This is a genomic window from Pseudomonas lundensis (assembly GCF_001042985.1).
Taxonomy (GTDB): domain Bacteria; phylum Pseudomonadota; class Gammaproteobacteria; order Pseudomonadales; family Pseudomonadaceae; genus Aquipseudomonas; species Aquipseudomonas lundensis.
In genome coordinates this window covers 1-57,671 of sequence record NZ_JYKY01000025.1, presented here as the reverse complement: position 1 = coordinate 57,671, position 57,671 = coordinate 1, and the positions used below count along the sequence as shown (strand labels likewise).

49 protein-coding genes (1 of these 49 running past the window's edge) are annotated in these 57,671 nt (G+C 57.6%); 38 read left to right on the top strand and 11 right to left on the bottom strand.

What is annotated here, in order from left to right; translation table 11 throughout:
- From TU74_RS18095 to TU74_RS18075, 5 genes are all read left to right on the top strand, one after another.
- Window positions 1-245: the 3' portion of an acyl-CoA dehydrogenase family protein gene (locus tag TU74_RS18095; RefSeq protein WP_048377244.1), read on the top strand. 943 nt of this gene lie to the left of the window's left edge; only the last 245 of its 1,188 coding nucleotides appear in the window; its start codon lies beyond the left edge, outside the window; the stop codon is at window positions 243-245.
- A gap of 113 nt (window positions 246-358) precedes the next feature.
- Complete coding sequence (locus tag TU74_RS18090) at window positions 359-2,104, top strand: FAD-binding protein (protein ID WP_048377243.1); 1,746 nt, start codon at window positions 359-361, stop codon at window positions 2,102-2,104.
- Window positions 2,101-3,804, top strand: coding sequence for an FAD-binding protein (locus tag TU74_RS18085; RefSeq protein ID WP_048377242.1), 1,704 nt, complete (start codon window positions 2,101-2,103; stop codon window positions 3,802-3,804). Before TU74_RS18090 ends, TU74_RS18085 begins: the two co-directional genes overlap by 4 nt.
- Window positions 3,805-3,813: 9 nt before the next feature.
- Complete coding sequence (locus TU74_RS18080) at window positions 3,814-4,845, top strand: ferredoxin--NADP reductase (protein ID WP_048377241.1); 1,032 nt, start codon at window positions 3,814-3,816, stop codon at window positions 4,843-4,845.
- Window positions 4,846-4,864: 19 nt separating this feature from the next.
- Window positions 4,865-6,472: a FadD3 family acyl-CoA ligase gene (locus TU74_RS18075; RefSeq protein WP_048377240.1), complete on the top strand. Its 1,608-nt coding sequence runs from the start codon at window positions 4,865-4,867 to the stop codon at window positions 6,470-6,472.
- A gap of 53 nt (window positions 6,473-6,525) precedes the next feature.
- Here the strand turns inward: TU74_RS18075 and TU74_RS18070 are convergent, their stop codons facing one another.
- Window positions 6,526-7,311 (bottom strand): enoyl-CoA hydratase, encoded by a 786-nt coding sequence (locus TU74_RS18070; protein ID WP_169835776.1) that lies wholly within the window; start codon window positions 7,309-7,311, stop codon window positions 6,526-6,528.
- Window positions 7,312-7,454: 143 nt separating this feature from the next.
- Here TU74_RS18070 and TU74_RS18065 point away from each other — a divergent pair, with 143 nt between their 5' ends.
- The 9 genes from TU74_RS18065 (at window position 7,455) to TU74_RS18025 (ending at window position 17,349) form a co-directional block, all read left to right on the top strand.
- A complete protein-coding gene (locus TU74_RS18065; protein ID WP_048377239.1) occupies window positions 7,455-8,240 on the top strand; it encodes an SDR family oxidoreductase in 786 nt (261 codons plus the stop codon).
- A gap of 54 nt (window positions 8,241-8,294) precedes the next feature.
- Entirely contained in the window at window positions 8,295-9,272 is a 978-nt protein-coding gene (locus TU74_RS18060) for a bifunctional MaoC family dehydratase N-terminal/OB-fold nucleic acid binding domain-containing protein (RefSeq protein WP_048377238.1), read from the top strand.
- Between the two features lie 10 nt (window positions 9,273-9,282).
- Window positions 9,283-10,416: an acyl-CoA dehydrogenase family protein gene (locus tag TU74_RS18055; RefSeq protein ID WP_048377237.1), complete on the top strand. Its 1,134-nt coding sequence runs from the start codon at window positions 9,283-9,285 to the stop codon at window positions 10,414-10,416.
- Entirely contained in the window at window positions 10,388-10,807 is a 420-nt protein-coding gene (locus tag TU74_RS18050) for a MaoC family dehydratase (RefSeq protein ID WP_047276748.1), read from the top strand. Before TU74_RS18055 ends, TU74_RS18050 begins: the two co-directional genes overlap by 29 nt.
- An 18-nt stretch (window positions 10,808-10,825) precedes the next feature.
- A complete protein-coding gene (locus tag TU74_RS18045) occupies window positions 10,826-12,004 on the top strand; it encodes a lipid-transfer protein (protein ID WP_048377236.1) in 1,179 nt (392 codons plus the stop codon).
- A 10-nt stretch (window positions 12,005-12,014) separates the two neighbouring features.
- Window positions 12,015-13,184 (top strand): acyl-CoA dehydrogenase family protein, encoded by a 1,170-nt coding sequence (locus tag TU74_RS18040; protein ID WP_047282380.1) that lies wholly within the window; start codon window positions 12,015-12,017, stop codon window positions 13,182-13,184.
- A 98-nt stretch (window positions 13,185-13,282) separates the two neighbouring features.
- The gene (locus TU74_RS18035; RefSeq protein WP_048377235.1) at window positions 13,283-14,473 is read left to right on the top strand and encodes an acyl-CoA dehydrogenase family protein; all 1,191 of its coding nucleotides are present in this window, start codon (window positions 13,283-13,285) and stop codon (window positions 14,471-14,473) included.
- A 10-nt stretch (window positions 14,474-14,483) separates the two neighbouring features.
- Window positions 14,484-15,623, top strand: coding sequence for an acyl-CoA dehydrogenase family protein (locus tag TU74_RS18030; protein ID WP_048377234.1), 1,140 nt, complete (start codon window positions 14,484-14,486; stop codon window positions 15,621-15,623).
- Between the two features lie 37 nt (window positions 15,624-15,660).
- Window positions 15,661-17,349, top strand: a complete 1,689-nt coding sequence (locus TU74_RS18025; protein ID WP_048377233.1) for a class I adenylate-forming enzyme family protein — start codon at window positions 15,661-15,663, stop codon at window positions 17,347-17,349.
- Here the strand turns inward: TU74_RS18025 and TU74_RS24385 are convergent.
- Together TU74_RS24385 and TU74_RS18020 are read right to left on the bottom strand one after the other, a co-directional pair.
- Window positions 17,339-17,563, bottom strand: a complete 225-nt coding sequence (locus TU74_RS24385; protein ID WP_262502316.1) for a BcsE family c-di-GMP-binding protein — start codon at window positions 17,561-17,563, stop codon at window positions 17,339-17,341. The genes TU74_RS18025 and TU74_RS24385 overlap by 11 nt on opposite strands.
- Window positions 17,564-18,071: 508 nt before the next feature.
- Window positions 18,072-19,643: an amidase family protein gene (locus tag TU74_RS18020; protein WP_241485588.1), complete on the bottom strand. Its 1,572-nt coding sequence runs from the start codon at window positions 19,641-19,643 to the stop codon at window positions 18,072-18,074.
- Between the two features lie 449 nt (window positions 19,644-20,092).
- Here TU74_RS18020 and TU74_RS18015 point away from each other — a divergent pair, with 449 nt between their 5' ends.
- Together TU74_RS18015 and TU74_RS18010 are read left to right on the top strand one after the other, a co-directional pair.
- The gene (locus TU74_RS18015) at window positions 20,093-20,353 is read left to right on the top strand and encodes an HP1242/YdcH family protein (RefSeq protein ID WP_048377232.1); all 261 of its coding nucleotides are present in this window, start codon (window positions 20,093-20,095) and stop codon (window positions 20,351-20,353) included.
- Between the two features lie 17 nt (window positions 20,354-20,370).
- Window positions 20,371-20,667 (top strand): putative quinol monooxygenase, encoded by a 297-nt coding sequence (locus TU74_RS18010; protein WP_047276779.1) that lies wholly within the window; start codon window positions 20,371-20,373, stop codon window positions 20,665-20,667.
- 41 nt (window positions 20,668-20,708) lie between these two features.
- On the opposite strand, the gene TU74_RS18005 is transcribed toward TU74_RS18010, so the two are convergent.
- A complete protein-coding gene (locus tag TU74_RS18005) occupies window positions 20,709-22,481 on the bottom strand; it encodes an acyl-CoA dehydrogenase C-terminal domain-containing protein (RefSeq protein WP_048377231.1) in 1,773 nt (590 codons plus the stop codon).
- A gap of 47 nt (window positions 22,482-22,528) precedes the next feature.
- Window positions 22,529-24,151, bottom strand: coding sequence for an acyl-CoA synthetase (locus tag TU74_RS18000; RefSeq protein ID WP_048377260.1), 1,623 nt, complete (start codon window positions 24,149-24,151; stop codon window positions 22,529-22,531).
- A 168-nt stretch (window positions 24,152-24,319) separates the two neighbouring features.
- Here TU74_RS18000 and TU74_RS17995 point away from each other — a divergent pair, with 168 nt between their 5' ends.
- Window positions 24,320-26,140, top strand: coding sequence for a PAS domain S-box protein (locus TU74_RS17995; RefSeq protein ID WP_048377230.1), 1,821 nt, complete (start codon window positions 24,320-24,322; stop codon window positions 26,138-26,140).
- A 3-nt stretch (window positions 26,141-26,143) separates the two neighbouring features.
- Window positions 26,144-26,779, top strand: a complete 636-nt coding sequence (locus TU74_RS17990; protein ID WP_048377229.1) for a response regulator transcription factor — start codon at window positions 26,144-26,146, stop codon at window positions 26,777-26,779.
- On the opposite strand, the gene TU74_RS17985 is transcribed toward TU74_RS17990, so the two are convergent.
- Window positions 26,766-28,166 carry an aminotransferase-like domain-containing protein gene (locus tag TU74_RS17985; protein WP_048377228.1) on the bottom strand — a complete coding sequence of 467 codons (1,401 nt, stop codon included), beginning with the start codon at window positions 28,164-28,166 and terminating at the stop codon, window positions 26,766-26,768. The two genes, TU74_RS17990 and TU74_RS17985, sit on opposite strands and share 14 nt — an antisense overlap.
- 146 nt (window positions 28,167-28,312) lie before the next feature.
- On the opposite strand from TU74_RS17985, the gene TU74_RS17980 reads away from it, so the two are divergent.
- The 3 genes from TU74_RS17980 (at window position 28,313) to TU74_RS17970 (ending at window position 30,267) form a co-directional block, all read left to right on the top strand.
- Window positions 28,313-28,945 carry a LysE family translocator gene (locus TU74_RS17980; protein WP_048377227.1) on the top strand — a complete coding sequence of 211 codons (633 nt, stop codon included), beginning with the start codon at window positions 28,313-28,315 and terminating at the stop codon, window positions 28,943-28,945.
- 189 nt (window positions 28,946-29,134) lie between these two features.
- Window positions 29,135-29,980 (top strand): site-specific integrase, encoded by an 846-nt coding sequence (locus TU74_RS17975; RefSeq protein WP_047276792.1) that lies wholly within the window; start codon window positions 29,135-29,137, stop codon window positions 29,978-29,980.
- A gap of 77 nt (window positions 29,981-30,057) precedes the next feature.
- The gene (locus TU74_RS17970) at window positions 30,058-30,267 is read left to right on the top strand and encodes a PLDc N-terminal domain-containing protein (RefSeq protein ID WP_047274598.1); all 210 of its coding nucleotides are present in this window, start codon (window positions 30,058-30,060) and stop codon (window positions 30,265-30,267) included.
- Between the two features lie 320 nt (window positions 30,268-30,587).
- Here TU74_RS17970 and TU74_RS23195 read toward each other — a convergent pair whose 3' ends face one another.
- The 3 genes from TU74_RS23195 to TU74_RS17955 form a co-directional block, all read right to left on the bottom strand.
- Window positions 30,588-31,166 carry a hypothetical protein gene (locus tag TU74_RS23195; protein ID WP_082149896.1) on the bottom strand — a complete coding sequence of 193 codons (579 nt, stop codon included), beginning with the start codon at window positions 31,164-31,166 and terminating at the stop codon, window positions 30,588-30,590.
- Between the two features lie 680 nt (window positions 31,167-31,846).
- Window positions 31,847-32,077, bottom strand: coding sequence for a DUF2498 family protein (locus tag TU74_RS17960; RefSeq protein ID WP_048377226.1), 231 nt, complete (start codon window positions 32,075-32,077; stop codon window positions 31,847-31,849).
- Between the two features lie 94 nt (window positions 32,078-32,171).
- Window positions 32,172-32,501, bottom strand: coding sequence for a helix-turn-helix domain-containing protein (locus TU74_RS17955; protein ID WP_241485587.1), 330 nt, complete (start codon window positions 32,499-32,501; stop codon window positions 32,172-32,174).
- Between the two features lie 159 nt (window positions 32,502-32,660).
- Here TU74_RS17955 and TU74_RS17950 point away from each other — a divergent pair, with 159 nt between their 5' ends.
- The 13 genes from TU74_RS17950 to TU74_RS17895 all read left to right on the top strand — a co-directional run bounded on the left by TU74_RS17950 (window position 32,661) and on the right by TU74_RS17895 (window position 43,912).
- The gene (locus TU74_RS17950) at window positions 32,661-33,794 is read left to right on the top strand and encodes a phage/plasmid replication domain-containing protein (protein ID WP_048377224.1); all 1,134 of its coding nucleotides are present in this window, start codon (window positions 32,661-32,663) and stop codon (window positions 33,792-33,794) included.
- The gene (locus tag TU74_RS17945; RefSeq protein WP_048377223.1) at window positions 33,791-34,024 is read left to right on the top strand and encodes a hypothetical protein; all 234 of its coding nucleotides are present in this window, start codon (window positions 33,791-33,793) and stop codon (window positions 34,022-34,024) included. The genes TU74_RS17950 and TU74_RS17945 overlap by 4 nt, the downstream gene beginning before the upstream one ends.
- Window positions 34,024-34,281: a hypothetical protein gene (locus tag TU74_RS24230; RefSeq protein WP_157315192.1), complete on the top strand. Its 258-nt coding sequence runs from the start codon at window positions 34,024-34,026 to the stop codon at window positions 34,279-34,281. Before TU74_RS17945 ends, TU74_RS24230 begins: the two co-directional genes overlap by 1 nt.
- 12 nt (window positions 34,282-34,293) lie before the next feature.
- Window positions 34,294-34,578 carry a propanediol utilization protein gene (locus TU74_RS23655; RefSeq protein ID WP_082149894.1) on the top strand — a complete coding sequence of 95 codons (285 nt, stop codon included), beginning with the start codon at window positions 34,294-34,296 and terminating at the stop codon, window positions 34,576-34,578.
- A 120-nt stretch (window positions 34,579-34,698) separates the two neighbouring features.
- On the top strand, window positions 34,699-34,908 hold the full coding sequence (locus tag TU74_RS17940; protein ID WP_048377222.1) for a major capsid protein: 210 nt from the start codon (window positions 34,699-34,701) through the stop codon (window positions 34,906-34,908).
- An 81-nt stretch (window positions 34,909-34,989) separates the two neighbouring features.
- Window positions 34,990-36,123 (top strand): hypothetical protein, encoded by a 1,134-nt coding sequence (locus tag TU74_RS24225; RefSeq protein ID WP_157315190.1) that lies wholly within the window; start codon window positions 34,990-34,992, stop codon window positions 36,121-36,123.
- Complete coding sequence (locus TU74_RS17925) at window positions 36,116-36,403, top strand: DUF2523 domain-containing protein (protein WP_048377219.1); 288 nt, start codon at window positions 36,116-36,118, stop codon at window positions 36,401-36,403. The genes TU74_RS24225 and TU74_RS17925 overlap by 8 nt, the downstream gene beginning before the upstream one ends.
- The gene (locus tag TU74_RS23190) at window positions 36,400-37,296 is read left to right on the top strand and encodes a zonular occludens toxin domain-containing protein (protein ID WP_082149892.1); all 897 of its coding nucleotides are present in this window, start codon (window positions 36,400-36,402) and stop codon (window positions 37,294-37,296) included. Before TU74_RS17925 ends, TU74_RS23190 begins: the two co-directional genes overlap by 4 nt.
- A gap of 59 nt (window positions 37,297-37,355) precedes the next feature.
- Window positions 37,356-38,594: a type II secretion system protein GspD gene (locus TU74_RS23185; protein WP_053070032.1), complete on the top strand. Its 1,239-nt coding sequence runs from the start codon at window positions 37,356-37,358 to the stop codon at window positions 38,592-38,594.
- 17 nt (window positions 38,595-38,611) lie between these two features.
- Window positions 38,612-38,830, top strand: a complete 219-nt coding sequence (locus TU74_RS17910; protein ID WP_157315188.1) for a hypothetical protein — start codon at window positions 38,612-38,614, stop codon at window positions 38,828-38,830.
- A 195-nt stretch (window positions 38,831-39,025) separates the two neighbouring features.
- Entirely contained in the window at window positions 39,026-40,279 is a 1,254-nt protein-coding gene (locus TU74_RS17905) for a tyrosine-type recombinase/integrase (RefSeq protein WP_048377217.1), read from the top strand.
- Between the two features lie 11 nt (window positions 40,280-40,290).
- Complete coding sequence (locus TU74_RS17900) at window positions 40,291-41,811, top strand: site-specific integrase (RefSeq protein ID WP_048377216.1); 1,521 nt, start codon at window positions 40,291-40,293, stop codon at window positions 41,809-41,811.
- A complete protein-coding gene (locus tag TU74_RS17895; RefSeq protein WP_048377215.1) occupies window positions 41,798-43,912 on the top strand; it encodes a hypothetical protein in 2,115 nt (704 codons plus the stop codon). Before TU74_RS17900 ends, TU74_RS17895 begins: the two co-directional genes overlap by 14 nt.
- A gap of 856 nt (window positions 43,913-44,768) precedes the next feature.
- Here TU74_RS17895 and TU74_RS17885 read toward each other — a convergent pair.
- Window positions 44,769-47,645 (bottom strand): AAA family ATPase, encoded by a 2,877-nt coding sequence (locus tag TU74_RS17885; RefSeq protein ID WP_048377213.1) that lies wholly within the window; start codon window positions 47,643-47,645, stop codon window positions 44,769-44,771.
- A 277-nt stretch (window positions 47,646-47,922) separates the two neighbouring features.
- Between TU74_RS17885 and TU74_RS17880 the strand changes: the two genes are divergently transcribed.
- The 4 genes from TU74_RS17880 to TU74_RS17860 all read left to right on the top strand — a co-directional run bounded on the left by TU74_RS17880 (window position 47,923) and on the right by TU74_RS17860 (window position 57,389).
- Complete coding sequence (locus tag TU74_RS17880) at window positions 47,923-51,888, top strand: DUF4365 domain-containing protein (protein ID WP_048377212.1); 3,966 nt, start codon at window positions 47,923-47,925, stop codon at window positions 51,886-51,888.
- A gap of 382 nt (window positions 51,889-52,270) precedes the next feature.
- A complete protein-coding gene (locus TU74_RS17875) occupies window positions 52,271-55,237 on the top strand; it encodes a DEAD/DEAH box helicase (RefSeq protein ID WP_048377211.1) in 2,967 nt (988 codons plus the stop codon).
- Between the two features lie 761 nt (window positions 55,238-55,998).
- A complete protein-coding gene (locus tag TU74_RS17865; protein ID WP_048377209.1) occupies window positions 55,999-56,556 on the top strand; it encodes a hypothetical protein in 558 nt (185 codons plus the stop codon).
- A gap of 2 nt (window positions 56,557-56,558) precedes the next feature.
- Complete coding sequence (locus TU74_RS17860) at window positions 56,559-57,389, top strand: hypothetical protein (RefSeq protein WP_048377208.1); 831 nt, start codon at window positions 56,559-56,561, stop codon at window positions 57,387-57,389.
- Here the strand turns inward: TU74_RS17860 and TU74_RS24585 are convergent.
- The coding region (locus tag TU74_RS24585; protein ID WP_048377207.1) for a hypothetical protein at window positions 57,377-57,671 on the bottom strand (295 nt) is incomplete at its 5' end. The two genes, TU74_RS17860 and TU74_RS24585, sit on opposite strands and share 13 nt — an antisense overlap.

Genomic DNA, 57,671 nt, shown 5'->3' with positions numbered 1-57,671 from the left:
CGGATGTCGAAACGCGCCTGTTGTATCGCTATCAGTCGTCCCACGTGACCAACGTGTGCGCCGACCGCGCCAGCGACCTGCTGCGGTGCATGGCGGCTTCGGGGCTGTACAGCGGCAACCCGGTGGCGCGGTATTTTCGCGACCTGCATCAAGCGCGTGGGCACATCGCCAACAATGAGGCGGCTTACCGGCGCAGTTACGGGCTGGTGCAACTGGGCCTGCCCAACGCCGACCCGTTTGTCTAATCGGCCCCCCACGCGTTGACCGCACCGCGCCCGTCGCTGCCCGTGAATGCTCACGGCAGTGGCGGGCGTGACGTCAGCATGAATTTCAGACCTCAGCGGATGGCACAACAACAATGACGGCTCAAGTTCAGTCTCAGTCCAGCTATGACGTGATCGTGGTCGGCTCCGGTGCCGGCGCCATGACCTCGGCCCTGTTCGCCGCCGATCAGGGCCTTTCGGTGCTGATTGTCGAAAAAAGTAACCAGTATGGAGGGACGTCGGCCATCTCCGGCGGCGGCATCTGGATCCCCAACAACCATTACTTCAAAGCCAAAGGCGGGCACGACAGCCCCGAGCTGTCGATGCAATACCTCAAGGCGGCGACCGGTGAACACGGCGATGAGGCGCGTCTGCAGGCCTATCTGGACAATGCCGCGCCGATGATCAAAGCACTGACGCACACCAGTCGTGTGCGGTATGCGGTGGCGGAAAAATACCCCGATTATTACCCGCACCTGCCCGGCGCCTTGCCGGGTGGGCGAACGCTGGACCCGGAGTTGTTCGACACCAGCCTGCTGGGTGACGAGCTGGCGAACCTGCGTAAGCCGTCTCCCTCCACTTTGCTGATGGGGCGCATCGCCTGGACCGCACGGGACGCGCACACCGCCATGGCCCGCAGTTTTGGCTGGCAATGGCTGATTTTCAAATTGATGGCGCGCTACAAACTGGATTTCAAATGGCGCCGTAAAAGCAAATTTGATCGCCGCGCGGCGCTGGGCAGCTCGCTGGTGGCGTCACTGCGCCGCTCGCTGATGGACCGCAACGTGCCGCTGTGGCTGAACACCGATTTTGAAGAGCTGCTGGTCGACGATCAGCGCGTGACCGGGATTAAAGTCCGCAGCGCGGGCAACGTGCTGACGCTCAAGGCGCGGCGCGGGGTGATTTTTGGTTCGGGCGGCTTTGAGCAGAATCAGGCCTTGCGCGAGCAATTCTTGCCGCAACCGACCCGTGCCATCTGGAGCGCCACGCCACCGGGCAACAACACCGGGGCTGCGTTGCAAGCGGGGCTGAAGGCCGGGGCTGCCACGGCCTTGATGGACTGGGCCTGGTGGGCGCCGACCATTGCCGTGCCCGGTGAAGAAAAACCCCGTGGGGTGTTTGCCGAACGGGCGTTTCCGGGCGCCATCGTGGTTAACAGCCTCGGCCACCGGTTTGTCAACGAAGCGGCCCCGTACCTTGAATTTGTCGATGCCATGTACAAAGACAACCTCAAGACCGGCGGGCGTTCGGTGCCCGCGTGGGTCATTTTTGACGGGCACTTCCGTTTCCATTACGCGATGGGCCCGTTGATGCCCGCCCAAGTGGCGCCTGACAGCCGCTTGCGCAAAGAGTGGCTCAACACCGTGTACTGGAAAGCCGACAGCCTGGAGGCCTTGGCCGCGCAAATCGGCGTCGATGCCCAGGGCTTGGGCGATACCGTGCAAAAGATCAATCACTACGCCCAGACCGGTGAAGACCTGGACTTCGCCCGGGGCGGCAATGTTTTTGACCGCTATTACGGCGACAGCAATATCACCCCCAACCCGTGCCTGGCCCCGATTCGTAAAGGCCCGTTTTACGCCATGCGCCTGGACGCGGGCGACATCGGCACCAAAGGCGGCCTGCTGACCAATCAACACGCCCAAGTGGTGCGTGCCGATGGCCAGCCGATTGCCGGGCTGTACGCCATTGGCAACTGTTCGGCGTCGGTGATGGGCACCAGCTATCCGGGGGCCGGTGGCACCCTCGGTCCGGCCATGACCTTCGGCTACATCGCCGCCCATCACATCGCCCGCCACGCGCCGGTGGCGTTGGCGGCCAAAGCCGAGGCGGCGGTATGAGCCGCCCGGCCGCGCAACACACCAGCAACACCGACATCCTCGCGCCCCTGCGCGCGGGCGATGTGGCCGAGGATGCCTGGCACGACAGCTGTGACGTGCTGGTGATTGGCTGGGGCGCAGCGGGCGCGTGTGCCGCGCTCGAAGCTCGTGCCCACGGCGCCCAGGTGATCGTTGCCGACCGTTTTACCGGCGGCGGGGCCAGCGCCAAGAGCGGCGGCGTGGTCTACGCAGGCGGCGGCACCCGGCAACAGCGGGCGGCCGGTTTTGATGACAGCCCGCAAGCGATGTTCGATTACCTGAAACACGAAACCGGGGGCGTCATCCGCGACGACACCCTGCGCCAATTCTGCGCAGACAGCGTCAGCAACCTGAACTGGCTCGAAAGCCACGGCGCAACGTACGCCCACAGCGTGCCACCGGGCGGCAAGACCTCGTACCCGTCCGATGGCTACTTCCTGTATTACTCCGGCAACGAGCTGGTGCCGTCCCACAGCGGCCCGCAAGCGCCAGCGCCTCGCGGCCATCGCACGGTGGGCAAGGGCCAGTGCGGAGCAGTGTTGTATGGCCACCTGCAAGACGCTTGCCTGCGCGCCGGGGTCCAGCCGTTGCTGCAAGCGGCCGCCCGGCGTCTGGTGATCGACGACGCGGGCAGCGTGATCGGTGCCGAACTGTGGCGCCTGCCGACCGGCTCGCGCGAGGCCCGGCAACATGCCCGCCTGGCGGCACGGGCTGAGCGCCTGCAGAACTTCGCCCCCGGGTATTGCGACCGTTTGCGCCAGACCGTCAGTCAACTGGAACGCGAGCATGCCCGGCCGGTGCTGATACGGGCGCGCAAGGGCGTGATTCTGAGCACGGGCGGGTTCATCTTCAATCGCGACCTGATCCGCGAACATGCTCCTAAATTTCGCCGCAACTTCAAGGTCGGCGCCACCGGCTGCGATGGCAGCGGCCTGCGTCTGGGCCAATCGGTGGGCGCGCAGAGTGACCGCCTGAGTCGGGTGTCGGCCTGGCGCTTTATCAACCCGCCGTTTTGCTGGCCCAAAGGCATTGTGGTCAACACCGAAGGCCGCCGGTTTTGCAACGAAGAAGTCTACGGCGCCACCCTCGGCCAGCCGCTGTGCGAAGAGCAGGGCGGTAAAGCCTGGCTGGTGCTGGATGCACGCTTGCGCAAGCAGGCGATTCGTCAGGCGCTGTTTGACGGTTACTGGTGGTTTCAGGCGTTGCCAGCGCTGGCGTTGATGCTGCTCAAAGTGCGCAAGGCTCGCGATGCGTCGCAACTGGCCGCCGCCTGCGGCATGCACGGCGCCACGCTGGAATCTGCCTTGCAAGCCTACAACGCAGGGGCGCGCGGTACGGCGCCCGATGCGTTTGGCAAATCGCCGGGCAGCCGTCAGGTGCTGGATCAAGGCCCGTTCTATGCCTGTGACATCAGCGTCAGCAACCCGGTGTTTCCGTTGGGCGCGCTGACCTTGGGCGGCCTCAAAGTGGACGAGCACACCGGCGCAGTACTGGACGGCCACGGCCAACCCATTGCCGGGCTGTACAGCGCCGGGCGAACCGCCATCGGCATCGCCTCGCACTTGTACATCAGCGGCCTGTCGCTGGCCGATTGCGTGTTTTCCGGTCGCCGCGCCGGCAAGGCCGTGGCGATCGGCAAGCAGGCGCGGTCTTTCGCGCACGACGTTGCCAGCCTGGGATGAGTATTTGACATGACCACACCCGCTTACCATGCCCTGCGCGTTGCGCGCATCATCACCGAAACCCCGGACGCCCGCTCTGTGGTGTTTGACGTGCCGCCCGCGCTGCGCGAGCAGTTCACCTACAAACCCGGCCAGTTTCTGACCCTGCGCGTGCCGTTCGAAGGCCGTTGGTTGCCGCGCTGTTATTCGTTGTCCAGCACGCCGCTGCACGATGAGCCGCTGCGCGTGACCATCAAGCAGGTGCGTGACGGCCGCGCCTCCAACTGGTTGTGCCAGCACCTGCGCGAGGGCGATCACCTGGACGTGCTCGCGCCAGCAGGGGCCTTCGTGCCACGCCACTTTGACGATGACTTTGTGCTGTTTGGCGGCGGCAGCGGGGTGACGCCCGTGCTGTCGATCCTGCGCACGGCGCTGATTACCGGCAGCGGGCGGATTTTGCTGATCTACGCCAATCGCGATGAAGCCTCGGTGATCTTCGCCGCCGAGTTGAAGGCCCTGGCCAGCGCCCACCCGCAGCGGCTGCAGGTCATTCATTGGCTGGATTCGGTGCAAGGCATTCCGGCGGTGGCGCAACTGGCCGAAATCGCCCGTCCCTGGGCCCATGCCCAGGCGTTTATCTGTGGCCCCGGCCCTTTCATGGACGCCGCCGTCAGTGCCCTGCAAGGGCTGGGCATGCCACACGGGCGCATTCACGTGGAGCGCTTTGTCTCGCTGCCCGAAGAAGGCAGCGTGCCCGCGTTGCCCGCCGTGAACCCCGAGGGCGTCAGCAGCCAATTGTCGGTACGCCTCGACGGCGAAGAGTTCGAGCTGCCGTGTGCCGAGGGCGAAACCCTGCTCAGCGCCATGCAGCGCGCCGGGTTGAGCCCGCCCAGTTCGTGCCTGGTGGGGTCGTGTGCCACCTGCATGTGTACGGTCGAGCGCGGCGCGGTCGAGATGCTGCGCAACGAGGCCCTCGATCAGCAGGAACTTAGCGAAGGCTGGGTGCTGGCCTGCCAGTCCATCCCGCGCAGTGAACAGTTACGCGTGTGTTTCCCCGAATAATTCGCCAGACGAGTGACCGATGAATTCCAGCCATGACCCCCTGCGGGACGCCACGCCAAACCTGCCGCGCTCCATCCCACACTTGTTGCAGCAAGCGGCGCAACAGCATGCCGGGCGCACGGCCATTGAAGAAGATGGGCAGTGCACGGACTATCGGGACTTGCCCCGACTGGCCCTGGCCGTAACCCGCAGCCTGATGGCGCTGGGCATCGAGAAGGGCGACCGGGTGGCAATCTGGGCACCCAATGGCCGGGACTGGATCCTCGCCGCACTCGGTATCCATTGCGCGGGAGCGGTCATGGTGCCGATCAACACCCGCATGAAAGGCAACGAGGCGGCCGACATCCTGCAGCGCAGCGGCAGTCGCGTGCTGTTTGTGCAGCCGAGCTTTCTGGGCATTGATTACCCGGCCATGCTTGCCCCGCATCGTCCGGCCAGCCTTGAGCAGCTGATCCTGCTGGGTCAACCACCGGTTGCCAGTGAGCGCGACCTGGGCTGGCCCGTGTTCCTGAGCCAGGGCGCGACGGTCAGTGAAAGCCTCGCGCAGGCGCGAGCGGCCAGTGTGCAGAGCACCGACCTGAGCGACTTGCTGTTCACCTCCGGGACCACGGGTAAACCCAAAGGCGTGATGAGCGCCCACGGGCAAAACCTGCGCGCCTTCAGCGAGTACGTGAAGGTGATTGGCTTGCAGGCGGGCGACCGTTATCTGGTGATCAATCCGTTTTTCCATGCTTTTGGCTACAAGGCGGGCTGGCTGACCTGCCTGCTGGCCGGGGCGACCATCTTGCCGCACGCGGTGTTTGACGCCGAAGCGGTGTTTCAGCGCATTGGCGCCGAGCGCATCAACGTGCTGCCGGGGCCGCCCACGCTGTATTTGTCGATGCTCGCCCACCCCAAACTGGCTGAGACCGATTTATCCAGCCTGCGAATTGCGGTGACGGGCGCGGCCACGATTCCGCCGATCCTGATTGAGCGCATGCGCCATGAACTGGGGTTTGCTGTCGTCACCACGGCCTATGGGCTGACCGAGTGCGGCGGCCTGGCGACCCTCTGTGACCCGCACGACGCGGCCGAAACCATCGCCGGGACCAGCGGGCGGGCGATTCCCGGCACCGAGGTGAGCATTCGCGACCCGCAAAACCACGCGTTGCCAGCGGGTAGCACGGGCGAGATCTGCCTGCGCGGTTTTCATGTGATGCAAGGCTACTTCGAAGACCCCGAGGCCACCGCGCAGACCATTGACCGCGAAGGCTGGCTGCACACCGGCGACATTGGCGTGCTGGATGACGCGGGAAACCTGCGCATCACCGACCGCCTCAAAGACATGTTCATCGTGGGCGGCTTCAACTGCTACCCGGCCGAAATCGAGGCCGGGCTGCTGGAGCACCCGGCAGTTGCACAGGTTGCGGTGATCGGTATTCCCGATGAGCGCATGGGGGAGGTGGGCTGCGCCTGCGTGGTGCTGCGCCACGGCCAGTCGCTGGATGAAACGCAGCTGATTCAATGGGCGCGCACGCACATGGCCAACTACAAAGTGCCACGGCAGGTGCGGTTCTTTGAGGCGCTGCCGGTCAATGCGTCGAACAAAGTGGCGAAGAATGAGCTGCGCAGTGCTGTGAGTGCTTGAGTGATTGCACCGCCAGCCTGCGCCACCCCCTGGAGGTGGGCGCAGGCTCGGCGTTACTTGCCTTCGAACTGCGCGGCGCGTTTTTCGATGAACGCCTGCATGCCCTCCTTCTGATCCCGCGACGCAAACAGTAACGCATTGGCTTTGCGCTCCAGTGCCAACCCGGTCTCCAGCGGCCCGTCCATCCCGGCCAGGATCACTTCTTTGATTTGCTCGGCGGCCAGCGGGGGCATCGCGGCAATCTGCCGGGCAATCTCCAGTGCATGGGCCTGTACCTGATCATCGTCCACCAGATCGCTGACCAGCCCGGCCGTCCAGGCTTCTTCGGCGCTGATGGGCTGTCCGGTCAAGGCCATGCGCATGGCTTTGACCTTGCCCACGGCCCGCACCAGCCGCTGGGTGCCGCCGATGCCCGGCATGATGCCGATGCGGATTTCCGGCTGGCAAAATTTTGCCCCGCGTCCGGCGACGATGATGTCTGCCAGCATCGCCAGCTCACAGCCGCCGCCATAGGCGTAGCCGCACACCGCAGCGATCACCGGCTTGGGGCAGTGCTGGATGGGCGCCCATAGCCGTTCGGTGTGACGCTGATAAATCTCGATCGGGCCGACCCCGGCCATGCTGTTGATGTCACCGCCGGCAGCAAACACCTTCTCGCCGCCCGTGAGCAGGATGCAGCGCACCTGAGGATTGTCGGCCAGTGCCACGAAATAGCGCGACAGCAAGGCCTGTAATTCAAGGCTCAGGGCATTGGTGGCCTGGGGCCGGTTGAGCCGTAACAGGGCGACGCCCGGGCTCGGGAATTGGAGCAAAACCGGGTCGGTGGAGGGGGCTGACATGGCGGTCCTCATAAGCGGTGGCTGGCAGTGCAGCGTGCGCTGAAGTGTTGCGTCGGCGGGGCGCGGCTTCATCGTCCGTTCAGACGACGAGCCCCCGCGAATAAGCCCCTAGAGTGGCTCCATCAGAAGAAAAGGAGCACCTCATGGGCCACTGCTCAGGACTCGATTACACCGACAAGGTGGTGCTGATCACCGGCGGCACCAAAGGCATCGGCGCCGGTATTGCGTGCAGCTTTTTGCAGGCTGGCGCGCGGGTGATTGTGTGTGGCCGCAGCGCGCCTCAAGCACTGCCGCAAGCGGGCGGGGCGCAGGCGATCTTCATGGCCTGCGATGTGCGTGACCCGGACTCGCTCAAGGCCCTGTTCGAGGGCATCCGTGCCGACTTCGGGCATCTGGATGTGCTGGTCAACAACGCCGGTGGCAGCCCTGCGGCCGAGGCGGCCAGCGTTTCGCCGCGTTTTCATGAGGGCATCATTCGCCTGAACCTGATTGCGCCCCTGAATGTGGCGCAACAGGCCAACGTTTTGATGCAGCAGCAGGCCAACGGCGGCTGCATCGTGTTTATCGGCAGCATCAGCGCCTTGCGGGCGTCACCGGGTACGGCGGCCTATGGCGCGGCCAAGGCCGGGGTGCTGGCGCTGGTGCAATCGCTGGCGGTGGAGTGGGCGCCCAAGGTGCGCGTGGTGGCCGTCAGTCCGGGGCTGGTGCGCACCGAGCAATCGCATTTGCATTACGGCGATGAACAGGGCGTGGCCGCTGTTAGCGCCGGGATCCCGGCCGGGCGCATGGCGGTGCCCGAAGACATTGGTAACGCCTGCCTGTTTATCGCCTCGCCCATGGCCGGGTATGCCAGCGGCTGCAACCTGTTGTTGCACGGCGGTGGCGAACGCCCGGCCTTTCTGGGTGCCGCGCAGAACGCCGGGCATTGATCAACCCTTTGCGGCAACCCGCCGGTTGCCGCGCTCATCGCGCAGGAGACGAACTTGGCTGATTCTCAATTGCTAACCGACGTGCGCGCCCTGGTGGGGCGCGAATATGGTCGCGTGTACGCCTGGGACGACGTCAACGCCCCAATGATTCGCCAGTGGTGCGAAATCATGGGCATCGACAACCCGCTGTACACCGACCCTGCCTTTGCGGCCAACAGTGATCAGGACGGGCTGGTAGCGCCGCCCTCGATGTTGCAGGTGTGGTGCATGGAAGGCTTTCACGCCAACCATTACCCGCCGGGCTCAACCACCGAAAACCCTTACGAAGTGCTCAAACTGATCGAGTCCTACGGGTACCCGTCCGTGGTGGCGGTGAACTCGGAACTGACCTTCAACCGCAACCTGCGTCCCGGCGAAAAGCTCTACTACACCACGCGCCTGGATTCAGTGGGCGACGAGAAAACCACAGGGTTGGGCACCGGGTTTTTCGTCACGCTGGTGATGCAGTATTTCGTTGAGCATAAAAGCGGTGATGAAGCCGTCGGGGAGCTGTTGTTCCGCGTCTTCAAGTTCCGCCCGGCGCACCCGCAAACCGCGCCCCAAGCTCCGGCTGACGCGAACGCTGCACCGGTGGCCAAACGCCCCAAGCCGGGCATGAGCGACGACACGCGGTTTTTCTGGGAAGGCTGCGACGCGGGCACGTTGCTGATTCAGCGGTGCACCCAGTGCCAGACCTTGCGCCATCCGCCAGCGCCGGTGTGCATCGAATGCCATTCCTTTGATTGGGACAGCGTGCAGGCCAGCGGCCGCGGGCAGCTGTACTCGTTCGTGATCATGCATTACCCCGAAGTCGCGCCGTTCGATCATCCCAATCCCATTGGCCTGATCGAGCTGCAAGAGGGCGTGCGCATGGTGGCCGGGCTGACCGGGGTCGCGCGCGAGGACTTGCGCATCGGCCAGCCCGTGCAGCTGGAGTTCCAGACCTTTGACGGCGAGCTGACCTTGCCGCTGTTCCGGCCTGTGGCCGAGTAAGGGGGCGCGTATGGATTTCGAATTCACAGACGATCAGCACGCGATCGCGGACATGGCCGGCAGTGTGTTTGCCGACTATTGCACCGACGACCGCTTGCGCCAGTTCGATACCGGTCACCAGGCCTACATGGAGCCGTTGTGGGAACTGTGTATAGAGACTGGCCTGCAAGCCTTGGCCATCCCCGAAGCGCAGGGCGGCAGCGGGTTGGGCATGACCGACCTGATGCAGGTGCTGCAGGCGCAAGGCCAGGCGTTGGGGCAAGTGCCCTTGTGGCGCCACCAACTGGCGGCGGCCACGCTGGCGCGCTTCGGTGATGACTCATTACAGGCCTGGGCCGCGGAGGCGGCGGCCGGACGGGCGTTGCTGACGCTGGACCTGGGCGGGTTGCACAGCGCCCTCGGGGTGCAGTTGCACGCGACCCCCCATGCCGGGGGCTGGCGGGTCAATGGCCGGGTGTCGGCACTGGCATTGGCCGAACAGTCGCAGGCGGCGCTGTTGCCGGTCATGGCGCAAGGGCAACCGCGACTGGCCTGGATCGAACTGGCGTCCAAGGGCATCAAGCACGTGCCGGGGCGCATGACCCACGGCGAGGCCATCGCTGACCTGCACCTTGAGGGGGTGAGCCTCAGTGCCGCGCAGTTGCTGCCGGTCGCGGCCCTGCAATGGCTCGAACCCCGAGCCACGGCAGCGCTGGCCGCCTTGCAACTGGGGGTGAGTGCCGAACAGTTGCGGCGCACCGTGGCATACGTGTCCGAGCGGCGTCAGTTCGACCGCGCCATCGGCAGTTTTCAGGCGGTGCAAATGAGCATGGCAGATGCCCACATTGCCCTCGAAGCCCTGCGCAGTTGCCTCTGGCAGTTGTGTTACCGCCTCGATGCGGGCCTGCCGGCGCCGTCCGAAGCCCTGGCCACGGCCTGGCAGGCGTGCGAAGCCGGGCACCTGATCGGGCATAACGCGCAACACGTACATGGCGGCATTGGCGTCGACCTGACGTACCCGATGCACCGTTTTCTCTACTGGAGCCGGGCCCTGGGCAATGCGCTGGGCGGTTCGGCCGCCAGCCTTGAACGCCTCGGCCATTGGCTGAGCCACCACGACACGCTGGGATGGAAATATGACCTCGAAGAACACCAAGCGCTTTGACGACGTGCGCCCTGGCGAGACCCTGCCGGAACTGGCGATTCCTATCACCGTGGGCCTGATTACCGGAGGGGCGATTGCCACGCGCGATTACTTCCCCGGCCATCACGACCTGCAAGCGGCGCAGGCGCTGGGGTCGCCGCACATCTTCATGAATATCCTCACCACCAACGGTCTGGTGCAGCGTTATGTCGAAGCATGGGCAGGCCCGCAGGCACGTTTTACGTCGCTGAAAATCAAGCTGGGGGCACCGAATTACCCCGGCGACTGCATGACCTTCAACGGCGCAGTCAGCCATCAAGACGCGGCCACGCGCACGGTTGAAATCACCCTCAGCGGCAAAAATTCCATGGGCAACCACGTGACCGGCACGGTCGCGCTGGTTTTGCCCTGACAGCGGGAGGCAGTTCACATGTCGCAATCGTCACTCTCCGGGCGCGCCGCCATTGTCGGTCTGGGCGCCACCGAATTCTCGAAAAACTCCGGGCGCACCGAACTGCGCCTGGCGCTGGAAGCCACGTTGGCGGCCCTCAAAGACGCAGGCATTAACCCCGCCGACGTGGAGGGGTTCAGTTCGTACTCGGTGGACAAAGTGCCCGAGTATGAAATCGCCCGCTTGCTGGGCTGCAAAGACGTCAAGTTTTTCTCCCAGGTGCCCCACGGCGGTGGCGCGGCCTGCGCACCGATCATGCACGCGGCAATGGCCGTGGCCACCGGGGTCGCCAAGGTAGTCGTGGTGTACCGCGCCATGAACGAGCGTTCGTGGTACCGCTTTGGCAGCGGCAGCTATGGCTTTGCGTCCACGCCGATTTTCGAGAACGTCAATTACGGCTGGTACATGCCCCACGGCCTGCACACGCCAGCGTCCTGGGTCGGCATGTTCGCCCAGCGCTACATGCACACCTATGGCGCCACCTCGCAAGATTTCGGTCGCGTGGCCGTGGCCGTGCGTGACTTTGCCGCCACCAACCCGGCGGCGTTTTTTTACGGCAAGCCGATCACCCTGGAGGAGCATCAGGCCTCGCGTTGGATCTGCGAGCCGTTGCATTTGCTCGATTGCTGTCAGGAGTCCGATGGCGCCGTGGCCATGGTCATCACCTCGGCCGAGTACGCCAAAGACCTGCGCCAGAAACCGGTGATGATCAAGGCCGGCTCCCAGGGCATCACGTCGGGCCAGCAGATCATGACGTCGTTTTACCGCGACGACATCACCGGGCTGCCGGAAATGGGCGTGGTTGCCAAAGAACTGTATCGCCAGTCAGGGCTGGGCCCGGAGGCGCTGCAAACCGCCATTATTTACGACCACTTCACGCCGTTTGTACTGCCGCAACTCGAAGAGTTCGGGCTGTGCGAGCGGGGCCAGGCCAAGGAGTTCATCCGCGCCGGGCACCATGCCCGTGGCGGCAAGTTCCCGATCAACACCCATGGCGGGCAATTGGGCGAAGCCTATATCCACGGCATGAACGGCGTGGCCGAAGCGGTACGGCAAGTGCGGGGCAGCGCGGTCAACCAGGTGGATGACGTGCACAACGTGCTGGTCACCGCCGGTACGGGCGTGCCCACCAGCGGTTTGATTCTCGGCGCAGCCTAAGGAGTTATTTATGTTCGTCGACCTCACGCCCGAACAACATGCCCTGCGCCATACCGTGCGCGACTACTTTCAACAGCTGATGACCCCGGCCTTGCGCGAACAATTGCGCGGCAAGGAAGGGGGTGAGCTGTACCGCGACACCATCCGCCAGATGGGGCGCGATGGCTGGCTGGCGGTGGGCTGGCCCAAGGAACACGGCGGTCAGGGGTATGGCCCGACCGAGCAGTTCATCTTTTTCGAAGAAGCCAACATCGCCGGGGCGCCGCTGCCTTTCGTGACCATCAGCACCGTGGGCCCGGCGTTAATGGCGTACGGCACTGAGGCGCAGAAGGCCAAATTTTTGCCGGGTATCGCGGCCGGGGAAATCATCTTTGCCATCGGTTATTCCGAGCCTGAGGCCGGCAGCGACCTGGCGATGCTCAAAACCTCGGCGCGCCGGGAGGACGATCACTTCGTGGTCAATGGCAACAAGCTCTGGACCTCGGGCGCGGAGTCGGCGGATTACATCTGGCTGGCCGCGCGTACCGACCCTGAGCGGCCACGGCACAAGGGCGTGTCGATCCTGATTCTCGACACCCGCGCCGAGGGTTTTTCGACCACGGTCATCCCGACCACCAGCAACCCGACGGCCGCTACCTACTACGACAACGTGCGCGTGCCGCAGGACATGTTGGTGGGCGAGTTGCACGGCGGCTGGAAGCTCATCACGGCCCAACTCAACCACGAACGGCTCGGCCTTGGGGCGTGGTCGGACAAGGTCGTGGGCCTGTTCCGGCGTGTCTGGGCGTGGGCGCGCCAGCCCGATGAAAACGGCGTGCGGGCCGTCGATACCGCGTGGGTGCGGGCCGGGCTGGCCGAGTGCTATGCACGGCTGGAAGCCATGCGCCTGATTAACCTGCGCATCGCTGCCGATCTGGAGCGTGAGCGCATGGATGTGGCGCTGGCGTCCACCACCAAGGTGTACGGCTCGGAGTCGGGGATCGAGATTCTGCGCGTGCTGAGCACCATCGTCGGTGCCAGTGGGCTGGTGCGCAGCGGTTCGGCGGCTGCCGTGTTGCACGGCGACCTGGAGTACGAAGTGCGCGCCTCAGTGACCCTGACCTTTGGCGGCGGCACCAATGAAATCCAGCGCGAGCTGATTGCCCAGTTCGGCCTGGGCATGCCACGCACGCAGCGTTAACCCGTTTCACAGCCTGCCTTCGCGCCAGCCGCGACGCGCTGTCAGGGGGCCAGGCTGTGCAAGGGCTGTTCGTTTCCCAGGATCAACAGGTGAATCACATGAGCGCGATTGAGCAGTTCAGAGAACAAACCCAAAGGTGGCTTGAGGCCAATTGCCCGCCCTCCCAGCGCAAGGCGATCCCGGAAGGGGAACTGGTATGGGGCGGCCGGGAGGTGGCGTTTGCTGGTGATGACGCCCGGGTCTGGTTTGAGCGCATGCGCGACAAAGGCTGGTTTTGCCCCGACTGGCCGGTTGAATACGGCGGCGGTGGCTTGAGCCCGGAATACAACGCAGTGCTGGAGAGCGAACTGCGCCGCCTCAAATGCCGCCCGCCACAGATCAACCTCGGCATCTGGATGCTGGGCCCGGTGCTGTTGGAATTCGGCACTGAAGAACAGAAAAAAGCGCTGTTGACCCCCATGACCCTGGGCGAAGTGCGTTGGTGTCAGGGGTTTTCCGAACCCAATGCGGGGTCGGACCTGGCCAGCCTGAAAACCTCGGCGCGGGACGCGGGCGACCATTTTGTGGTGGACGGCAGCAAAATCTGGACTTCCTACGGCGACAAGTCGGACTGGATGTACGCGTTGGTGCGCACCGATCCTGCGGCGAGCAAACACACGGGCATCAGCCTGATCGTGCTCGACATGCAAAGCCCCGGCGTGAGTGTCGCACCGATTGATTTGATCAGCGGCAAATCCGCCTTCTGCCAAGTGTTTTTCGACGGCGTAAAAGTGCCGAAAAGCCAACTGATCGGCCCGCTTAATGGCGGCTGGAATCTGGCCAAGCGCCTGTTGCAACACGAACGCAAAGCCATGTCCAAGTTCGGCGAGTTCAGTTTGCCGACGCATTTTCATCTGTTGCCGCTGGTGCACGAATACCTGCCCGACGCCCAAGGCCTGGGTGAACAGGCGCTGGTGGCGCGCGCGGTTGCGTGCGCGATGAATGAGCAGGCCTGCACCCTGACCGTGCAGCGCATGGGCGAAGAAGCCCGGGCCGGGCAAGACGTCAGCGGTTTGATGTCGATCATGAAGCTGGTGCACACCGAACAGGAGCGCGACAAGCTCGAGGTGCTGCTGGATGTGATGGGCTATCAGGCGCTGGGTTGGGACGCGACGGCGTTCAGTGCGCAGCAACAGGCCATCACTCGCGGCTGGTTGAACAGTTTCGCCCTGACCATCTCGGGCGGCGCCTCGGAAATCCAGCTCAATGTCATCGCCAAGCGGGTCCTCGGCCTGCCTGACGTGAAGTAAGGAACCCACCATGACTCTGCTTTATAGCGAAGAACAACGGCTACTGGCCGACAGCGCCCGCGAGTTTCTGGCGGCGCGCAGCCCGGTGTCACTGCAACGCGCCCTGCGTGATGAGCACCGTGCCTGCGGGTTCGATACTCAGTTGTGGCAAGACGCGGTGGCGCTGGGCTGGAGTGCGATTCCGTTTCCGGAAAACCTCGGCGGGCTGGATTTTGGCTGCATGGGGCTGGGGCCGATTTTCGAATCCATCGGCCACAACCTCAGTGCCTCGCCCTTGTTGTCCAGCGTAGTGCTCAGCGGCTCATTGCTGCACCTGCTGGGCAGCCCGCAGCAGCAGGACGGCTGGCTGTCGTCGGTCATCAGTGGCGAGCGTCGTCTGGCTCTGGCCCTCGACGAGCGCCCGCGGCACAGCCCGCAGAGCGTGAATGTGAGCGCGCGGCCCGAGGACGACGGTTACGTGCTCAACGGCCACAAGTACTTCGTCATCGACGGAGTGGGGGCTGATGCCTATCTGGTGGTGGCGCGTACCGCCGAACAGGGCATCAGCCTGTTTCTGGTGCCCGCCGATGCGCCGGGCGTGACGGTCAGCGCCTTGCCGCTGATTGACTCGCGCAACCATGCGCAAGTGCGTCTGGACCAGGTGCGCCTGGGCGCGCAAGCGTTGCTGGGCGAGGCTGGCGCTGCCGGCCCCGTGCTCACCCGCGTGCTCGACCGTGGCCGGGTGTGCCTGGCGGCGGAACTGCTGGGCATGGCGGAAAAGCTCTTCGAGATGACCCTCGACTACCTCAAGACCCGTGTCCAGTTCGATGTGGCGATCGGTTCGTTCCAGTCGCTGCAACATCGCGCAGCGCAGTTATATGTCGAACTGTCACTGGCGCGCAGCGCGGTCATGGCCGGGCTCGCCGCGCTGGACGATGCGTCCATGACGGGGGTGGAGCGTCAGCGGCTGGCAAGCCTGGCCAAATGGAAAGCCGGCTCCATGGCCGTTCGCGTGGCCAATGAAGCGGTGCAGATGCACGGTGGCATCGGGGTGACCGATGAGCTGGATGTGGGGCTGTTTCTGAAACGCATCCGCGTGGCCCAGGCCTGTCTGGGGGATGCCGACTTCCACTGCGAGCGCTACGCCGCGCTGGAATCCGCGCCCGCCTGAGTCAGCCATAGGCGGTTAACGTCTGGAGAATAACAAGATGAAACTTGAGCAATGGCAGGGCGCCTGGCAGCAATTGATCGGCCCGGGCTCGCCCTATGAAGTGCTGCAAACCCCGGGCAGCGGTCACAAGTATTTTCGCCACACCGCCGCCAACGTGTGGGCGGCCATCGACAGCGGGCGGGTGTACGGGGACCGCGAATTTTTGGTGTGGGAACAGCAGCGGCTGAGCTTCAGCCAGTTTTTCGATCAGGTGGACCGTCTGGCCGGGCAACTGGTGCAGCGTTTTGGTGTGCGCCAAGGCGATCGGGTGGCCATCGCCATGCGCAATCAACCGGCCTGGCTGGTGGCGTTTGCCGCTATCCAGCGTTGCGGTGCGGTGTGTGTGCCGCTCAATAGCTGGGGCCTGCGCGATGAGTTGTTTCATGGCCTGCAAGACAGCAACGCTCAGGTGTGGGTGTGTGATGCGCCACGGTTGCAGTTGCTGGCCGACGACCTGAGCGCACAGAGGCTCGCAACGTTGGTGGTGGGCATGCCTGCGGGCTCGCCACTGCAAGCGCATTGCCACCGCTTCGATGACCTGCTCGCTGAACCGCTCGTGAGCGTCCCGCCAGCAAGGGTCGGGGCCGATGATCCGGCGCTGATTCTCTACACCTCGGGCACCACCAGTCTGGCCAAAGGCGTGCTCTCGACCCACCGCGCAGTGTGTCAGGCGCTGGTGGCGCTGGAGTTTCAGGGCGCGTTTTGCGCGGTGAGTTCACCCGAGCGCATCAGCGTGGTCATCAACAGTGGCTATGCGCCCACCACGTTGATGGCGGTGCCGCTGTTTCATGTCAGCGGGTTGCATGCGCAATTCCTCTTGGCCTTGCGCAGCGGTCGGCGGCTGTTGCTGATGTACAAGTGGGACGTGGAAACCGCCCTCGATCTGATTCGCGATGAGCAATGCACCCAGTTCAACGGTGCCCCGGTGATGATGCAGCAACTGCTGACATCACCGCGCTTCGGCACCGCCGATACCCGCAGCCTGTTCGGCCTCGGTCTGGGCGGGGCGGCCCCGTCCAGCAGCCTGCTGGCGCATTTGACCCAGCGTAAACCCGAGGCCGTGGGCGGCAGCGGCTATGGCCTGACGGAAAGCAATGGCATCGGCGCGGCGATTGGGGGCGATCAGTTCGTCTATAAACCGGCCGCCGCCGGTTGGCCGCTGCCCATCGTGGATGTGCGCATCGGCGACAGCCCCGACCAACCCGTGCCGACGGGCGTCAGCGGGGTGATCTGGCTGCGCTCGCCGACGTTGATGAGTGGCTACTGGAACCAGCCCGAGGCCAGCGCGCTGACCCTGCAAAACGGCTGGCTGGACACCGGTGACATCGGCAGGCTGGATGAGGAAGGCTTCCTCTACATCACCGACCGCGCCAAAGACCTGATCAATCGCGGCGGCGAAAAAATTTCAGCGGCGGAAGTGGAGTCATGCGCCTGCGAAATGCCCGGCGTGATCGAGGCGGCGGCGTTGGCCATGCCCGATGACGACCTGGGTGAAGTGGTGCTGCTGGTTGTGCGCGCCGAGGCGGGCAGAGCCCCGGACAGCGAGGCACTCAAGACCTTCATGGCAGCGCGGCTGGCCAGTTACAAAGTGCCGGCGCGGGTTCACGTGCAGCACACCCCGTTTGAACGCAACGCGTCGGGCAAAACCCTCAAGGGCGTGCTCAAGACGCAGCTGCTCAGCGCCTGATTAGTTTGGTCGGGCCGCGGTCAGGCGCGAGATCGCTGATGATGCTTTGCGGGGTATTGGCGCAGGAAATTAACGTCGCAGGGCTTTGAAGCGGGAGTGCGTCGATGAATTGGCGTGTCAGAATTTTAGCGTCAGGTGCCTGATCGACAGTGGCCCAATAAAGCCCGCCTGTACGCAACGCTATTTGTTGATCCAGTAAGCCCCGGATGGCCAACGTAATTAGAGCCAAGCGAAACGTCCCCCATGTATACGTACGAATTCAAAGTGCGCACTTTCGTTAAAACAACAGCCTACCCCTCTTACGGAGGATTGACATGCGTGAACACACTTTGGCGTCAAACAAATGGCGTAGCTGTTGTATTTAGCGTAGACGATTATTCGTACACATCCCTGTAATTAATTCGTGCACTAAGGTTCTGAAGACCTTTCAGGCACGCCGGAAAAGTTTGCATCCTATCACCGAGAATTCTGCTTTGCTCATGATTTAAAACAACTTTCGTCAATAAAATGCTGCGCAATGCATTTCAGTCATTAAATTGACATTTATGCGCTGTATTGAGGCGTCTAGCGCGCCGGGTTGTGTCGCGCAAGGGTTCAAAGCAGGGGGGGGAGCGCCAGCCGATAGGTGGAGGCTGGCGCTGTGTTTCTTCAGCGTGTCAGGTGATTCAATCGTGAGCGTCATGAACCGCCTGCGCATTCACAGGATGCGGGTTTGCGCTGCTTCAGGATGAGAAAGCAGGCGTCAGGCGCGCTAGGGCTGCCTGTTCGTAGCTGTAAGCAAGGCCCAGCAGGAGCGCTTCGCTCCAGCGCGGGCCGTAAAAGTACAGCCCTTTGAGCGTGCCCTGAGCGTCAGCGCCTGAAGGCACCGTGATACCGGGGTAGCCCGCGACCGGCACGATTGAGGGTACAAAACCGTCAGCACTGTCCACCAACGCATCCAGTGAATGCTCAGTCAGCAATTGATCTATCTGCGCCTGGCTGCGGCTGTGCAGGTCAGACCACAGGGTGTTGTAGTCATCCTCGTTATACGGTGTGTTGAGGAATGCGGTGATGGTGTCCTGCCCGTAGGCGGGGTTGCCGGGTGTCGTTTGATTGAACGTGACCAGTTCTTCTAGTGAATGAACGGGCATGCCTTGACGGGAACTGAACCAGTTGGGGGCTTCACGGTTCAAGTCCATGAACAGTAACGCCTGATAGTGCTCCATGTAGGTCGACGTTTCGTAGCTGGGCTCTGCCACCGGTACCAGTTCGGCTCCCGCGTCTCTGAGCACTTGCAGGGCGTGTGCAAAGTTGGGGTCCTGGGATTGGTCTGCGCTCACTTGATCGTAACTGGCGGGAAAGCCGATCCGCTTGCCGCGTAACGCGTCGGCACTGAGTTGGGCGGTGTAATCCACGGACTCAGGTACACGCGCGTGTTGCACGTTATCGGTTGGGTCGTTCCCGGTCATCGCATTGAGTAACAGCGCAGCGTCACGCACCGTGCGGGTGATGGGGCCGGGGGTGTCCTGGTTTTTCGAGACGGTGATGATTCCGCTTCGGCTTAAGAGGCCCAGGCTCGGTTTCAGGCCAACCACGCCATTCATGAACGAGGGGCAATGAATCGAGCCGTTGGTCTCGGTCCCTACGGTCAGCGGAGCGAAGCCCGCCGCGGCTGCGGCCGCTGAGCCGGTGCTTGAGCCGCAAGGGTCGGCCGTCAGCTGATGCGGATTTTTGGTTTGTCCGCCCCGTGCGCTCCAGCCGCTGGGTATCGCCGGGTCGCGAAAGCCGGCCCACTCGCTGAGGTTGGTCTTGCCCAAAACAATGGCGCCGGCGTCACGCAAGCGCTGGACGATGAAGGCATCGTCAGCGGCGGGTTGCCCGACCAGTGCCAGCGAACCTGCGCTGGTCTGCATGGAGTCGGCCGTCTGGATATTGTCTTTGAGCAGAACGGGTACGCCGTGCAGCGGGCCACGCACATGACCCAGGCTGCGTTCCTGATCCCTTTGAGCGGCAATTGTCAGGGCATCGGGGTTGAGTTCAATAATTGAATTAATGGCGGGGCCGTTTTTATCCAAGCGTTCAATACGATTCAGCAAGTAGTTCACCACAGATACCGATGTAAGCCCTTGCAGTGTGTACTTGTCATTCAATTGGCTAACACTCGCGTATTCAACACCCTCAAGCAGATGCAGTTGTGCCGGCTCAATGGGTTCGCTATTGATTGGGTTGGATGTTGAGTGAGCAGTCGTGGCAAGTGCGTAGGGATGACTCAGCAAACTTAACGCTAAAACCAGCGAAACTTTCAGTGTGGACAATCCTTGTCCTTTTATTGCGTGCATGTCTGATTCTCTTGAAGGTTGTTTTTGAAGTAACACGACAAGAATAGTCAGGCTTGACCTCGGAAATATCTCTGATTGTCCTGGGTATAGGGCCCATTGCTGCGCGGAGAAACACCTGAGTGCGATGCAGGAAGAATCGGTTAAGTGCATGGCCGCATAGTGGCAATCGCCCTGACCGAATGACGTTTTTGGTCGACGGGTGCGGCTGGCCGGTTCGCAACGTCCAAAAAGGGTGTGATCTGGCCTGATACCGCGCCCTGACGCCTGTTTGCCACGGGTCAACAGCATTGATCCCGCGCACGAATGTGTACGCGCGGCTTTCTGAGTGGGCCAGAGCGTGCTATTGCTTAGGGGGCATGACAGCTGAGGTGCAGGGTCACGCCGTGACTCTGCGTTCGCCACCGCAACGTTAATGAGGTGCAGATATGCCGGTAAAACATGATTTGGCTTTGGACTTGGGCATCACCCAGCAAGAATTGAACAAGTTGAGTGCCGAGGATCCTCACCTTGCAGCGCTGATCGATAAGTACAGTGAAGCGGATCAGCACGTGGTTGAAGCCGAAAAAAACGAGGCCATCGGCACTTCCGATGACACGTTAATCCTGCTCAAGGACAAGCGGTTGAAGGTCAAAGATAAAATCGTCATCGAACTGAAGAGGTTGAGCAACGCTCAGCACGCGCAATGAGTGCCCACGGAGCCGATATGTCCAACGCCATCAAAGTGGTTGCCATCCTGTGTGCCAAGCCAGGCAAGGGTGACGCCCTGAAAAAAGCGCTGCTGGCTTGCGTACCGGCGTCACGCAAGGAGCCAGGCTGTCTGTTCTATCACTTGCACGTCGACCGCGCAGATCCGCAACGGTTTGTGTTCATGGAGGGCTGGACGGATCAGGCTGCAATTGATTTTCACCAAACAACCGATCACTACCAGAAAATGGTCGCTGCTGCGGCCGATTTGGTTGAGCACCGTGAGGTGCTGTACCTGGATGAATTGAGTCAGTGATGCGCTGATGGCGGCCCTGTACAGGCCGCCGTTTTTTTTGCTTAAAAACTGGCAGCGTCCAGCTCAAACAACGGTTCGCTGCCCGCGCGAATCGATTGCTCCAGGCTCAGGATGCGTGGCAGCAAGCGGGTAAAGTAAAACAGCGCCGTTGCCAGCTTGGCGGTGTAGAACGGCGGATCGGCGTCCATGGACGACTGGGCCACGTCCGCCATACGCGCCCATAGCCAGGCGTAGGACACATAACCGAACAGGTGCAGATACTCCACCGACGCTGCGCCGATTTCATTAGGGTTACTCGCGGCCCGGGTCAACAGCCATTCAGTCACGTCTTCAAGGCGCTGCACGGCGTCGAGCAGTTCGCGGGCATAGGGCTTACCGGGCAGGCTGGCGAATTGCCGAATCTGACGCGTAAACAACCGCAAGGCTGCGCCGCCATTGGCAACCACTTTGCGCCCGAGCAAGTCCAGCGCCTGAATGCCGTTGGTGCCCTCATAAATTTGTGCAATCCGCACGTCGCGCACTAATTGTTCCTGTCCCCATTCACGGATATACCCGTGCCCGCCGAACACTTGCTGCCCGAGTACGCAGCTGTCGAGCCCGGTGTCCGTGAAGAAGGCTTTGGCAACCGGGGTGAGCAACGCCACCAATGCACTGGCTTGCTCCTGTTCCTGCGGGTCGTTCGAAAACTTCGACAGGTCCAGTTGCTGGCCGACATAGCTGGCGAATGCCCGACCGCCCTCGGTCATGGCCTTCATGCTTAGCAGCATGCGCCGCACGTCCGGGTGGACGATGATCGGGTCGGCCACTTTGTCAGGCGCCACTTTGCCCGTGGGGGCGCGACTTTGCAGGCGCTCACGGGCGTAGGTGCGGGCATTCTGGTAGGACGTTTCGGCACAGCCGATGCCCTGAATGCCAATCGACAGGCGTTCGTAATTCATCATGGTGAACATCGCGGCCAGGCCTTTGTTGGCTTCCCCGATCAACCAGCCGCAGGCGCCGTCGAAATTCATCACGCAGGTGGCCGAGGCCTTGATGCCCATTTTGTGTTCGATAGAACCGCAGGTCACGGCGTTGGCAGCGCCCAGACTGCCGTCCGCATTGACCCGGCGCTTGGGCACCAGAAACAGCGAAATACCCTTGGGCCCCGGCGGTGCATCCGGCAACTTGGCCAGCACCAGATGAATGATGTTCTCGGTCAGGTCCTGCTCGCCGCCGGTGATGAAGATCTTGCTGCCAGTGATGAGGAAGCTGCCATCGGCCTGCGGCTCGGCGCGGGTGCGGATAATGCCCAGGTCGGTTCCCGCATGGGCTTCGGTCAGGCACATGGAGCCCGCCCAGCGGCCTTCATACATCGGCGGCAGGTAGGTGCTTTTCAGCGCGTGAGTCGCGTGGGCATCAATCGCCAGGCAGGCGCCGGAGCTGAGCGCCGAATACAGCGCAAAGCTGGAGTTGGCCGCATAGAGCATTTCTTCAAATTGCACGGCGAGCATTTTGGGCATGCCCATGCCGCCGAACTCAGGGTTGCCGGACAATCCCACCCAGCCGCCTTCAATGTACGTGGTGTAGGCCGCCTTGAACCCGCTTGGGGTGGTGACGGTGGTGGCTTGCCATTGAGCGCCTTCTTCGTCGCCGCTGCGGTTGAGCGGCGCAATCAGTTGGCCAGTCACTTTGGCGGCTTCTTCAAGAATGGCGTCAGCGGTCTCGGTATCGACATGGTCGGCCAGCGCGGGCAGGCGCGCCCACAGCGCGGGGGCTTCGAACACTTCGTGCAGAACAAAGCGCATGTCGCGCAGTGGAGCATTGAATTCAGGCATCACAAAACCTCATTGCAGCTCATGGATGGGAAGCGATCTGCGCCGGATTAAAGGGCTTTGGCCATGTCACGCAGCACGTACTTCTGGACTTTACCCGTGGACGTCTTCGGCAACAGGGTGAAGATGACGGTACGCGGCACCTTGAACCCCGCCAGATGTTCACGGCAAAAGCCCATGATGTCCGCTTCGCGCACATGGCCATGATCGGCCTTGAGGGTGATAAATGCACACGGGGTTTCGCCCCATTTTTCATCCGGGCGGGCCACGACGGCGGCTTCCATGACACCGGGATGGCGATACAGCACGCCTTCGACTTCGATGGTGGAGATGTTTTCACCCCCGGAAATGATGATGTCCTTCAGGCGGTCGCGGATCTCAACATAGCCGTCCGGGTGGCACACCGCCAGGTCACCGGTATGAAACCAGCCACCTTCAAAGGCTTCGGCCGTGGCAGTGGGGTTTTTCAGGTAGCCCTTCATGACGGTGTTGCCGCGCATGAAGATCTCACCCATGGTTTCGCCATCGCGCGGCGTCGGTTTGAGGGTTTTCGGGTCCGCCACCATCAGCCCTTCTAGGGTCGGGTAGCGCACGCCCTGACGCGATTTGATCTGGGCCCGCTCGGCCAGTGGCTGCTCATCCCAGGTGTCATGCCAGGCGCAGATGGTCACCGGCCCATAGACTTCCGTCAGCCCGTAGACATGGGTGACTTTGATGCCCATTTCTTCCACGGCGCCAATCACTTTGGCGGGCGGCGCCGCACCGGCCACCAGCGCGTGCACGGGATGATCGATGGCGGCCTTGGCCGATTCCGGCATGTTCACCAGTGCGTTGAGCACGATGGGCGCGCCGCTCAGGTGGGTCACTTGGTGCTCGCGTATCAGGGTGAGGATTTTTTGCGGGTCCACCCGGCGCAGGAACACGTGCACGCCCGCCAGTGCCGTAATCACCCATGGGTAACACCAACCGTTGCAGTGGAACATCGGCAACGTCCACAAGTACACCGGGTGATTGCCCATGGCCCAGATCATCTGGTTGCCCAGCGAACTCAAATACGCGCCGCGATGGTGATACACCACGCCTTTGGGGTTGCCTGTGGTGCCGGAGGTGTAGTTGAGGGCGATGGCGTCCCATTCGTTATCGGGCCATTGCCAGGCGTAATCCGGATCGCCCTCGGCCAGCAGCGCTTCGTAATCCAGCGCGCTGACCGGCTGGCCTTCGCCGTATTCCGGGTCATCCACGTCAATGACCAGTGGCGGGTGGTCGAGCATGGCCACAGCGGCATGCACCACGTCATGGAATTCCCGGTCGGCGATCAGTACCTTGGCTTCGCCATGGGCCAGCATGAAGGCGATGGCCTCCGCGTCGAGGCGCACATTCAGCGCATTGAGCACGGCACCGATCATGGGCACGGCGAAGTGGGCTTCGAGCATCGCGGGAATATTGGGCAGCATCACGGCCACGGTATCGTTCTTGCCGATACCGCGCCCGGCCAGGGCACACGCCAGGCGTCGGCAACGGTTGTAGGTCTGTGACCAGGTGCGCCGAATCGAACCGTGGATCACGGCCGGGTAGTGGGGATAGACGCTGGCGGTGCGTTCGATGAAGCCGAGCGGGGAGAGGGCAGTATGATTGACAGCGGCAGGCCCGAGGCCTTGCTCAAAAATCGACATGATGGTCATTCCGGTGGCTGATTGTTAGCTCTATGGCTGCCCGCTCTGCCGGTGGCGAGAAGGTCAGTTGATGTCCGACACGATTTATAGCCCACTCCGGGTTTGATATGGAAGTAATACCTAAGCAATATAGTAGTTGTTCTATATAGACGTTTTTCAGGGAATCCCATGCCAGCGACGCTGATGCACCACGATCCGCACCCTTCTGTGATCCTTGATGCCGAGGGCGCGCCGCTGATGGTTAACCCGGCTTTGGAAGCTGTGCTGGCCGGTGCGTCCCGCGAGCAGGTGCGTGACTGGCTACCTGGCAATCTGCCGGAACTGGTGCGTGCTTGCCTGCAACAACAGCGGGCCATTGAACACGTGGAAGCGCAATACCAGGATCAGGTGTGGCTGTGGACGTTGATTCCGGACGTGGACAGCCAGTGGGTACTGGCCCGAGGCCGGGAAGCCAGCCAGGAATGGATGGCCGAACGTGAGGCCGCCAAAGCGAGGCGTCTGTACCGGTTGATTACCGAAAACACCACCGACCTGATTTCACGTCATACCCCCGACGGGCGCTTTCTGGATGCCTCGCCAGCTTCGTGGACGCTGCTGGGTTACTGGCCGCAAAGCCTGCGAGGGACACGGGCGCAGCGTCTGTTTCATCCTGACGATTTATCCGAGGTGATTCATCGGGCGCGGGATGCCCTGCACGTTGACGGTTACTACACCATGACTTACCGCATTCGCCATCAGGGCGGGCATTACCTGTGGTTTGAAACCGCGAGCCGGGCCATTCGTGAAACCTATACCGGCGCGGTGGTGGAAGTCGTCAGTGTGTCCCGTGACATTACCGCCAGGGTGCAGGCCGAAGAGAACAAGCGCCGGCTGGCGGAGGTGGTGGAGGCCAACCCGGACCCGGTGCTGTTCATCGACCCGCAGGGCGGGGTGTCCTACCTCAATCCGGCGGCGCGCCGTATTTTGGGGCTGGCGCCTTCGGCCGGGATGCCTGCACTGAGCGCCTTCCTGAGCCGTGAGGACGTGGCGCAACTCGATGCAATCGGTTGGGGTCGCGCTGAGCAGCAGGGTCTGTGGAGCACGGAAACGCGTTTGCTGCCCTTGAATCACCAGCCTTCCGTGCCGGTATCGCTGCTGTTGCTGGCGCACCGTTCAACGGCCGGGGAGCGCTTCTTTTCATTGGTGGCCCGTGACATGCGCGAGCGCGAGTTGCGCGAAGCCCAGCAGCGTCAGCATCAAGACGAGATGGCGCATACGGCACGCTTGGTGACATTGGGCGAGCTGGCGTCCGGGATCGCTCACGAAATCAACCAGCCCTTGGCCGCCGTGGTCAATTACGCGAATGCCAGTCAACGGTATTTGCACAGCCTGAGCAGCAACCCCCAAGCGGTGGATCGGGTCGCGCAGGGGTTGGAGCGCATCACCCTGCATGCCAACCATGCAGCAGAAGTCATCACGCGGTTGCGCAGCTTTCTGCGCAAAGGGCGCCGCAACGTGCAGGCACTGGACGTCAGTGAAGTGATGCGTCGGGCCGTCAGTCTGTGTGCTTGGGAGGCCAATGCCCGGCGAGTGACGATTGAACAAGAGATCCCGGCTCATTTGCCGCGTGTATTCGCCGACCAGGTGCTGTTGGAGCAGGTGTTGCTCAACCTGTTGCGTAACGCGATCGAAGCCAATGGCGAAAAGCGCCCGGCTGAGCCGTCGTGTATCCGCTTGCAGGCTCAGCCCCTGGGCAACTCGCGTTTGCAGATCAGCGTGCTCGATGAGGGGCCGGGGGTCAGTCAGGCGCAGTTACATCAACTGTTTACCCCGTTTTACACCAGCAAGGCCGACGGCCTCGGGCTGGGTTTGTCCATGAGTCGCAGCATCATCGAAGGCTTGGGCGGGGAGCTTGAAGCCCACCCGCAACCTCACGGCCTGCTGATGTGTTGCACCTTGCCGTTGATGGGGGCAGCCCATCCACCCGAACAACAACAAGAGAGTGACTGAGCAATGACAACTTCAATGCAGCCCATGGTGTATGTGGTCGATGACGATCAGGGCATGCTCGACTCCACCGTCTGGCTGCTGGAATCGGTCGGCCTGCACGCGCTGCCGTTCACCAGCGGGCACGCGTTTTTGCAGGCCTGCGACCCGCATCTGAACGCATGCGTGTTGCTGGATGTGCGCATGCCGTCCATGGGTGGACTGCATGTGCAACAAGCCCTTCAGGAGCGTGGCATCACGATGCCCGTGATTTTTGTCAGCGGTCATGCTGACGTACCGATTGTGGTGCGGGCCTTCAAGGCGGGCGCCCATGATTTCATCGAGAAACCGTACAACCAGCAGTTGCTGCTCGACAGCGTGCAGCAAGCGTTGAGTGGCCGCGTCCCGCAACAGGTCGCCGGTCAAGCACTGAGCGATGTGCACGCGCGCCTGAACAGCCTGACCCCCAGGGAACGGGATGTGCTGATGCCTTTGGTTAAGGGCTACACGACCCGTGAAATCGCCGAGTTGCTGGCGGTGAGCGTCAAGACTATTGATTTGTATCGGTCACGGGTGATGAAGCGCATGCAGGCTGACCATTTGCCTGACCTGGTGGGCATGGCGATCGCCGCAGGGTTGGTGGACCCGCTTAATCTGCGTTGAGCAGCAGGGCGTTCATGACGGCCATGACCCGCGAGTCGTCGGTATGGGCCACGTTGAAGCGCAGGCAGCGTGCCAGTTGCGGCCCATAGCCGAACAACGTTCCGGGGGCGAGCACCAGGTCTTGCTTGAGCCCGGCCTGAGCCAGCATTTCGGCATCCTGACCGGGCGGCAACGTGGCCCAGATAAACAGCCCGCCCGCATACGGAACGCTCATGCTCATCCCCGCTTGCTGCAACCCTGCCGTCACCCGTGCACCGGCGCTCATTAGCCTTTGCAGCATACGTTTGCGGTGTTTGTGGTAACTGCCATCGGTGAGCATCGAACACAGCGTCTGCTCCAGCATTTCGCAGGTAATGCCGCCGCACATTAATTTCATGTGCGAGAGGTTGGCGGCCATTTGCGGTGAGGTCACCACGAAGCTGACCCGCAAATTGGCACTGAGGATTTTGGAGAAGCCGCCAAGGTACGTCACATGTTCCAGCCCCGCCAATGTCGACAAGCGCGGCGGCGGTTCGGGATGCAGATCGCCATACAGGTCATCTTCGATGATGTGGCAGTTGTAGCGTTTGGTCAGCTCCAGCAAACCGTGGGCCTGTGCGGGTGTAAACGAATGCCCCGTGGGGTTTTGCAGCACGCTGGTCGTCAGGTAAACGCTGGGGCGTTGCTCTTTTAGCAGTGCCTCCAGCGCCTGCAAGTCCAGCCCTTGGGCGGTGCGCTCTAGCGTTACGACACGCGCCCCATGCAACGCCAGGTTAGCGTGGAAGTTGAAATAGCAGGGCGTGTCCAGCAACACCGTGGCCCCCGGCCGCAACCGCAGGCGCAACACCATGTCCAGCGCCTGTACCGTATTGCTGGTGGTAATGATCTGTTCCAGCGCCACGTCCAGCCCCTGCGCCGCCAGCTTTCGCTGCAAAGCCTGACGCAGCGGCAGGTAACCCGCCGGGTCGCCGTAACCGGTTAACCGCAGCAGTGGGGAGCGGCTGACCGCGCGCACACTGGCACGCAGCGTGCTGGAGTCGAGCCAGTGTTCGGGCAAGTGCCCGCCGCCGGGTCGCAAGGCCGCGCTGGCGCCGATCAGGGACCGCCGCAGCACGCTGGTCAGGTCTTTGGGTAACAGGTCAACCGGCTCGGCAGTCGCAGTGATTGGCGCAGGCGCCACAAAGTACCCGAGGCCCTGACTGGACGTGATGCGGGCTTGGCCGCGCAGGCGGTCCAGCGCCTCGATCAGGGTGAATTTGCTGACGCCCAACACCAGTGTCATTTCGCGCACCGAGGGTAACTTGCTGCCGGGGCTTAGCAATCCCTCATCCATGGCTTGGGTCAGTGCGTTAACGATTTGCTGCACCTTGGGGGTGCCGGGTTGAAACGCGATAGGGGAAATAGGCATGACCACCTCAAACTTTGCCGGTCATGCTACCAGTAAAGACCGGTAAAGTTTGATCTGTCTTTACCTGTCCGCAGTGAGGGCGATTGCACACACTGCCTGGCCGCCCACGCACGTTCGGGCGATGTGATCAGGGGGTAAGACGTTTTATGGCTACTCAGTTGACCTACGCTTCATTCGCTTACTTTTTGGTATTTTGCGCGACCATGACCTTCAGCCCCGGCCCCATGACCCTGTTGTTGATGGGCTTTGGCATGCAGGAGGGGCTCAAGCGCTCGATGCCGGTGCAGTTGGGCGCCAGTGCCGCGTATCTGGTATCGATACTGATTTTTGCTGTGGGCTTTGCAGAACTGGTTAAAGGCAATGTGCTAATCAGTCGCGCGATTCAATACATCGGCGTCGTCTATTTGCTGTATCTGGCCTATCGGCAGTGGACCAGTACCGGCATTTCTTTACAGGACACTCGTACACCCTTGGCCAGCGGGTTTGCGGACCGTTTCGGCAAGGGCCTGCTGACAGGCTTCTCGAACCCGAAAACCATCGTCATGTTCAGTGCAGTGTTTCCGCAATTTGCGGGGCAGGGGGGCGAGACCCGAATGCTGGACGTGGCCGCCCTCGGGTTAGCTTTTTTGTTGCTGCAGTTTGCCAGCGGGTGCCTGTATTGCTACTTCGGACAGCGCATTCGCCGGGTCCTGCAAAGCCCGGCGCGGCAACGTCTGTTGCAAAGAGCGACCGCCTTTATGTTGCTGGGTGTGGCAGTCCTGTTGGCGCGAGGATTTTAAGCGACGAGACACGGTGTCAGAAAAACGCTGTCGATGCGGTATATTGCGGGCTTGTTTCAAACCGTATCGAGATTGGTTTTGTCGACTTCCGAACCCGTAACACCGTTGGTTAACGTCAGCCCCCTGAATGATGTTCAAGCGCCCGTGGTGCTCTACCTTGAACGTCTTGCCCCGTCCAGCCGGCAAACCATGCGCTATGTGCTGCAAGATGCGGCGGACCGTTTGGGCGTTGAAGACGTCACCATCGACGAGTTTCCCTGGCACCAATTGCAGCCTGGGCATATCACCGCACTGGTCGCTGCGTTGCGCGCCGATGGCTACGCGCCGAACACCTCTTCGCTGTACGTGAATGCCATCCGCGGGGTAATGAATCAGGCGTGGCAACAGAGCCTGATCACGCAGGATCATCTGCTGAAAATCCGGGCAGTGAAGGCGGGCGGGGGCACACGCCTGAGCAAAGGGCGTAACTTGCGCCGCACGTTGATTCGGGAACTGATGGACGTTTGCGCCGCCGATCCGCGACCGCAAGGGTTACGTGACGCAGCGATCATTGCCATTCTGTACGGCTCAGGGATGCGCAAATCGGAGTCCGTGAACCTTGAACTGAGCCAGATCAATGTGGCCGAGCGCAGCTTGCAAGTGATGGGCAAGGGTAACAAGGAGTTGATCAAATTCGCGCCGGCGTGGGCGTTTGAAAAACTCGAAGCATGGCTGGCGTTTCGTCGCGCGCACCTGCCGGAAGGTGTGGATGACGACGACTTTTTGTTCAATCGCATTCGCCGGGGCAACCACATCACCCGCGAGCGAATAACCAAGCACGCGATCTACTACATTGCCAAACAGCGCGGTAAGCAAGTAGGGGTCAACATCATGCCCCACGACTTCCGTCGCTCCTTTATTACGCGGGTGATTGAAGAATACGACGTCTCCATTGCCCAAAAATTGGCACACCACGCCAACATCGCAACCACGGTCAGTTACGACATGCGTGACGATAACGAGCGCCGCAACGCAACAGACCGATTCATCCTCTGAGCAAGCATCGGGGATGAAATTTAGTGAACCCTCATGCGCATCAGCCCCCTAAAGCAGGACTACTTGGGAGGTTGAACATGCAAATCGAATACATTTGGGTCGCACTTGCAATCGTCGTCCTGCTGCTGGAGTTGTGGGCCATCAAAAGCGTCCTCAAGAGCGGGGCTAACGTGAACAGCCGCTGCATGTGGGTTGCGGTATTGATCTTCGTGCCACTGCTGGGACTTGTGGCCTGGTTGATTGCCGGGCCCAAGCAATTGACGAGCGACGGTTCAACACGTTCATGAGCGGGGTACATCGACAGCGTTCTTGCAAAAGGTTGTAGCGACCGTTCGGGAACGAATGCGACACCAGATTCAGGAAGTAGGTAAGGGCGGTAGCGATCGCCTAATGTGAATCTATTAATATAACTAAACTAAACAACCATTTAGTTTAGTTATATCCTTATCGTATAAAAAAAGAGTAGGTTGTTCAAAAATATGACTGTTTCAAGCCTTCAGTGCTGACACACACTCAAATACAAAGCGCTATAAGTGCTGCGAAACACACGCTTTTTCTGTGTAGCCGGGGGTATTTACGTTTCAAACCATAGAAAACCGGCATGTCTTCAGCGGCCGGCATCCTCAACGGGCACCCATCCATCAGGATCGCGGTCGGCGTATGCGGACAAGGACTCATGGGGCAACGGATCACCGTACAGTGCAGCAATGATTTGATCCAAAACCTCAACCTTGGCGTCAAGCATTCCGCAGACGTGGTAGAGATCAACCAATACACCTAGCAATGTGTCTACATCATGGTGGTTTTGCTGGCTCTCAGGGTCATCGGGGGTGCCGGTATCTGGCTGGTAATTTTTGGATATGCCTTCGAATTCGGACGTCTTGGTGCTGGCTGTATTGTTCTTTGACAGTCGTTGCTCAGTCATACGAATGTCCTCCAACGCTTGCGAATCGACAGGCTCAACCCGTTCATCAACACGGTCAGGGATCGGTGCAGTGTCTGATAAGACAATGTTTTTGTGAGTGTCCGCATAGGCCTTAATGATGTTCAAGGTGTCGCCGACGGCCAATCCCATATCTGATTTCAAATCTGCAGGAAGCGGCACAATAAGGTCACCAGAGCCATCGCCAGCGTCTTGGCAGGTCACAGTCCAGCGTTGATTTGCAGTACCAGGTGTTGCGTTCATTTTTTTTATCCCTCGATGGCCAACGACTCATCATGCCTGTCTGCCTGGTGAAAAGCTGTCTCCACTGGCCCTGACGCCCCAATACGAAGGTTCGCATAATTTCTCTGACGTTATGGTAGCTACGCCGTCGGAATCGACGAATTTAGCGTCGGGATAATAGCGAAGCCCCGGCGCTGAATTTAGCCATAACGTCCATTATGCGAGGCCGAACATTTCCCAGTTGCCAAAAAGGCAAAAGCCCAGTCATTGACCGGGCTTTGCAAGTCCCTCGCGGGGATAAATATCAAGTGCCTTGAAGGCTACATGCGAGATATTACGACGATTTAATTGCTTTTAGTATGCATGTTTGCACGGCGGCTTGGCCGTTACAGCCTTGATCGTGCGACCTCGACCTGCCCGAAGGGCATTAGGCGCCTCGCAGATCCTCGTTAGTGCGTTGCACCTGGTGCGCCGATACCCCGCAACGCGGGCCGGTCTATCGCCCAAAGGAAAACCCCAGCGTTCTTAAGAGCCCTGGGGTTTTTTGTCGCGTGCAAATTGCCTGTAGTCGCCCTGGTGTTACTTCGCGCCCTGATCACCCCGAGGCATTACCCCGGGATTTGAGCGCAGCCAGCGCGGTCCCGTGACGTGTAGCGCTATCGCCGGTCTGGTCCCGGAAGGTGCAATTTCCCAGCGAGCTTTTAAATCAGTGTGTATCTGGACGCGAACGAATGCGCAAACTCGTTCAATCGCACGACGGACTCTGGTTTTTGAACTCCTTTATCGTCCAAGAGCCCTGCTGCATGCATTGTCAGGATGTTGCCCACCATCTTGGCTTCTTTGATTTCCATGCCTTCTTCGTACCAGGAGTGCTCTTTGAGCTCCTCGTTTGCTGTGGCGATCAGTTGATCGAGCGGCAGTGCTGTTTTCATTTGCTCTCCTTGCTTTATGGGGTGGGGGTGCTGTTACACCCCCACTTTGGTATGGTTTTCCATACTTTTCAGCCATCACGCGACCCGCTTTTGGCTATCTCAGGGCTTCCTGCTCATACCCGAATAGCACACCTTTCAAGGCGATTTTGGCTTGATTTCGGATATCTACGGGCAACGCCTCAAAGCGCCGAAGAATAGGCAACATATCTTGGGATACCACCATTTCCGAAGGCTCTAGCAAAAGCTCATCTGTGGTAGTACCCAACACTGCGGCAAGGCTTACAACTTTGTCAGCTGACGGCATTCCGCGACCTGCCTCATAAGACGTGTAGCTCGACTTACTTATTCCAGCAGCCTCCCATACGGCCTGCTGAGTAAGGCCTTTAGCCTCCCGATACCGTCTCAGGTTTGTTCCGATGGTCATGGCTCTGTTGCCTGCGTGGTTGCTCATGCCTGCCATCGTATTAACTGTCCGCCCATACAGTACCTATATATCGGTACATTTCTGCTTGCATTCGAGCATCTAAGGGTCTCATAATCTCGCCAGTTCTGTATTGGAATACAGATATTGACAGGATTTCAGATGTTCATCGATTGGCTAACGATTTCGCAGGAGCACGATCACGACCTACCGGTCGTGTGCGATGTCTTTACGCTGACGATAGACGCTAATACCAACGAGGTTTTGAGCACTCGTCAGCCACGCTTTAAGCACGAAGCCAGCTTTTCCACTTCGGTGACGATTCATGTTCAAGGCCGGAAGATTCGTGTTGAAGGCAACCCCAGCCGGGTAGGGCGGCTCGACAACCTGTTTGGGTTCACCTCTATTGAGCAGTGCGTTTCGGTCTACAACGGGCTGTTGCGTGAATATGGCCTCCCTGGTTTTACTCGCTGCACCCGCATTGATATTCGTCAGGGCGAGTCAGGTGCAAAGTCAGGCGACCGTATCGCCGACGGGGCAAAGATTGAGCGTATCGACTTGACTACAAACGTTTCGCTGGGGGAGGGCAATGTACTTGCTTACCTTCGCGGCGTTTCGAGTCAGCGCATAGGGCACTCGATTGGCTTTCTGTATCCCAACGGGCGAACCGTAGCCTGGACCCCTAAAGGCAACGGTAAAGGCGGTCGCCTCCAATACCGAAAGGCCTACGACAAAGCCTTTGAGATGGATCAAAACTGTCTGCCAAAGATAAAACGTGTCTTTGGTGAGGAGTCGGAAGAATACAAATACGTACTGCGGGTTAAAAATTACTGCGCACAAGAAGGCGTGGTCCGCATGGAACAAGAACTTAAAAGCGAATATTTACAGCGCGAAGCCCTCTGCTATTGGGGACTATTTGATGAAAGGCGTTTAGCCGAACTCCACAGCGAGTTTCTTAAGATAGATGAAAAGTTGAAGGTGACAGCCATGGATATTGTAAGCATTGCTGAACAATTAGTTGCTGAGGGTGTTTGCGATACTTTGCGCTCCGCTCGCACCACGGCTAGTTACGCTCTCGAGTGGATGTCCGGTACATCCAATATCGACTTTTCAAAGTCTCAGGTTAAAGGGCATGCGGCCAAACTTAACCGAATCGGTATCAACATTCGCAACGCTTGCGATACCAGCCGCTTTGCACCTGTATTCGTCCGCCAGTGCCGCGAAGTGACAAAATCCACCTTGGCCGTGCCGACGTGGTATCAGCGTCCTAATCACCTCCAGCAGGTCGCAGCATGAGAACCGTTAGTTTTCAGGGTGGCCAATTAACTCCCGGCCAACGCCGGAACCTTGAGTTTCAGCAGCGTTTAAAACCTGCCTTCTTGAACCCTGTACTTGATCAACAGGTTCAAGAAACGCTCAAGGCTATTGACGTAAGAAAAGAGCAGGGCATTAAGCCCGAAAGAGTCTGGCTTCCTGAGTCTCAACAAATAGGGACTGTTTCAATTGCTGAATGGATGGGATTTTAATGGACCGTGAAGCATATTTGAACCTGCGCACTCAGGTTCACCAAGTTATATGTGATGCTATGCAAAGCACAGTTGCTGATGCTGAAATAACAACGAACAATATAATGCGTACTCTGCTGCAAACTTTGACTGCTGCTGATATTAAACGTCAGCGTGGTCTGCATGAACTTAAAAACTTCAGGCGTAATCCTGATGCAACTGCGCCCAGTTGGGCCTATCGCGAGCCGGGCATAAGTTCCCGTCTCCCAACACTGTAAAAGGGCAATACCATGTCAAATGTAATTCTTGTTGAAGTCACCGGTTTCAATCGAACCGGTACTGCCCAAAAGTCGGGCAAGCCTTACTGCATGTTTGAGGCATATGTTCATTTGCCGAACGTGCCTTATCCGCAAAAGGCTTCTTTTTACGCAGAGACTCAGAATCAAGTTCCACCTGTCGGAACTTACGAGTGCGACATTATTGCCGATGTGCGTGATGGTCGCTTGACCTTTGATGTCGACCCGCGCCAAGGGCGCCGAGTTAACGCACCGAATTCGCAGAAGGTTTCGGCCTGATGGAATCTATCGCGGATGTTTCTGAGCTGGCATCCGCAATAGCGCTGTTGTGGGCTACAGCTTGGACACTTAGACAAATACGCAAAGCCATAAAATAAACTCTCTACGGAAGTTATAAGCATGAAAAAAGTTACTCAGCTGGTTATCACAGCAGCCCTCGCGGCTGCCTCGCAAATGACTTTTGCAGCTGATCCAGTGCCGGTGGATTACACCGCTGTAAAGTCCACCATCCTGGCCTCGATCACTGACGTTGGCACCATCGGGCTTGCCTGCTTGTCCGTTGTCGTCGCGGTGGTGGCCTTCACCTGGGTCCGTCGCGTACTGAAATAACCCGCCGTACCTCAGCAGAACTAGGGGGCTCTCGGGCTCCCTTTTTTTTGACTTTTTATAGGAAATAACACTGGTGGAACTATGGGGAATCGCGCCTTCTTGTGTGCTGTTGTTGGGTCTTTGTGGTGCCTTTTGGATTCTTTTTCGTTAGTTCACGCGGCCGTAGAAATCAACGTTGCACCTCTTGCAAATGGCACCTTCGGTAAGATTATTGGTGTTTCTGATATTTCTCCTTCGGGTACAGCAAACGCCGTCGTCCAGGCCAAAGACAAGTTTGGCAACGTTGTTAATCGGAGTAAAACGCTGACGGTTAATGCAACCAAATATGGTACTTGGGCACGGACGGCCATGGGCAGGATTCCTGCCGTCCAAATTGCTATTGGTACTGCGGCGGCAGTTGCTGGCTATCTTGTTGTTAAAACTGTCGATGATTTTGGAGTTGTTACTTATGACATTTATAAACCGGGTGGAGCGCTTCCTGGTCTTGACGTTGCGTGTCCTTCTTCAACGTCTACTGTTTCCAATCCTTCTGGTGTTGGAAACGTGCAAGCCTATATCCCTACGCCTTGCTATAAAACAAATGTGTCCAATCAACGTCAGTATTGGGCTACTTCTCCTAGTACTGATTTACAGGAGTGGGCTGGTAACGCTCCCAACGTTGTGACTCGCTGGAATTCGACCTCGGTTTCAGTCCCACCGAATCAAAATCCAACTTATATCTACACTCGTGGCATCAATTCTCAGATGCCGGACATCAAGCCCACAGCCAAGAAAGTCCCAGCAACTGACGTTGACCTTTCTAGCTGGGGCTTTCAGTCGCCTGATGGCGTCCAGGAGGCTCCCGGGAAGTACCCGAATATTTGGAACCCGATCCCTTGGGAGGACACCGCGACAGACGATGAAATCGTTAATCCGCCAACCACGCCGGGGGAGGGTACAGACGATCCTAACTATGATCCGTGCCAAGGCAAGTGTTCTGACGCCTCGGACTTGGAAAGTTCAGTGTTTGACATCACGAGTTACTTAAAATGGGGCAATGGTTGGATGCCTCGTCAGTGCCCAGCCCCACAGTTGCTCTGGAATTTTAAAGGTGATCCGCTTTATTTCGATTACTCGATGTTGTGCAAAGTCATGACGGATTATGTCGCGCCTTTTATTCGCTTTGCTGCATTACTTGGATTTATTGCCATCGTGGCCGGAGGTTTGCGTGAGTAGCTTACTAAAGTTATTTGGTATCGAGTCTATCCGTAACCTGTTGATCAAGTGTCTTTCTGGTCTCGGTTTTGGGTACTTGACCTATAAAGGTCTCGACCTACTGCTCGGCATGGTTACTGATCAGGTGATGCAGAATTTTAATTCTTTGCCTGCCAATATGTTGTCAATTATGGGGCTCGGCGATCTTGATCACGCGGTAAACATGACGCTCTCGGCTTATGCTGCGCGTTTTGCAATGGCATCAGTTAAGAAGTTGAAAGTCTTGGGGGCGGGCCAATGATTCATTTGATCACTGGACTGCCCGGATCAGGCAAGACGTTATTAGCTGTTGAGTACATTTTTAAGAACTCTCAGGCCGAATTACCGCGCCCTTTGTTTTCAAACGTTAATGGCCTTGACCTGGAGTCATTACGCTGTTTCGAATTGGACGACCCCGAAGGATGGTTTAAATACCCAAACGGCTCAATTATTGTGATGGATGAGTGTCAGCGGTTTTTCCCACCACGTCCGTCTGGTAGCAAAGTTCCTGAAACAGTATCGATGTTTGAAACGCATCGGCATCAGGGTCTCGACATTATTTTGATGACCCAACACCCGATGTTCCTTGATTCCAACGTGCGTAAGCTGGTGGACCGTCATGAACACTGTTACAGGCCGTTCGGTAAGAAACGACGCACGATTATGGAATGGGTGGGTTGTAATGATTCGCCGGAACCTGCGAAGTCTGAAACAACTTCATTGAAGTCGCGTAAGCCCTTCGATAAGGAACTTTTTAAGTTTTACAAAAGTTCATCGCTGCATACCGACAAAGACCGCACGCCCTGGAAGAAAATCGCGCTGCCGATTTTGGCCGCTTTGATCGCCATAGGGTTGTTCGTGAAGGTGTTTTACAGCCTATCCCATCAAGGCGAATCCAAGCTGGTGTCCAGCGCTGAAACCGCGCCGAAAAAGCCCGAGCCGGTGGTTCCACTGGCGACCTATTCAGGCCTAACCCGAGCTGACGACGGTTTGCCAGCGGTGGTTTTTCTTAAGGATTCGACTGGCCAAATCAACCGCATCGAGTACGACGCTTGGAACATTTCCCGCTCTGAAGTCCGGTTCTTCCTGGGCGAATCCAAGACGCCTTTTGTTCGTGTTTCTTCGCCTATTTTGGCCAAACTTTTACAGGAGTAGACGGGGCCGACGGGCGCTCGCGCACGGCGGGCACGTCTGCACCTGGTCATCATCACATTATGAAAAAACTGATCCCCTTGGCGCTTCTGATTTTCACCAGTTGGGCCCACGCACAAAACATTGTGCTGTCCTACGATCAGATTCCTGCCAGCCAATTGCTGGTTGAAACCTATCGTAACCAGCTCGAAAAATCCTACGTTCTTGACCCAAGCGTCGTGACCAATAGCAGCCCGGTTTCAGTCAACATTCGCTCGCTGCCGATCGAGGATCTGGAAGCCACGGTAGATGGAATTTTGCGCACAGCGGGCATTTACAAGCGTGTCACGCCCGAAGGCCTAATCGTTTTTTCGGCCAAACCTGACGACTATTCGCGTGATTTGCCGGGTGTTCCTGCAGGAATTTTCACCGGTGGAGCAGGGACCGGGGCAGGGGATGTAACCCCCGAAATACGGGCTTTTCCGGCAGGTCAAATTCCGGAAAATTTCACTCTTTTTCAGGCTCATAACCGCCCTGCATCGATCCTTCAGCCCATTGCCAACCGGCTGTTGGGCACCAGCTACGAAGTTTCCGATCAAGTGTTTTTGTCCGGTCCCGCGGCTAGCGTTGAAAAGGTCCGGTTCATCCTGGAACAACTCGACACCGCGCCAAACGAGGTCATGGCCCAGGCCGTCGTGCTGGAGTTTTCGACCGAGAAAACCGAGGGTTCCGGCTTTGAACTCGCTATCTCCGCGCTGTCTGGCAGGCTGAAAATTGGCGTGAGTTCGCTGCTGCCCGTGGCTGGGAATTTCGTCAAATGGTCGTCGACGGATCTAACCGCCGTGCTGTCTGCTGTGTCCGGTGATTCACGGTTTAACGTCGTGTCGACACCGACGTTGCGAGTCGTTAGTGGTGCCACCGGCAAGATCATCGTAGGGCAAGAAGTACCTACGCTGTCGTCTTCCTCGCTGGATAATTCCGGCAACGCTGTGCAGTCGATTGAGTACCGGTCCGCCGGTGTGATCATGGAACTCAAGCCAACGATTTTGCGTAACCGTATTGACTTGGAGCTGAGCCAGCAAATCTCGGATTTCGCGCAGAACAGCCTGTCAGGAATCGACTCACCGACGTTGACCAAGCGTGAGTTGCTGACAAAGATTTCAGCGCAGCCAGGAGAACTGATTGTGCTGGGCGGACTGGATCAAACGAAGGACGTAGATCGTGATCGTCGGCTGTCGTTTCTGCCGTCATTCATGGGTGGGCAATCCTCAACGAAGAACACCACGCAAATTCTGTTAGTGTTACAGCTAACGAAAATCTAGTAATGCTGAGGAATTTTATGATCCAGGAATCGTGGTCAGATGCTTTGAAGGCCAACCGATTGGCGGCCTATGCTTTCTGCGTGCCGGTTGTCATCGTGCCTGGTTGGTCTGTGCTTAGAGCTTTGCCCTTTGCGTTCTGTGTATTTGAGTCGCGCGTCATGACAGTTGATGACCTGAAAACGTTTCACGATGTTTTCTGGGGCTTCAGCCCGGTTTCAGAAAAGTGCTCACTTTGACTTTCTGCTGAGTAGACCTCCACGCTTAGCATTCAAGGGTTCGCATAATGTATATTATGTTAAATCAGGTGCTATGTCAGAGATGTTCATAAGACACGTAAGTCACTGATTCGACGAATTCGTATTTGACGTCTACTCTCTCAACGGGCCATGTCCATAGTGTTCATGACGATTCCTTGAATGAGGTGGCTGTCGATGAAACTGATTCAGTGCCGTTTCTCTTCAGGTCAACGACTACCGCTGCTTGTACAAGCTGGTGATGCGACGCCGTTGCCCATACTCATTCCGTTCATCTACGTCCAACTCAAACTCAGGCACCGCGCTTACAACACGGCTGCGGCGCACCTGCGCGCCATCCAGGCTTTCTACGCCTATGCCAAAAGCCGAGATATGGATATCGATGAGGCCATTTTGGCCTGCCACTTTGAGGCGATTCTGGCTTTGCTGGACGGTTACGCTATTTGGCTCCAAAGTGGCCGTCATGCCGATAATCTGATCGCCCGAATCGGCAAACCTGGCACTGTACTTTTTCAGCAGATCAGTTCACGAACACGTGACCAGTACCTGCGCCTGCTGAAGAAATACCTGTCTTGGTGCGTCACCCGTTACATCCCGCGCGCCCGTCAGAATTCAGCCACACAGGCAGACATCAACGTGGTATTTGCCGATGTTGCTGACGTCATTGAGCGGCGCTTTGAGAGCCATATCATCAATGCTCGTCCCGACCGCACTCGTTACCGCAGCCTGACAGATACGCAACTACAGATCGTTCGCACACTGATTCGCCCTGGCGCTGCGGAGAATCCGTTCCCGGAACGTTTGCAACTGCGTAACTGGCTGATGATTGAATTGCTCTTGGAGACCGGCATCCGTCGCGGAGAGCTTCTGAAGCTCTGCACCACGGATATCAATAAAGGTTCTCAGCACGCCTATGTCAGCATCAATGATCGCGAACATGATCCCCGCGACCCGCGCGTTGAAGAGCCTGCGCTCAAAACACATGGGCGGACCGTAGGCATCTCCGCACAGTTGTATGAGGTCTACGAGCGCTATATCCAGAGCGACCGGCGCCCTCTGCGTGATGGTAAACCGATGAAATTGCTGTATCGCTATTTGTTCATCTCGGATCGTGGCCGCCCGCTGTCGATCCGCGCGTTGTCTAACGTTCTTGATCGGCTGTTTCTGACCATTGAGCTGGCTCATCCAGGATTGTTGCCTACACTTTCTGCGCATGACTTTCGCCACACCTTTGCAGACCACTTTTTGGCTTACCTGGTCGAAAAGCGTGGGCATGACCTCGAGCGAGCCACGGACGAACTACGGCGAGTCTGCGGTTGGTCTGAGACCTCGACTATGCCACGTCGTTACGCAGGTCGTTATCTAGCCGAGTCGGCCAACCTCCACAATGCCCAGCGCACCTCGGCAGCCTGGAGCCGACTTGACAGTTAAGGAGATTCGCCGTGACCAAATCAGCCGCTCAAGAACACGCGTCACCGCCCTCCTCTTTGCCAGCTTACGTGTTCAGGGGGCCCGCTTACGTTACGATTCGGACTCGCACTAATGACCAGCCAAAGTATGTCGATACTCGATTGAACGTCTGGACGTGGTACGACGGCGGAACGGCAATGAATATTGATTGGTCTGGTCTAAAGTTGAGCTCGGAGTTTGTCGAAATAGCAAAGGCATTTATGGCCCATATGTTAGAGAAATACTCCCCTTCAACTGCATATAGGGCCGCTAGAATGCTCCATCGGGTTTCGGAAAGTGATATTTCCTTGAAATTCCCTTGGGCAGCCGAGGAAATTATTAGTGCATTCAACAGTTGGAACAGCTCAAGAGAGTACGTAGTCGTCTTTCGCACGCTTTATCGCTGGGTAATGGATAGAGGAATTGCCGGATTTAGTAACGATATTTATCTAAAGATCAAGGACTTCAAAACCGAACGCTCATCTCCCTACTCTCGAATTTTTCTCTCTCAGTCAGGCTTGGAGCTCGATGAGGAAATTCTATTGCTTAAACGCATTGAACGACAATCTTTGACTGACTCTTGGGAGGATGTCCAGTTTAATATCGTACTTCACTTAGGTTTCGAACTCGCACCTCGATCGATTCAATTTCATTCGCTAGACATTGCTGATTTTGAGTTTATTGAAAGCGCTGATCACGAGAAGTACTACACCCTATGGCTACCCATGGCCAAAAAAGTTGGCCAACGCAAACCTGAGCGGCGCCCCCGTAAAATAACCTCGCGCCTGGGGGTGAAAATCTCACGCCACATTTTAGAAATTCAACACCGTTTTGGTAGCGGCTGTGAACCATTATTTGTCAACCCTTGTGGAAGGCGTCTCTCGGTTAGCGAAATCGGTTCAGGTCTCAAACACGAGCTGGGTGAAGCTGGTATAGATAGGCCGAATCAGGTATCCATATTGTTGCGTCATCACCTCGGTCAAGGACTGGCGGATCAGGGTACTCCGGCAGACATGATTGCCGAACTGCTCGGACACAACAGCACGGTTGCGGCGCGTGCTTACGTAACGGCCACCCCAAACATTGCCCGGATCAAAGAGAAAGCTCTGGGTAAGAGCCCGGCCTATCAGCGCATCATGCGCAGCTTATTAACTGGGAAAATCGTCAAACGCCGCGATACGGCTCCTGAAGCAGCCGTCCGCGGCGTCATTGATACGCAGTACATAGGCGATATTGGTGCCTGCGCCCTGCCCGTCCATACCCACTGTCCCTACAACCCTATATACGCGTGCTACACCTGCAAGAAGTTCCAACCCTTTGCTGACGGCCGCCATGAGCAGGTAAAGGATGCGCTCCAGCGGGAGGCCCAACGGTTCATTGATATGGCAGAACAAGCCGGTGATCTCAGTCACAATCGGCCCCTCGCCCAGCATCAGACAACCATCCTGGCAGTAAGCACTACGATCGAACGCTGCCGGCAGCACACGGAGGGTGCCGCAGATGACGCTGTCTAGGGCAAGGCAGAGCCTCGAAGGCTTCATTAAACAGGAAAAAGTGTTTTTTCAGTCTTTATCGATTCCAACCCCTTGGGAGTCAGCGCTATGGTCGGTCCAGCATTGGTTACCGCAGCGCTTAAAGCAGCAGACTATAACCTTTGAAACTCAACGACAATCACTTGAAAAGAATGGCTATTCTGTTCCTCCTAAAGCTGCCCTTCCCTTGGATTTCCAGGATTTTTGCAAGGCATTAATCGTATATCTACAACGCACCCGAAGCCTGAAGTTTTCGATGGTCGCCGCCTACAATATTGCGGTACGCCGGCTTTACAATCCGTTGTTTGAACGACGTGTATCCGACCCTACACAGTTGACGCGGGGCGATTTTGACCGTGTCGTAGAATTTCTCAGAGGGAGTGGCTACAAGAACCTTTACGACGCGATATCTCATCTTCAGGTAATTGCGGATACGATCGATAAACTACAATTAACCGACACCGCCATCCACTTTACACATGATGCAAAACCAGAAAAAAGCCGCCACGAGTTCATCTCATTGCACGATCCTGATCGTGCGGTAAAACAGCGTAAATCTGATGAGAGATTACCTTCTCGTGAGGCGATGGAGGCATATGCCATATGTTCGAACAACCCACTCAGTGACGGCGAAGAAATTTTGCTGCGAGTGATCGACTTATTGATAGCGACTGGGCAACGAGGTAACGAAGTAGCAGTAATACCTTATGATTGTTGGGTCGAAAGGCCGATCAAAGGGACGACAGGAGAAGTAGTTGTCGATGCCCATGGCAAGCCTCTCGTCGAATGCGGAATTAGGTACTTCGCGGAAAAGCAATTTCAATCCCGTGTTCATTGGCTGGCTGAAAGCGACATTCCTCTAGCCAGGCGCGCAGTAGAGCGATTAAAAACGCTAACCAATGAACAACGAGAAATTGCCGCCTGGCAAGAACTCCACCCAGGACGTATTTGGAGCTACCCCCCTCAGTCAGTGATCTCCGATGCAAAGGTCTTGGACTGGCTAGGTTTTAGCGAAGCAAGAAGCGCAAGCAGAAATCTATACCTTTTCCTCACACGCAACGGTGTCCATCCATTTGACGATGAACCGGATGAAAAGCAAGGAAGGTCGTTAAAGCGACGTTACGTCGCCGGGGAGATTGAGCGACTGATCGTCCCGAGGATCCGTGGGCACGCGGCATTGACAGAAAATGTCGGGGGACAAGTTCGTATCGTACTTAGAACCAGCGAAACGCTTGCGATCGCTTTCGACGGCCAATTTCGTTTCGGTGGACGTGAGGCGAATGTGTTTCGTGCGGTCCCGCGTCGGGTCACCCTCGGGGATATCAATCACGCATTAGGTGACGATGAAAAATATACGTCCATTTTTTCGCGTCGTTCATTAACCGAATCCGATGGCACTCCGATTAGGCTAACAAGCCACCAACCTAGACACTGGCGGAACACAATTTACCACTTGACCGGTATGAGCGATGTTCAGCAAGCATTGGCTCTGGGGCGAAAACGCCTCGACCAGAATGTTTATTACCAACACACGAGCATTGAAGAAAACACCGCTGCCCATCATGAGTTTCTGGCGTTCAATAGCTATCACGAGCGCCTCGACTTTCTACATACAGCCATAAGAGATAAGCGAATTCATGGCGCTTTGACCGATAGTTACCATGCTTTGCTATCAGATAAAGGTACAACAACTGCAGAAGCATTCCTCACCGTACACGCCACGGCGCTGCATGTGACCCCTTTCGGAGGTTGTATCCACGATTTCTCCCAGGCCCCCTGCCCTAAGCATCTTCAATGCTGGAATGGCTGCTCGCATCTACATCTGATGGGCACTCCATCGGAGCGGGTCAACCTTGAAAAACAAGCCAAGAATCTGACGAAGGCAATATCCATCATGCGCGACGCAGGCACCGGAGAGGCAGGCAGCGATGTATGGCTGGCGGACCAAGAGGACAAACTCAATAATCTAAAATCCGTCCTAGCACGCGATACCAGTGGAGGTGTGCAACGCGTGTTTCCAAATGGGCGTCCAATCACGGTTGCGGACTCGGACAAACGACACAGTTCGGTATCAGATGACTAGGGGCAACTATGGCGCGACGACAGACATTGAGGGGCAGCACTCTTGACGAAGCAATAGACACTCTCCTCGCCCAGATGATTAGCTCAGGAGTGGAGCTCGCTCCCATTTCCCGACCGGAGGTACAGCGCCGACTGGGCCTGACAAGCCGAGCTACGCTAGGAGGTGACCGTGGAGACAGAATTGAGGCCGCCCGTATTGTTCAAATGAGGGAAAGCGGGAGGGATCCGGATGGTGCCCGCCGGCGCAGAAGTCTCGAAGAGCGTATTGCAAGTCTTCAAGCGGAGAACGCTGCGTTGGCAAGACAGCGAGACAAGCTTTTCGAGGCTCTGTCAGTAATAGCACACAACTGCCTGATGAACGGTTTGGACGTAGAGTCAGTAATGGCACCGTTGAGAAACACCCAATAAATCAGATTAGTAGTCTTCGTATCGACTACAGATTACGGCATGGTATCCCGCCCACAGTGCTAGACAGGACTGCGTCAGCTCTGACGACTACACATTATGGTACACGTATCCTGACTACTTCGTCCCAGACGCAAAACGTTGACATGTGCGCCTACCGCTCGTAGAGTCTGGCTGGTAGCCCTTGAGGCACTTGAGCTTTATCTCCCCTTGAGGGATCTGCAAAGCCCGGTAACGACCGGGCTTTTGCCTTTCCGCTGTGTTGCACTGAACTCTCGTAAGACGTTCCCACGTATTCACCCTTTTATCGCTGTTGTGTTTTCAGCCAGACGCGGATTGCTCAGGGCTCTTCGTACTCGGTCTCAGTTTTAGGGCAACGAGGTATCTACAAAACGCAGGGCGATTCAAACTGATCATTCGAACAACCATCCAGACGGTGGCTTGCAACACGGCTAGGTAGGCGGCAACTCAGCTGGCAGATCCCTGGCTCGCTCGCGGTCAGCAACGCTCACTACGCAGCGCTCGATGAACTGGAGCTCTTGGGTGAGCTCAATGGCGCGCTTTTCCAGCGCCTTTAATCCGGCCTGATGTTCTTGCTGCACCTCTTCCGGAGCCCTGGCGAGTCCTACCAATTTCCTGCGGCCCTTCTCGATTTTTTCATTCACCTCTGCAAGGTACCTTTCTCCTGACTCTCTCTTTTTGTCCATGAAGAGCTGGCATTCCAGAAAGCGGATGGCATCGTAGATTTTCAGGACCTCACCACTTGTCTTGGAGTGCACAAAGTTCAGGCTTCCTTCATCAAAGGCGTGGTGCTCTTGGTTTTGGCCACCCCAGTTCACCAAGTCATTCTTGATGAAATTGAAATGCGAAAGGTCGTAGTCAATGAAGGGCTCCACCAGCTTGAAGGTGTGCTCCAGGCTCACCTGCAGGTACATACTCTTCTTTAGCTGCGATTTGTTGAAATTCGCGGTCACCTGAACGCCGTTTTCAATGCAGAATTCTAGCACCATGGACTCGAACCAGATCCGGCAATACAGCAATGCTTGCCGAACGTCGTAGACCGACAACGCCACGTGCACCTTTCTCTGAAAACCGCCTGCATGATCAATGACCACGATGCCTTTGTTCGTATAGCTGAGCACATGGCTTGCTTGCTGGTCGGATTGAGGATGGCGATCAGCGATGATGCAGAAGCGCTCCCAGAAGAGGCGATCGTGGGTCGTCACCACCATCTGGATCCGGCGCAGGTAGTCATCATTGAAAAACAAGTCGATGATATTGGATCGGTGATCCGTATCGATCGCGTTGACGACGTCATCAAAAACGATGAGCGGAAAATTGTTTTTCTCAGCCATCGCCAAGAGAATCGACAAGCCCAGCGCCCTCAGATGCCCTTCGCTGAGCACAGCAAACGCATCCAGCAGGGATCCGTCCACGTTGGTGATCTTGATCCGGTAGCTCTCCGTAAGCTTTTCAAAGGCCAGCGTCTCTATCTGCTCATGGTCATCGTCGTGGTTATTGATCGCTCGGTAGTAGTCGGCAGCCTTGGCTTCGATCCCTGTAATGCGCGCCTTTTCAAGCTCCAGCTTGTAGTCCAACAGGTCGCCGTAGAGCGTTCGGTATTCAGCCTCAAGATCCTTGAGCAACTGGTTGAAGTGGCTGTTATCCACCGAGTCATTGAGCAAAGCCGTTCTCTGCCCTATCAGCGCAAGCATCCTATCATTGGCGTCTGTGAACCCGGTTAGCGCCTGGGTTTTGAGGTCAAACTGTCGTTTCAGCGACTCATCGACCTGCTTGAGGTGTTCGATGAGCGCATCCAGACGAGCCGCTTGAACCACCGCCTGATCAACCTCCCGTTGCTTGCGCTCGCAGGCACGCAGATAGACCTCGATCTGAACTGCACTGTCAGCGCAGAGCGCGATGAAAGCATTGAGGACAGACCCCGCCACTGTCGAGCGGTCAGTCGCCGTATGGAACTCAATGAGCACCGCTTCCAATGCGTCCATCGCCAGTGGGCAGGGTACATCGGCATAGGCATTGGCCTTCACTGAACTGATCCCGGTCGCGATCCTTGAAGCCCAGAGGACAACTTGAGCATCATTTTTCTGTTTGGATTGCTTCAGAGCCTCCAGAGCCCCGAGCGCCTTGATCTGATCACGAGCCCTTTCAAAAGGGTTCACCGTGACTTGGTCAAGGGGCGTCAAACAGGCGGGACAGGTCTTCTCAGACGGCTGTTCGGTGGCTTCCAAAGCCTCCAAGGCTTCAAAAACAGCGCGATAGTTAACGTCACTGGCCCTTTTCAGAAACAGTGTCTCGATCTGCGTTTTGCGGCTGAGCAACCGCTTGGCGATGGCAGACGTACGCGCAACATGCTTGATGGGAATGACCACCGGTGCTTTGGCGGCTCGCAGTCGCTCGGCCCCACGGATGTGCATGTCTATCGTCTTGCGCAGCCGCTTTGCCTTTGTACGAATTTCGAAATCCTGATCGGCCCGCAGCCCCAAGAGCTGACAGGTTTGCGAAATCGCAGCGTACAGATCTGCCCTGTGCTTGCTCCGCACTTGGCCAAGCTCTGTTCGAGCGCGTTCAAGGTTCGTCAGGGCCTCGGCCTGGTCGGCACGCATGAATGCCTTGAGCGTAAAACTGTCAGGGCGCACGAATCGGGAAATGACGTCCTGAAGCTCTTCCAGGCCGAACAGGGTCGCCAAGACATCACTTTCGCCACTGCCAGTGTCCTTGGAGCCCAGGAGCGAAAACTCCTGAAGGCGATTGCGATCAATAAAGCAGCTTGACCAACTGATACTGGGCGCAATTTTGAGCTTATTCGCTCCCAGGAGAGCGAGCTGAGGCTTGGTTTCTCCTCGCGCAATGTACTGCTTGACCTTGGTCTTGCGCCTGGCGGCTTCCTTGATGTCCCCAGTGGTGCAAATTTCGATGGCTTCACAGAGCGATGATTTGCCGCCGCCATTGGGCGCGTAGAAAATGTTTTTCAGCTTACTGAATCGAATGAACGTGCCTTTGTCGTCAGCACCAAACTCGCCAAAGCCCCGGAAATTCCTGACGCGCAGGTAATCCAACGCCCCCAAGCCCGAGGGTGGTATCCGATCCAGTTCAGGCCTTTTATCGAGCACTTTCTTGAAGCGAGCAGCGACACGCTGGTAGTTGCGACCCAGCAATTGATCCGACGCCGTGGTGATGTGTGACTTGATGTGGTCGGAGTAGCGGCCCTTGCTTTGGTTGGCTTGGTACATACACCAAAGAAGCACCAGGTACGCATCAGTACGCCCCTCAAGGTTCTGCCTGGCAAAACTTAAAAGGTACTGACTCATTGCGCCTCCTCCCTGATACGCATCAGCGTAACCGGACTGGCATCAGGAAGCCATTACCGAGCGTTGTGAATGGGCCGCAGTTCGGAAAAACTTGGGCAGTCTCGTACAACATGGGGGATGCACCCAACCTGACTCGCAGCCCCAGTTACAGAGATATTGATCCCATAGTCTGATCCCAAACCCGGTTTGACGCCCGGTATACTCAGGACAAGTAGTGCTGCATCAAAACGCCGTTCAAGCCTCCAGCACCCATTTTTGATAATACCGAGGAAGCACCATGCCAGTTGACGGGCCTCTACCTGGGACGGGTGATCAGCACGACATCAATGCCGATGCAACACGTTGCCTGATGGCTCGACATCCCAAGAATTGGCGAGTGCAAAGCCTGGAAGGGACTGACGACTATGGCTATGACTTCCAAGTGCAGACCACGCCGAATCAACAAGCGACGGATATTTTCCGTATCCAGCTTAAGGGCACCCGCTCTCCGAACCTGACGGCGGATGGCGAATACATTTCGGTGTCTCTGAAAGCCACCACTGTACGCTATTACGCCAGAGCCGTAGAACCGGTACTTCTGGTGATCTGCGACCTATCGGTGAACGAAGATCCTGTCGACTGCCCCCTTTACTATGTTTGGCTCAGGGATGAGCTGAATCGCATCTCGGTCGACGATCTGTCCGCTGAACGCAAATCCGTCACCCTTCGTGCGTCCACAAAGAACGTACTAAAAATAGCTACGGATCTCTCGGAGGACATTCGCCACCAGAACGAACTGTCTCGCATGGGGCATATCCTGAGTGAGCGCGCAGAGCAAACACACCCAGGGATGCAAGCAGATGACCGCTTAACCCTGGTTCAGGGCGTGGTAAAAGGCGTGGCTGCACGAGGCTCCGCACTGATGAACGCCTTGGCAGGCCCAACGGAAGACTACTGGGTCAACCCAGCTCGCGGCACGCTTGCCTGGAACTTGACTCAGGCCAAGGCAGATCTACAGGTCACCGCGCTGGATCGAGCGAAGATCCAGCTCGATGAGGCAGAGCCAAAACTCGAAGGGTCGGCCACCCTTGAGCGCGCAGAATATTGGCGCTTACGTGGCAAGTGGCAGGTTCAAACGGGAGATAACAAAGCGGCAGTCTCTTCCTACCAGAACGCGTACGAGGTAACGCCGCTCCCCAAGTTCCGAGCAGCCCAGGTGGAAGCGGAGATCCGCATCCGATTCGAGAACGATAGCGACTCACTTGCAGAGCTACATGATTTACTGGAGGGTGAAGATCCAGCCATCATTGCCATTCGCTCCCGGCTGCATGCCGTGCAAGGGCATTACGAGTTGGCCGTTGAGCAGGCGAATTTGCTTGCGGAACCTCAACGGTCTTTCGCCAGAGCGTTTGCACATTGGCTGTCTGAAGAACCGGCAAATGCCCTGACGGACTGCGAGGCGGGCCTTGAAGCCTGTGACGCGTCCGATGACATTCGTGAACTGCTGCTGTTGCTTAGGGCTCGAGCCAAATTTTCCCTCGCAGTGGCCACCGCCACTACGCCGCGACGTGAATCTATCCCACCCGCAGGTCTTCCAGGTGTAGACCTTCAAAAGCTTGAGGAAGCTTGGGTTGCGATTAACGATGCTGTCCTGTCCATAAAGGCATCTGGCTGGGGCTCTAACATAGAGCAGCTCGTCGACATCTGGGGGGCCACAGCGTCGGCCCTTGGCAAGGCAGAGTCGATACTTGCAGACCTGAAGGATGCAGCGCAGAAGCGCCCGGAATTGCCCCATATCCATGAGGTCTTGCGGGGCATTGCGGGTCAATTGGCGGACTTCACCCTCGCATTGTCGACAAATGATCAGTTGCCCGACTCACCTGACAAGCAGCTCTGGGGCACGCTTCTGCTCTATGAAACCCGTAAATTTCGGGCGTGCTATCAAGGCTTTGGCGCATACGTCGGTGACGTGGATCGCAGCCACCCCCTGTTTGGGTCGGCTGTCACCGCAGCGTCTATTTCGGCGCACAAATCAGTTCAGACCGGCCTCGTGAACCAGTGGATGGGGATGCTCGAAGCAGATCCTGCTCTGGCCCCCGAAGCCGCCCTCGCACAATTTTATCTCCAGTTGGAGATGAGCAGGTTGGCCAAGGATGAGGCGTTGAGGACGCTGCAGGCCAGGTATGAAGAACTGGATCGGCCCGTCAGTATTGCACTCACCCTCATCCACGAGCTTGACCCTACCGACCCGCAGAGCGCGCAGGCGTGTGTTCGACTCTCCGAAAAGATCACTGAGCACTATGTCCTGTCGCCTGCGGTGGCTGCGCGGCTTGGGTTGGCCTTGGTGACCTTGAGAGATTGGCAAGGCATCGTAGAGCTGTGTCAAAGCAATCGAGTCCGCGTTGAGCCTGGTGATCGAATGGGAGCCTTCGAGGCATTGGCACTTGATCACCTGGGCGAAACGGAAAAGGCCCGCGATCGGTTGTTGAAAATTGTAGCCACAGGATCTGACGATCCACTGGCACTGAACACCTATGCGACGATTGCCACACGTTGCGGATACGTCGATGACGCCGTGGAGGCAGCGGAAAGAGCGCTCGAAACTGCGAGATCCAAAGGGGAACAATTGGAGTTCGTGAAATTACTGTTCTTTCTCATCCAGTTTTCCGACCCAACGAGCGACCGGCTACTGGAGCTAGCCCTACGAGCAGGCGAATTGGTAGATCAGAGTGTAGAGAGCCAGGAAGGCACCTACTTGATGATGCACCTGAGCGGCACTCTGGGGGGACGCAGTGACATCGACCTTGCCAGGGATAGAGAGCAGTTCCGAACACGCGCTGAAGCATTTTTCAGGAATTTCCCGAATTCCCGGATGCTCTGGAGAGGCGAAATTCGAGAGGGCGCCTCTGGCACGGAGTTGGTGGAAAGCCTGAAAGCACTGGCTGGAATGACGCCCGACAGAGAAGCGTTCCAGAAACGGATGGAGCGATCCCTACAGCAGGGATTAAACACCGTCCCTTTCTCGTGGCGCCCGCGACTGGTGCTGTCTTACATTTCCGATATTGTACACCTGTGGGAAGTTGCCAAGGTGTCCAGCCGGGATGATCGCCAGTATCACTTGGTGATGGTCAACGATACGGGGTGGCAACCGATCGGTGCCGATGCCCTGCGCAAGCGAGTGCCTTTGCTGGATTGGACAGCGCTGTTAGTCCTTAACGACTTGGGGCTGATCGACGCCGTCATCACTTTCTTCGGTCAAATTGCGGTTGCCAGGGCCACGATGGAGGAGCTTGCCGAGTTCACGAACCCCGTTTTTGGAAGCCCAAAGCGAAGCAAATGCTTGGAGCTACAGAACGCTTTGAAACCCCATCTAGCCTCGATCCTCCAGCCCTCCCCTCCAGAGGAGGCAAGCGAAGCATCGCCCGCCAGGGTCATTGGGCGCAGCAACAGTGAAATCGTGGAGATACTCGGCAAAGAGCCGGAACGGTACCGGCTCTATTCTGATGACGAGTCGCTGCGGATATTTTGTGCCGCAGGTTCCGAGGTCGATGGTTTCTGCACGCTTGATGTCCTGGCCGCACTGACAGAGGTTGGGCAGCTCTCCCCCATTGAAAAAGCCGGCAAAATTGCGCAGCTGTGTGAATGGAGGGTCAGGGTAATCGTGCAGCTGTCCGAGATTGTGCGGCTGCTTCCCCCGGCTGCCTTTACTGCACGAACCGTACGTCAAGCCGTAGAAATCCTTGACGCAGAACCCAGGTTCATCTCAGTAATCTCGGCGCTCTGGGATTACCGCGCGACCTTTGAGAAAGTGTTGGAGCATGCAGCATCGGTGCTACGTATTCTGGTGGATCAGGCTTTGCTTCCTGAGATTGGGCTAGCAGCGCTGATGCGACACTGGCATGTCAAAGCAGCCATGAAAAGTGATGCCCCTGATCAGGCCCTTGAGACCATTGTCATTTTGATCATCGCCGCCGCACTCAGGGGGCATTTGCCAAAGGCCAGCGCTAAAGGACTCTGGGCGGTTTACAGGCTGTTAGTCGAGTCTCATCATGGTGATCAAATGGACGAGCGTCTTGAGAGGGTTGCTATCCGGTTGCTGGGTTCGAAATGTGCTCAGTTGGAATCCGTAGCGGCTAGCGAAGGGTTGCGAATCTATACCAAGCTCAATGAGAGCCTAACGAGGGGCACGATTGACCAATCCGAGTTCGCCAACGCCTACACCACAGCACGAATAGCGGCGCAAAGGCCCAAATTCGGACGATGAGTGCGGCGCCGCAAGCGCTGGACTGTGCGCGGCTTCGGCGTGGTCGAGCCTGAGGGCACCGTTTCTCTACAAAGACTCGTCCGGAAGCTGCTCTGACGATGTGGGCCTGGGACAAGATCCCAGTAGAGGTTTGCGAACTGCAGCCCTGGAATTGCGTCGTGTCTATTTGAAACCAGGGGCGATTCAAACACCTATACTAATTACAACGAACGGGCCGCGCTCAAGCGAGCCATTGTGAGTTGCTCGGGTCCCGGCACCTCAGTCCCCGTGCCTGCTGAAGCAAGCAGAAGCTAGGAGATGCTGAAAGAAATTTTTACCTGCATCGCTTGTTTAAAGCCCATAGCCCATTAGGATTGGTAAGAAATATCCAAGGACGGTAGAAATGGCTGGATTTTTTGTGGAGCAAGCGGGGTCACTCAAGCTTCTTCAGCAGACTGACGCACCTAACAGCGGCTTTAGGCCGGGCCAACTTGGCGCAATGTATGCGACATTGGCCCACTTCTCGTTGCAAGACGACCCCGCGATCATCTGCCTGCCCACTGGTTATGGAAAGACATCATTGATGATGTCGCTACCGCTTCTACTTGGAGCAACTCGGATACTCATCGTCGAGCCATCAAGTGCTCTGCGCAAACAGGTGCACTCACATTTTTCCACCCTTTCAACACTCAGGCGCATCGGTGCGCTACCTGAAGACGGGCCGCTACCTTCCGTTCACTTGCATTCGGGGCGGCCAATAACGCCTGAGGCTTGGGAACAATTGCGGGTGTTCGACGTCGTGATCTCAACCCCCGGCAGCTCTTCGCCGATAATTGCCCCAAGGGCTGCGGCCGACCTTTTTGATGTAGTGATTTTCGATGAGGCACACCATGCGCCGGCGGACTCCTGGGCAGCGTACCTGGACCACTACTCGGCAGCTCGATTTATATTCTTGACAGCAACCCCCTTCAGGCGCGATGACCGCGTTATCCCGGGCAAGTTGGTCTACCGATATCCTGTTATGAGAGCCGTGTCTGAAGGTGCGTTCGATCCTATCGTCTTCCGGGCGGCACCCATAGATAACGAGCTTGATGATGAGCATGTTGATCGGGCGATTGCCCGAACTGCGGTGGCACAGCTCGAAGACGATGTCGCTAACGGTTTTGATCACAGGCTTTTCGTACGCGCCTCGACCATCTCTTCCGCGCAAGCGCTCGTCCCGATCTATGAGCAACTGGGCGTTTCCGTCGCCGCCATCAGCAGCCGACTTACCAAACGACAACAGGACTTAATCGAGGCGAGGCTCGTTTCTGGTGAGTTGAAGGCCATCATCTGCGTAGACATGTTTGGTGAAGGCTATGACTTCCCAAAGCTCAAGGTCGCGGCGTTACATGCACCGCACAAGTCACTGGTACCCACAATCCAGTTCATCGGCAGGTTCGCCAGGATCGATGGCACCACGGGACGCCCAACCCTCATTGCACCGGCATTCAGAGTGCGTGAGGCGACAGCGACTCTGCTCCGGGAAGGCGTTGATCTGGCTCAGATGATTGATGATGCCGCGCTTGCTCAGATTCAGGGCGCAGTTGAGGCCCAAGAATTCATCCAAAGCTTGCCGGTGCGTCGGATGACTGAGTCTGACTATGAGTCCGTATCTGCGCTGTCCTTCAATTTGTACGCGCACGTCCGCGGGTTTCACTGCAGTCGCAGGCCGGATTTCGATTTGCTGGGAGAAAAGGTTGGTCGAATGCTTCGCATTGTGAAGCAGTGGGGAACGCCAGATGGCAATTTGTCTCTCGTACTGACAGCAGATGAAGCACCTCCGAACTGGTCGACCTCAAACACGCTTACTGATATTCGGCACGAGGCCTTCCTGCTGATGTATTTTCCGGAATCGAGCTACTGCTTCATCGGCTCAACTCTCAGGACAGAGAAGCTGTACCTGACCATCATGGATATCGTTTGCCGTGCCGGCAGCCGAGGGTTGAGCTATGAAGAAACGAGCCGAGCGAGGGCCGGACTGGAGGGGATGAGGTTTTTTGCTGTTGGCTTGCAGAACACGACCTTCAATTCGCAAGTCGAGACTTATCGAACCCTAACTGGCCCTCAAGCCGAGCGCGCGGTCACTGCCGGTGACAGCCGCGCTTACGCTCAGGGTCACTACTTCGGGAGTGGCATGAACGGCCAGGTGCGTGAAACCATCGGAGCCAGTAGCAGCTCTAGAATCTGGAGCAATCAGCGCCTATCCGTTCCTGACTTCTTTGCCTGGGTGCAGACGCTTCATGCGCGCATCGTAGGAGATGCTGCGTTTAGCCAAACCCACCTCGACTTGGTCAGAACCACTACGACTCTTCGGGAGCTACCAGAAGCGGTGATGGCAGCCAACTGGTCACGGCAAGGCCTCACTCGCAATCCTCGTATTCACTTCAGGGCTACGCAGGAACAAGAGTTACAAACCTCCAGGCTTGTGGAGTGGGATATCCAGGACTTTGAGTGCGATCCACAAGCCGGGCACTTGGATTTTTCGATCGTTCATGCTGAGGGGCAGATCCGTATGCGCCTGAGTCTTGAGGGTGGCCAACTGATTCGCTGCCTGGAACCAAATGCCACAATGACGATCGAGTCTAGCCAAGATGGCTGGATGCCATTGGCCGACTGGCTTAGTGAGTGCCCTCCTATTTTCTATGCAACAGATAAGTCTTCATTTGAAGGGCTAAACAAAATCGCTGCCCCTCTTCTCAGATCCCTCGCACTTGCTCCAGGTGATGCGGAGTCAATCGATTGGACAGGCTGCGCGATCGAGGTAGAGTTCCTGCCGAACAATCAGGAGCCTCGCACACTGGAGCGACGTGCAGAACTCGATGGCCAAGCAACTGTGCAGGAGCATTTGGAACAACACCTTCTGACGCTTCCAGATCTCCGGTGTTTGTATTACGACCATCGCTCAGGCGAGGCCGCCGACTACATCTGCGTCACTGTCAATGCAGCCCAGGAAGTGAACGTCACCCTCTATCACTGTAAAGGTGCAGGAGGGCCAGCCAATGGAGGGCGAGTTGGTGATGTGTATGAGGTTGCGGGACAGCTGGTAAAGTCAGCTTACTTCTGCAACGTCGCTACCTTGCTGCATCATATGGAGGATCGCATGCATCGCAGACACACATCTCCTTCGTACTTTGTCAGCGGGGACAGGGATGAAACCTACGAGTTGCTGCGGTTAACACCTGCAACAGCTCTTACCTTCACGGTGGTAGGCGTTCAACCTGGTATTCGGCGCACCATAGTTGATGAGCGCATGAGCGATTTGATGGCGTTCTGCATAGGCTACGCACGTCAGGGCTCGGCAAAAGCTTACTGGCTAGTGAGTGAGTAACTGTCGAGGTTTCACACCGCCAAGCTTGAGGGTGAACTAAAATTCTACTTGGCACTACCACAGATCGGCGCACAGCCATTGCATTTCAATGGCCAGCGGTTACCAGGAGGCCTCGATAATTCGCCAAATGCAATCAATGGATCGCTGCCCTCCCCGATTCATCGCTGGTTGCTCGACGCATTTATCCAGTAACCCAGCATCTGATGTCAATCCGATCGTAAATGGCCCAGCATGGTCGAGCCCATCCAATTGGTTACACGCTCAAGGACATATGAGCAACGCCCATGAGCGTGCAGTCAGATAGATGAATGGTTCGCTGCGTTGATTGATGACGATGACTTTTGTGAGCCTACCCTCACTCAGATTCAGGGTGTGCGTTCGAGCATGCTGCTCAAGCTTGGCCAGGGTCAGAGGCGTACCATTGACCCGAATCTGGGGTCCGGGGTCATGGATGAACTATGCTGCAAGCACCGTGACGATCTCCTACACATCAGGCATCTTGCGGGTACCTGATTGATTTACTCAGCTGAATCAGCGACAAGCACGCGGACGTGCTCAGCTTCCCGTGCTTCTTCAATCTGGTCGGCCTGCGCGTCCGGAACCTATCATCTCAACGCACGTGCTCGCTCATGCAGGGCATCTCGGGCTTAGATAAAGGGTGTAAGCTAATTGACAGTCATCGGCCAGAACTGGCGAGCCCCGACGCTTCTTGGTAGCATCCTGCCATCAGAGGATGAAAATGATTACGGATGATTTTTTAAGTGGACTTCAACACGCTATTCAGATTACTGCTGACCTTCAACGCGACGTCCTTACTGGTGATTGTGTATCTGGTTCAGCGCGAAATCACGTTTGGTGGGTTTATCGCAGATCCGAGCTTGCCCGGGTTGAAAACTGCCATTAGTGGGCTCTCCTATGCCCTGTATCTTGCCGTTCCTATCGTACTGACAGGCCTCAGCTTAAAACTAAGCAGACGACTGGGAAGTGACACCTTTCAACTTGGGCAGGTTGTGAGCATTGAGCATGCGAACAATAGCTTTTTGCCAAGCTATTTGGGTTATTTCTTCGTGGCGCTCAGCATCAATAGCTTCCAAACTCTAGTGTTTGTGTATTTGATACTATTTATCTTCACATACCGATCACAAGCGCTGTATTTCAATCCTCTATTCTTACTATACGGATATGAGTTTTACAACGTGAGCACCTCGTCTCATGTCACGCTTTTCTTGATTAGCAAGGAAAGCTTTCGGACTCCTAAGGAGGTCGTGATTGACAAGGTGTACCGCATTAATGACTACACTCTAATCGATAGAGGCTGAAAATGGACTTTGTCCTCGCTAAAATCAAACGTCTCCAAAAAAATGCCATCGTAAAGGTTCTTTCGGACAGTAAACTTTATGCAGAAGTTGTTATTGACGCGGCAGCCTGCGTACCTTATGAGCCTGATCATAATCTGGATGAAGACTCCTGGTTTGTGATTCCTGGTTTTTCAGGGCAACCGTTCTGCATCGATTTTCTGAAAGAGCCGTTCGACAGCAAAAATCATGTCGAACTCAAGAAAAAACAGTTTGATAAGATCACATGGCTGTGTAGTGCCCAGAATGACTCCTTCTACTTTCAAAAAGTGACACCGTCCCTGCTAGTGTCCCGAAAAAGCATCACTTTCGGAGAGGTCGCGGAGCTAGACAACGGGCAGTTGCGACTTGTGATTAACACAACGCCGGACGCTATTTACCTGCCCAAAACAGATTCGCTGGTTTTCAAGAGTCTGGCCACGATCTCCAGCATTTTTAAAGGGATCGGCCAGCTGTTCAAAGAATCAACTCATGAGGAAGTGGAAAAATTCCTTGATGAGCCCTTTATTGGGCTTTCAAACAATTTTGAGGCGGCACGTGTGTCTACACCGAACAGGAAGCGCATTGGATTGGCGATGGCGACCCTTGCAGCGCTTCCGTCTGGCCAGCGAGCTGCGATGGTCAGCTACATCGACGATTACTGCGCCGGCCACCTTGATTTCGACAAAGCCAAAGGCGTCTTCGATATTGGCAGCGATCACCAGTTAAAGCTGCTGATCTATGGCATCGAGCAACGCTTTTACACAACGCTTTTCGGAAATGAGAGGCGCCTGGCAAACTCTGTTCAAGTCATGTAGATGATCCACCCTAAGTCGTGTCCAATCAGCCCGGGATAGACCACCTCGGAGTGATCAACAAAACAGGCGAGGAAACGCCACTGAACGCTTTTCAGTGGGCTTCGAGGCCTGTTATTTATACAGAAAAATCCATCTAGGAGTCGCATGGATACAGCTAGGCTCTGTACGTAAACCCAAGAAATACGATTTTCTGTAAAATACACCGCCATTAAAGCCAGGAGGCCAAGATGGCAAAGCGGTATGAACTCCCCGACGCAGCCTGGGATCTGGTTGCAGATATCT

Bases quoted from the DNA above. Each gene is read 5' to 3' on its own strand.
- TU74_RS18090 (WP_048377243.1), top strand. From the start codon at position 359: ATGACGGCTCAAGTTCAGTCTCAGTCCAGCTATGACGTGATCGTGGTC.
- TU74_RS18085 (WP_048377242.1), top strand. From the start codon at position 2,101: ATGAGCCGCCCGGCCGCGCAACACACCAGCAACACCGACATCCTCGCG.
- TU74_RS18080 (WP_048377241.1), top strand. From the start codon at position 3,814: ATGACCACACCCGCTTACCATGCCCTGCGCGTTGCGCGCATCATCACC.
- TU74_RS18075 (WP_048377240.1), top strand. From the start codon at position 4,865: ATGAATTCCAGCCATGACCCCCTGCGGGACGCCACGCCAAACCTGCCG.
- TU74_RS18070 (WP_169835776.1), bottom strand. From the start codon at position 7,311: ATGTCAGCCCCCTCCACCGACCCGGTTTTGCTCCAATTCCCGAGCCCG.
- TU74_RS18065 (WP_048377239.1), top strand. From the start codon at position 7,455: ATGGGCCACTGCTCAGGACTCGATTACACCGACAAGGTGGTGCTGATC.
- TU74_RS18055 (WP_048377237.1), top strand. From the start codon at position 9,283: ATGGATTTCGAATTCACAGACGATCAGCACGCGATCGCGGACATGGCC.
- TU74_RS18050 (WP_047276748.1), top strand. From the start codon at position 10,388: ATGACCTCGAAGAACACCAAGCGCTTTGACGACGTGCGCCCTGGCGAG.
- TU74_RS18045 (WP_048377236.1), top strand. From the start codon at position 10,826: ATGTCGCAATCGTCACTCTCCGGGCGCGCCGCCATTGTCGGTCTGGGC.
- TU74_RS18040 (WP_047282380.1), top strand. From the start codon at position 12,015: ATGTTCGTCGACCTCACGCCCGAACAACATGCCCTGCGCCATACCGTG.
- TU74_RS18035 (WP_048377235.1), top strand. From the start codon at position 13,283: ATGAGCGCGATTGAGCAGTTCAGAGAACAAACCCAAAGGTGGCTTGAG.
- TU74_RS18030 (WP_048377234.1), top strand. From the start codon at position 14,484: ATGACTCTGCTTTATAGCGAAGAACAACGGCTACTGGCCGACAGCGCC.
- TU74_RS18025 (WP_048377233.1), top strand. From the start codon at position 15,661: ATGAAACTTGAGCAATGGCAGGGCGCCTGGCAGCAATTGATCGGCCCG.
- TU74_RS18015 (WP_048377232.1), top strand. From the start codon at position 20,093: ATGCCGGTAAAACATGATTTGGCTTTGGACTTGGGCATCACCCAGCAA.
- TU74_RS18010 (WP_047276779.1), top strand. From the start codon at position 20,371: ATGTCCAACGCCATCAAAGTGGTTGCCATCCTGTGTGCCAAGCCAGGC.
- TU74_RS18005 (WP_048377231.1), bottom strand. From the start codon at position 22,481: ATGCCTGAATTCAATGCTCCACTGCGCGACATGCGCTTTGTTCTGCAC.
- TU74_RS18000 (WP_048377260.1), bottom strand. From the start codon at position 24,151: ATGTCGATTTTTGAGCAAGGCCTCGGGCCTGCCGCTGTCAATCATACT.
- TU74_RS17995 (WP_048377230.1), top strand. From the start codon at position 24,320: ATGCCAGCGACGCTGATGCACCACGATCCGCACCCTTCTGTGATCCTT.
- TU74_RS17990 (WP_048377229.1), top strand. From the start codon at position 26,144: ATGACAACTTCAATGCAGCCCATGGTGTATGTGGTCGATGACGATCAG.
- TU74_RS17985 (WP_048377228.1), bottom strand. From the start codon at position 28,166: ATGCCTATTTCCCCTATCGCGTTTCAACCCGGCACCCCCAAGGTGCAG.
- TU74_RS17980 (WP_048377227.1), top strand. From the start codon at position 28,313: ATGGCTACTCAGTTGACCTACGCTTCATTCGCTTACTTTTTGGTATTT.
- TU74_RS17975 (WP_047276792.1), top strand. From the start codon at position 29,135: ATGCGCTATGTGCTGCAAGATGCGGCGGACCGTTTGGGCGTTGAAGAC.
- TU74_RS17970 (WP_047274598.1), top strand. From the start codon at position 30,058: ATGCAAATCGAATACATTTGGGTCGCACTTGCAATCGTCGTCCTGCTG.
- TU74_RS23195 (WP_082149896.1), bottom strand. From the start codon at position 31,166: ATGAACGCAACACCTGGTACTGCAAATCAACGCTGGACTGTGACCTGC.
- TU74_RS17960 (WP_048377226.1), bottom strand. From the start codon at position 32,077: ATGAAAACAGCACTGCCGCTCGATCAACTGATCGCCACAGCAAACGAG.
- TU74_RS17955 (WP_241485587.1), bottom strand. From the start codon at position 32,501: ATGACCATCGGAACAAACCTGAGACGGTATCGGGAGGCTAAAGGCCTT.
- TU74_RS17950 (WP_048377224.1), top strand. From the start codon at position 32,661: ATGTTCATCGATTGGCTAACGATTTCGCAGGAGCACGATCACGACCTA.
- TU74_RS17945 (WP_048377223.1), top strand. From the start codon at position 33,791: ATGAGAACCGTTAGTTTTCAGGGTGGCCAATTAACTCCCGGCCAACGC.
- TU74_RS24230 (WP_157315192.1), top strand. From the start codon at position 34,024: ATGGACCGTGAAGCATATTTGAACCTGCGCACTCAGGTTCACCAAGTT.
- TU74_RS23655 (WP_082149894.1), top strand. From the start codon at position 34,294: ATGTCAAATGTAATTCTTGTTGAAGTCACCGGTTTCAATCGAACCGGT.
- TU74_RS17940 (WP_048377222.1), top strand. From the start codon at position 34,699: ATGAAAAAAGTTACTCAGCTGGTTATCACAGCAGCCCTCGCGGCTGCC.
- TU74_RS24225 (WP_157315190.1), top strand. From the start codon at position 34,990: ATGGGGAATCGCGCCTTCTTGTGTGCTGTTGTTGGGTCTTTGTGGTGC.
- TU74_RS23190 (WP_082149892.1), top strand. From the start codon at position 36,400: ATGATTCATTTGATCACTGGACTGCCCGGATCAGGCAAGACGTTATTA.
- TU74_RS23185 (WP_053070032.1), top strand. From the start codon at position 37,356: ATGAAAAAACTGATCCCCTTGGCGCTTCTGATTTTCACCAGTTGGGCC.
- TU74_RS17910 (WP_157315188.1), top strand. From the start codon at position 38,612: ATGATCCAGGAATCGTGGTCAGATGCTTTGAAGGCCAACCGATTGGCG.
- TU74_RS17905 (WP_048377217.1), top strand. From the start codon at position 39,026: ATGAAACTGATTCAGTGCCGTTTCTCTTCAGGTCAACGACTACCGCTG.
- TU74_RS17895 (WP_048377215.1), top strand. From the start codon at position 41,798: ATGACGCTGTCTAGGGCAAGGCAGAGCCTCGAAGGCTTCATTAAACAG.
- TU74_RS17885 (WP_048377213.1), bottom strand. From the start codon at position 47,645: ATGAGTCAGTACCTTTTAAGTTTTGCCAGGCAGAACCTTGAGGGGCGT.
- TU74_RS17880 (WP_048377212.1), top strand. From the start codon at position 47,923: ATGCCAGTTGACGGGCCTCTACCTGGGACGGGTGATCAGCACGACATC.
- TU74_RS17875 (WP_048377211.1), top strand. From the start codon at position 52,271: ATGGCTGGATTTTTTGTGGAGCAAGCGGGGTCACTCAAGCTTCTTCAG.
- TU74_RS17860 (WP_048377208.1), top strand. From the start codon at position 56,559: ATGGACTTTGTCCTCGCTAAAATCAAACGTCTCCAAAAAAATGCCATC.